Here is a 47,623-nt window from a genome sequence, read left to right as displayed (position 1 = left end):
CGCTACTGAACTACAAGATACATTAAGCGTTGCGGGACAATCGACTACTAACGGTATCGGTAACACAGGTGATATAGCTAACTCAGGCGACATCACTAACGGCGGCAATATCGCTAACACAGGTACTTTAACCAATACTGGTGCTACTGAACTACAAGATACATTAAGCGTTGCGGGACAATCGACTACTAACGGTATCGGTAACACAGGTGATATAGCTAACTCAGGCGACATCACCAACACAGGTGATCTAACTAACGGCGGTAACTTATCTAATACGGGCACTCTAACGAATATTGGTGCAGCGACTTTAGGTAGTACACTAAGTGTTGCAGACCAAACTAGCACCAACGGTTTGGATAACACTGGTCTGCTAGCTAACGATGGTAACATCACAAACACAGGCGATCTAACCAATACTGGCGCTGCCACATTAGGAAGTACGCTAAACGTTGCAGGTCAATCGACTACCAATGGTATTGCTAATACGGGTAATATCAGCACGGATAGCTTGACTACTACTGATTTTACTACTACTAATTTGACAGCAACAGGTCAAACGACTACCAATGGTATCGCTAACACGGGTGCTATCAGTACAGATAGTTTGACGACGACAACTTTGACAGCGACAGGAACCACTACTACCAATGGTATTACCAACACTGGCGCTATCAACACGGATAGTGTGAATACGACTAACCTGACAGCCACAGGAACCACTACTACAAGCGGTATTGGTAATACAGGTGATATAGCCAACTCAGGTGACATCACTAACGGTGGAGATATCACTAACACAGGTCTCTTAACCAATACTGGTGCGGCGACTTTAGGAAGCACTCTAAACGTCGCAGGTGCAACTACAATAGGTACTAGTACTCAGAATGCTGATCTAACAGTAAATGGTAATATCATTACTACTGGTACTTTTATGCCCGATGATATCAGTACGCAAAATCTAGCAGTTTCACAGTCACTTAATGTCAGTCAGGGTGCTGCAGTCAATATGGGCGGTAACGTGGTACAAGGTGTAGCAGCAGGTCAGATTTCTGCTGGCTCAACCGATGCTGTGAACGGTGGTCAATTGTTCCAAAGTCAGGCTGAAGCATTTGGCTATACAGATCGCGAGATCAATGCACTAGAAGATCGTCAGAACAAGGGATTGGCCTCGTCATTAGCTTTTGCTGGTCTTAAATATTCAACCGTTCCAGGTAAGTTCAGTGTTGGTTTAGCAGGTGGTACTTGGTCTGGTGAGACAGGCTATGCACTAGGGGTTAACTACACTACTGTAGACGGTAAATTTGGATTCAATAGTGCGTTCGGTGGTAATAGTGACGAGCAAGGTGGTAACGTAGGTTTATCTTTCCTTATTAACTAAGAGTTACTTTTATTGATTAAAGCTGATAGTTTCTAAGCCTAATAGTTAATTGTGTAGAAAATTTAACACTTGACTATTAGGTCTGAACCTAGACTAGCGAAGAATGAGTAAAATCATTTAATCAAACTCTAAAAATGGCGTTGCATATCTTTTAAGTTATGATTGCAGCGCCATTTTTACTATTGTAAATCAAGCTTATATTTTGTAGTAGTACTATTTAATCTGATATTTATGGTTGTTTGCCTCTGATATTAGTGTTACTTCTATTTGTTTTCATAACGATTGCTGACCAGTTCTTAATCGTTTGATACAACATCCTAAGACAAGCCCTAAACTTTACGCGACTTAAACCTCAACACTATCTGTCCAAGAGAACTCTTCTAAGATACGCATCCATTGATCGTCTAATCCCGCTTTTATTACTAGTGGCTCACCAGTGACGGGGTGGCTGAGCGCCAAAGTCTGTGCATGCAGCAACATACGCGTGCAATCATAGTGAGTACGAAAAAATCGTGTATGACGTATATCACCGTGACTGGTATCACCCACGATGTGATGGAATACATGTCTCATATGCCGACGCAGCTGATGTTTGCGCCCAGTTTCAGGCGTTAAGCGCACCAGACTATAGCGACTAGTGGTATGCTTTTTTGATACTGCAAATGGCAGCTCAATTTGTGCCAAATTCTGCCAGTGGGTGACCGCTTCTTGAGCAGGTTTATCTAAGTTCGCAAATTTATCGGCAATGGCGTCAGGCTTAAAGCTCAACGCATAGTCAACAGTACCTTGCTCAGACATAAAGCCACGCACCACGGCCAAATATTGCTTGGTCACTTTGCGTTCAGTAAACGCTTCGGTAAGGCTACGTGCCACGGCTGAACTCTTAGCAAACAACAATACACCTGATGTAGGTTTGTCTAACCTATGCACTGGAAACACATGGCAGCCTACCGCATCACGGGTGAGCTGCATGGCAAAGCGTGTCTCACCTTTGTCCAGCCAACTGCGATGCACCAACAGACCAGCTTCTTTATTAATCGCTACTATATACTCATCTTCATAGATAATTTCTATTTGATCAGCAGTATTGCCTTCGATATCCATGTTTTTAGTGCTCATATTTTAGATGCGTCAATTATATATCCTTTTTATTGTACCTGTAGTGGCATAATAAATTTAGATAGTACTGCAGAGAAAGTAAGCAGCAAAACTACCGCACCGTTGTTTATATCTTTGCCATTAGCAGCAGCGTTAATATAAATGGTAAAACGCTAAATGATAAGACGTCAGCTGCCGATGTATTGAGCATGGAAGTACCAATAACCATTCAACACTTTTCTACGCTCATTATTTGTAATATATAGAGTATCAAGAAAGGAGTAATTTCATGAGTATTCAAACATTAGAGCCAAAACTGGCTAACGTTGGCGGTATTCCAATCGCACGTTTATTACCCAATAAAGGCAAAAAACCGATCGGTGCGTGGTGCTTTTTAGATCATGCAGGTCCTGCTGATTTTGGTCAGGATGATGCAGGGATGCAAGTGGGTCGCCATCCGCATACTAATTTGCAGACTTTCAGCTGGATGCTAAATGGTGAAGTGCTGCATAAAGACAGTTTAGGTAATGAACAGGTTATTACCAAAAACCAAGTCAATGTCATGACCGCAGGTACAGGTCTGCACCAAGGTATCAGTCATACAGAGCAAAGTGTCTTTCCAGATACGGGCGGTTCAGAAAATGCTGCACGTGGTATCAGTATGGTGCAGCTATGGATTGCGCTTCCCACCGATCAGAAAATCGAACGCAGTTTTCATCATTATCCTGAGCTACCGACATGGAGCGAGGGCAACGTAGAGATGATACTGACGACAGGCAGTTATACCAATACATCAGGTGAGACATTTAAAGCGCCTACCATTCAGTATTCTAGACTGGTTGGTATAGATGTGTACTTCAAGCAAGATGGTGAGACGACATTGAATTTAGAGCCAAGCTTTGAGTACGGTATTTTGGTTTCAGAAGGTGAAGTAGCGTCCGAAGGCAAGGTTTGTCAGCAAGATCAGTTATTCCGTTTTCATGATAGCGATGTCGCCAATAATAAAAGTATTAAGCTGGCTGCCAAAAAAGGCACACGTATCATGTTCATCGGCGGCGAACCGCTTAATAACCGAGTGCTAATGTGGTGGAACTTCGTTGCTGATAACAAAGCTGAGATTGAACAATCTATTGTTGATTGGAATAATGGCCATGAGCGTTTCGGTAATGTTGACTCTGATATGAAGCGCTTGCCTGCACCTGAATTACCTAAGGGTTTTAAAGGCTGATTACAGTTTGTCTCGCCACCTCAATATTTGACCTTAACTCGTAGAAAACTGCTTAAGTAAAATACTGCTTAAATAAAATAAGGGGAGTTTGACGTAAGGATTAGAAAGGATAGGTCGATCAAACATCAAGTCCTGATTACCATAATTACCACGATGTTAAATCATATGCGAATCAGGACAATATTTGAGATATAGCTCAGTTGGCTTACAATCAAAACGCCAATGCTTAAGTTCTATAAAGGACTTTTACGACATGCCAGCCAAATTTGGTCTTTACTAAATGCGGGGTAAATAGTTCGCCAGTAAAGCAAACCTTATCGAATGGCCCTACCATATCACCTTTGCCAAACTCACCTAAGCTGCCACCTTTTTTCCCTGATGGGCAGGTTGAGTATCGTTTGGCCAGTACATCAAACTTAGCGCCTTTTTTAAGCTTGGCAATAATGTCCTCAGCTTGTTCTTTATGTTTTACTAAAATGTGCAATGCGCTAGCGGTACGAGCCATAATGTAACCCCTTCATAAAATATCAATTATCGGAACATTATATCACTACTTACCTTGGTTGCTAACCTCACTTGTAAGTGCTGAGTTCTCCCAAGTCATCCTTATACAATCGTGACTATAGGGGTTGAAGAAAAGAGGTTTTAGTCATGTAGTGTTTTATTTAAACTACAGCCCTTAAATGACGGACATAAAAAAAGCCTCAATCTTTAGATTGGGGCTTTTCGAATTGGGGATCTGTACTTTACTCATCTCAAATTACGGAATCAAACTATCTACCAAAAGCTGAGTACTAGTGTTTAATGCCTCATTAGCGAACTTTTTATTTCTCAAGCTATGATTACACACTGCTTCAGTTTGCGTAGAAAAATCAGAGTAGTGCTGAGTCACCGCCCAAATATGAAAAATCAAATGGATGGCAGACACGGACTTAATCTTGTTATCTGCAATCCAGCCATCAATCACTGCCACCTTTTCACGAACCAAAGACCTTAAAGGGCCTTTTAATACGGCCATCAAATGAGGTGCCCCTTGTATAATCTCTAACGCATACAGTCTCGATGCTGCAGGCGATTTTTTTGAGATTTTATATTTTTCTTCAATATAGGTCTTAAGGGCAACCCTTGGATCTTGGTTGGCGTTAATCTCACTCAAAGGCGATAGCCACTTACTCAGCACCTTTTCTAAAACAGCAACATACAGAACTTCTTTACTTTGGAAGTAATAAAATATATTCGATTTAGATATGTCAGCTTCTTCGGCAATTTGCTCCATGCGCGCGCCATTTAACCCCTCTTGGGAAAATACGATCAATGCAGCATTAATGATATGTTCTTTCTTTTTTAATATTTTTGCACTCGTCTCTGTCTCTTCTTTTAGTGCGTATTCTTTCACTATATTTTCCCTCATCGTAAAGCCATATGAACCTAATTTTAAATGATAGTTGATTCAATTTAAAAAAGGGTCGAAGCAACCAAATGCAGATGCTATTGGTTAATTAAAACAGATATGCCAACTACTCCAACAGCGAGCAATACCATATCGGTTTACAGGTTCACTGACTAAAGCAACCTGCTGTTGACCAGTCTTTTCTGCTGCTTATTCCACCTTATCTTCATTCAGACCACCATCAAAATGCACTTATAAACAATTTATACATTTGTGCACTATTTTATAACACTTTGCACCAATTTATAACAGCCCGCACTATTTCTCTGCATATTTTTAGACCATATGGTTTAATAATTTTTGTATAGAAATAACGTAAGTATTTGATAAATAAGTATTAATTAATTTGGCATAAATTATGCTACATAAAAAACATGAAATAATCTTTATTTCTTTTATCGCTCTTTTCTTCCTCAAACGTATAGGTGAAATCATGGAAATAGGTATTTTTTGTCCGATTGGTAATAACGGCTGGTTAATCTCGAAAAACGCGCCGCAGTACAAGCCAACATTTGAGCTAAATAAACAAATTGTGCAACGGGCTGAGCACTATGGTTTTGATTTTGCGCTCTCGATGATCAAGCTGCGCGGCTTTGGCGGTGAGACTGAGTTTTGGGATTATAACCTCGAGAGTTTTACTCTGATGGCAGGATTGGCTGCGGTCACGTCCAAGATAAAAATCTATGCCACATCGGCGACTTTGGTCATGCCACCGGCAATCGTAGCGAGAATGGCATCGACGCTTGATAGCATCTCAAACGGACGTTTTGGATTGAATGTCGTGACTGGCTGGCAAGAAGCAGAATATGGACAAATGGGCATGTGGCCTGGCGACGATTATTTTGGTAAGCGCTATGACTACCTATCTGAATATGTCCAAATTTTAAGAGATCTGTGGGCGACAGGCCAATCCGATTTGAAGGGTGAGTTCTTCCAGATGGATGACTGTCAAGTGAAGCCTATTCCACAAGCGGATATGAAGATTATCTGTGCGGGTCAATCAGATACAGGGTTAGCGTTTTCTGCAAAATACGCTGACTATAATTTTGTCTTTGGTAAAGGTCTGAACACGCCAACTGCCTACGCCGGCATCAATGATCGCTTAAAGGTACATACGGATCAGACGGGCCGTAATGTTCCGACCTATGTTCTCTTTATGGTCATTGCAGATGAGACCGATGAAAAGGCACAGGCAAAGTGGCAATCATACAATGATGGCGCGGATTTTGAAGCCATTGATTGGCTGCAGTCACAAGGTGGTAAGGACAAAACCTCAGGCAAAGATACCAACGTTCGCCATATGGCCTCAAGCGTTTCGCCAGTCAATATCAACATGGGTACGCTGGTCGGCTCTTTTGAAAACGTCGCCAGTATGTTGGACGAAGTGGGTGAGATACAAGGTACTGATGGCGTCTTACTTACTTTTGATGACTTCGTGCAAGGTGTTGAAGATTTTGGCAGCAGAATTCAACCGCTGATGCAGAGCCGCATCAATGTTGATACACCAGTTGCCAGTCAAGCTGTCAGCGAAGCCTAATAAAAGGAGCGAATATGAATTCGGTTAATACAATTTGTGCAGACTTTACCAAGGAGTCCTCTCCTGTTTTAGAGTCGTTGCCTGAACCTATCAAGTTAGACCCCTCCCAGACGGCATTGATCGTAGTAGATATGCAAAACGCTTATGCCAGCCAAGGTGGTTATCTAGATTTGGCTGGGTTCGATGTCACGGCAACCAAACCCGTCATCGATAAAATCAAGCAAGCGGTGGATATTGCGCACCAAGCTGGCATACAAGTCATTTACTTCAGAAATGGCTGGGACAATAAATATGTAGAAGCGGGTGGTAGTGGATCGCCTAATTATCACAAATCAAATGCCCTAAAAACCATGCGTAAGAATCCTGAAATTGAGGGAACGCTATTGGCAAAAGGGGGCTGGGATTATGAGTTGGTCGACGATCTTAGCCCTGCGCCTCAAGACATTGTTATAGATAAACCCCGATATAGCGGCTTTGCGAACACTAACTTTGATAGCGTATTGCGGTCACGGGGCATACGTAATCTATTGCTCACAGGTATCGCGACCAACGTCTGTGTTGAGTCTACGCTTCGAGATGGGTTCTTCCTTGAGTATTTTGGGGTGTTATTAGATGACGCGTGTTATCAAGCAGGGCCAGTAGAGGCTCATGAAGCCACACTTTATAACGTAAAAACCTTTTTTGGTTGGGTGTCTGATGTTGACAGCATGCAGCAGTGCTTTTCAGATAGCTAATATTTTACCTAGCCAGTTTTTAGAAATCTAAACCAAGCGTTTCATACTTAACCTAACCGCAATAGGAATGTAGATATGTCTAAACAAGTGATTATCCCTGAAGGTACCAGCAAACCGTTAGCCCCTTATGTACCAGCGACTAAGGCCGACAACATCGTTTATGTCTCTGGCACCTTGCCCTTTGATGAAAACAACGATGTCGTACATGTGGGTGATGCCGCTGCTCAAACTCGCCACGTGTTAACAACGATTCAAAACGTGATTCAAACCGCTGGCGGCGATATGGATGATGTGACGTTTAATTCGATCTTTGTAAAAGATTGGGCAGATTATGACGCGGTCAATCAAGTCTATGCAGAATTCTTTCCCAATGAAAAGCCAGCAAGATTTTGTATCCAATGTGGATTGGTTAAACCAGATGCTTTGGTCGAAATCGCGTCCATAGCGCACATTGGATAAGAAAGCCTGTTTAAAAATAACTGCAGTTAGTGAATTTAAAGTTACCTGACATCGAACCCCCTAGCATTGGACTGTATAGGGCGCTTTAGTTGACTACACATGTGGCGGAATATTGTTTAAAAGGAAATGACAGATGAATACAGTAATTAAAGAAAGCCAAGTAACGCAATCCTCATTAATGAAACGTAAGTCTAAAGAATCATTCACCTCTACGGCAGGGAACTTAACCGACATGCAGCAGTCTTTTAGAGATGCAATGAGCAAGTTGGCGGCTGCCGTGAACATTATTACCACTGAAGGTCCAGCAGGGCGCGCAGGATTTACAGCCTCAGCGGTATGCAGTGTCACTGACGAGCCGCCAACCCTATTAGTGTGTCTAAACCGAAGCGCGTCTGTATACAAATTTTTTAAAGAAAATATGGTGCTATGCGTCAACACACTTGGTCTTGAACATAAAGATTTGAGCGGTGTGTTCGGTGGTAAAAAGGCGCTGGAAGAAAGATTTGAGCAAGGCAACTGGTCCACGCTGTCAACCGGATCGCCTGTATTAGAGGATGCCAGCATCTCTTTTGATTGCAAGATCAAACTCGTCAGCTCGGTGGGAACCCACGATATTCTTATTTGTGAAGTATTGGATATCAAACACAAGCCTGATTGCGAAAGTCTCATCTATTTCAATCGAGACTACCATCAATTAAGTAAGTGCAAAAACTAAGTATCACACCTCTACTTTTTTTAAGGATATTCAAAATGGATAAATGGTTTGTGAAATGGCGTCCCTATACTGGGAACCTAGAAACGACACCGGTAGGTATCAACGAATACTTACCAATGGGTAAAAGTGTGGTGTTAGGCGCACAGCACTCATTCGCAATGTTTGGTGCGACAATCTTAGCTCCCTTACTGATGGGCTTTGATCCTAGCTTAACCATGCTGATTACGGGTATAGGCACGATACTTTTCTTTCTGATTACTGGGGGGCACGTACCAAGTTATTTGGGCTCTAGTTTTGCATTTATCGGAGCGGTCGCAGCAGTAACAGGGTATAGCGGCACTGGTATCAATCCAAATATTGGTATTGCGCTGGGAGGTACTGTTGTCTGCGGGGTTTTATACGCATTGATGGGTTTGCTAGTGATGAAAACAGGGACAGAGTGGATTGAGAACTTGATGCCACCTGTGGTCACTGGGTCCATCGTCATGATTATTGGGTTGAACTTAGCGCCGGTCACCATACAAAGCGTCATCGGCAGTAGCTTTGACTCTTGGATGGCGTTGGTCACCGTATTGTGTATTTGTTCAGTCGCCGTATTTACCAAAGGTATGATAAGACGCCTGTTACTGTTAATAGGACTGGTAGCCGCGTATTTTATTTATTTCCTATTAACCAATGTATTGGGCATGGGCACGCCTATTGATTTTAGTCCAATTGCAAATGCTGCTTGGTTTGGTATTCCAACCCTTTATTCTCCTGTCTTTGAGACCAGTGCCATATTAGTCATTGCACCCGTCTTTATCATCTTAATCGCAGAAAACCTTGGACATTTCAAAGCAGTAGAAGCGATGACTGGCAAAAGTATCTCGCCTTATATGGGTAGAGCGTTCTTCGCTGACGGCCTTTGTACCACGCTCTCGGCTTCGGTAGGCGGTACTGGTATGACGACTTATGCAGAAAATATCGGCGTGATGGCAGCGACCAAAATTTACTCTACCGTCGTCTTTGTCATAGCAGGTGTTTTTGCAATCTTATTGGGTTTATCCCCTAAGTTTGGAACCTTAGTCAGTACCATTCCTGTGCCTATTTTGACCGGAGCTTCAATCGTTGTCTTTGGTTTGATTACCATCGCTGGTGCGCGTATTTGGATGAATGCAAAAATTGATTTCAGTAAGAATGGCAACATGTTGGTAGCAGCCGTCCCAGTAATCCTAGGCACTGGCAACTATTCACTAAATATTGCCGGCTTTGATTTGGGCGGCATCGGTACTGCTACGTTTTTAGCCATTCTTATGAACCTCGCTTTCAATTTTAAAAACAAACAAAAAGAGGTGAGCGTGACCACTGAGAGAGAAATCGCTACATCAGAGCCGCTCTTAAAACTCAATCCATAAAATTAAACCCTATTTGATATTACTTTAAGGAATCGTGTCATGAATACAGAACCACGCAGCGTACAACAATTGGTTAATGGCGAATTTACCGAATCAACTACCACAGAATGGATTGATATCACCAATCCAGCCACTCAAGAAGTTATCGCTAAGGTACCACAGTCAACACCTGCGGAAATCGAGCAAGCCATCAAAACAGCATCTGAGGCCTTTCAGAGTTGGCGTGTCACACCAATCAGTAAACGAGCTCGTGTTTTCCTAAAGTATCAACAATTGATACGTGAAAATATGGATGAGCTGGCAGCGCTACTGACTGAAGAACAAGGTAAGACACTGGCAGATGCTAGAGGTGATGTATTTAGAGGTCTTGAGGTCGTAGAACATGCATCCGGTATCGGTAACTTGCAGCAAGGTGGCTACATCGAAAACGTCGCCAGTAGTGTCGATATGTATACCGTGCAGCAACCAATAGGGGTCTGTGCAGGTATTACTCCCTTTAACTTTCCTGCCATGATACCGCTATGGATGTTTCCAATGGCCATCGCCACAGGCAACACGTTTATCTTAAAACCCTCTGAACAAAACCCAATCGTTACCATGAGATTGGTCGAGCTGGCCCTTGAAGCAGGTATACCAAAAGGGGTATTAAATGTGGTTCATGGTGGTAAAGATACAGTGGATGCGCTGTGCGATCACCCTGACATAAAAGCGATATCTTTTGTTGGTTCAACAGCGGTGGGTAAGCATGTGTATGATCGAGCCGGTCAAGCTGGCAAACGTGTGCAATGTATGATGGGTGCGAAAAACCATGCCGTTATCATGCCTGATGCCAATAAAGAACAAAGTCTGAATCAGCTAGCAGGGGCAGCATTTGGTGCAGCAGGGCAGCGATGCATGGCACTGTCTGTCGTGGTATTGGTTGGAGAATCTAAACAGTGGGTTGATGAAATTGTAGAAAAATCAGCACAGCTAGTAGTGTCTGCTGGCAAGGATGACAAAGATTTAGGTCCGCTAATATCTAAGCAAGCCAAAGCCCGTGTCGAGCGCTTAATCCAAGCGGGCATAGACGAAGGGGCAACCCTCAGACTAGATGGTCGTGGTTGTCAGGTAGAAGGTTATGAGGATGGTAACTTTGTTGGTCCTACCATTTTAGACAATGTAACAGCTGACATGAGCTGCTATACCGAAGAGATTTTTGGCCCTGTCCTATGCATTATGTATGCCGACACGCTTGAGGAAGCCATTAAGATTATCAATACCAATCCAAATGGTAATGGCACTGCAATTTTCACCCAGTCTGGCGCTCATGCACACAAGTTCCAACAAGATATCGATGTTGGACAAGTCGGTATTAATTTACCAATTCCAGTACCGCTACCGATGTTTTCGTTTACAGGGTCTAGAGCCAGTAAGCTCGGTGACTTAGGTCCTTATGGCAAGCAAGCGGTGCAGTTTTATACGCAGACTAAAACCGTGATCTCACGTTGGTTTGATGAGGATGCTAGTGAAGGCGTAAATACCACAATTTCTATGAAGTAGGTATACGGCCATATCAAACGTAGGACGTTATGTAGAGCATGTGATTAATTGACAATAGGCTCTACATAACAACATACAAAAGCAAATATAAATGCAAATGGTGGATTTTATGAATATCAATACAATACCAGAAATCATTGAAGATATTAAAGCAGGCAAGATGGTCATCATCATGGATGATGAGGATCGAGAAAATGAAGGTGACCTGATTATGGCAGCCACTTTAGCCAAACCTGATGATATTAACTTTATGATTACACATGCCAGAGGTTTGGTGTGTTTGACCTTGACCTCCGAGCGCTGCAAAAAATTAAAACTACCCCTCATGTGCAAAGACAACCAAGCACCTTATAGTACAAATTTCACCGTTTCCATTGATGCAGCAAAAGGGGTTAGTACCGGAATATCAACGGCAGACAGAGCTCAGACCATCAGAACTGCCGTGTCTCAAGACGTTACCTTTGATGACGTCGTAACCCCAGGTCATATTTTTCCATTAGTGGCTAAAGAAGGCGGTGTCTTAGAACGCGCTGGGCATACTGAGGCAGGTTGTGATCTAACGAGACTGGCTGGCTTAGAGCCTGCCGCGGTTATTGTAGAAATTATCAACCAAGATGGTGAAATGGCTCGTAGAGACGATCTGATGAAATTCGCTGATATTCATAACCTAAAGGTCGGCACTATAGACGCGTTAATTAAATATATTAAATCTCAAGAGGCTGTCGAGAGTAAAGGTGAAAACGAAGTCGAAAACTTCGAAGAAACTGTAACGTATGAATATGATGAAAGCGATGAGCGTACCGTTGAGTTGATTTAGTAAACTTAATTTAACTTTACTTTATAAGCTATTAGATACTTTTACCGCAATTTGAAATTTACTAAAATTGGATGAAACCCTATGTTAGTTAAAAAATATCCTTGTAAGAACGACACGTCAGAAACGGTCGTATTTAGTTCAGGTTTAGGCGGGCATGCTGATTTTTGGTTACCTCAAATTGAGAGTTTTACCGAGTATTATAATGTGATTTGCTATGAACAAGAGGGCGTATCGCCTGATAGTGATCTCTTACCCGATGACTATTCTATGCAAGATTTAGCAGAACAATTAATTGAAATATTAAAACAAGAAGGGCTGTCTAATTGTCATTTCGTCGGTCACGCGCTTGGCGGATTTATCGGTATGGAAGTCGCTTATAAAGCGCCAGAATTGTTAAATAAACTGGTCATCTTAAATGGTTGGGAAAGCCTCGATCCTCACACTATCAAATGTTTTAGGATGCGAACCAGTTTGCTACAAGATACAGGTATAGAAGCATTTGTGCGCGCCCAAGCGATATTTTTGTACCCGCCAATATGGATCTCAGACAACATAGACGCACTCACGCAAAAAGAAAACAAAGCCATCGATCACTTTGCGCCAGTCGAGAACGTCTCAACGAGACTAAAAGCCTTGCAGGCTTATCAGCCCCTGATAAATGCCAAGCATATCAAAAATAAGACGTTAGTCTTAAGCAATCTTGATGATGTGTTGGTGCCATGGCAACGCGGTCTGGCGCTAGCCGATAGTATGCAAAACGCCCAGTTTGAGTTAATGGTGACGGGTGGCCATGCCAGCACAATCACAGAGACCTGCTCAACCAATAGCAAAATTCTTCAATTCTTATCCAAAATTTAATATCAATAAGGAAATGTTATGACTGACTCCCTATCGTTATCCTCAGAAGGTCTTGATCAGCTGTTTGGTAAGGCCAGATCCTTTAACGCTTGGCAAAAAAAAGACGTGCCAGATGTACTACTTGAAGAGATCTATCACTTGGTTAAAATGGCGCCTACTTCGGCTAACTGTTCACCGGCGCGGTTTGTATTTCTCAAATCTGATGACGCTAAAGCACGCTTAGAGCCAGCATTGTCATCAGGTAATATCGAAAAAACAATGACGGCACCTGTCACAGTGATTGTCGCTTATGATAATGAGTTTTATGATCAGCTTCCCAAATTATTCCCACATACTGATGCCAGATCGTGGTTTAATTCTAGTCCTGAACTTATAAAAGAAACGGCGTTTAGAAACAGTTCTATGCAAGCGGCTTATCTAATCTTGGCTTGTAGAGCCTTGGGTTTAGACACGGGCCCAATGTCTGGATTCAATAATGAACTGGTAGATAAAACCTTTCTTGAAGGTAGAAAATGGACCTCAAATCTACTCATTAATATAGGTTATGGTCAAGAAGATCAACTGTATAGTCGTCTGCCAAGACTAGACTTTGATGAAGCTTGCCAGATTTTATAAGAAACGAGTTATTCAACCATGTGGAAGGGTAGCTGCTTTTGACTGGGTTATTAAGTGAACTATGATGACGCTTAATAACCATTTTTGATTACAAAGCTCTAAAGTTAAAGGTTTTTCACTACAGCTCTGCTATTGCAGGCATAAAAATAGCCCCAACCTTGAGATTGGGGCTATTTAAATTTGGCAAACGTAATATGATTCGAACCAACGATCTCTATCATGTTTGAGTAGGTTGACCAAGCAATGTATTATTACACTCTCTTATAGATATTTCTTGTATTAGCCTATAGCTATATGAGCTATGCTACATATATTTCTCTGTATATGACTATATAGTAGGCTAAGCGAAACTGACATCGTATCCACATTATAGAGGATTGGTTATATTAGAATATAAGCAAACTTCCGAGATTCACGGTTTTTATATTTCTTACTCTACAGCATTAGCTGATAAGAAAAGAGATTTTGATAAAGCCGAGAAAAAATCTTGATATATTTTGGGATTTTCAATTGGTTTCAAGTTGTATTGCGCATTTGCTCTAACAATTACAGATTTTCCAGAACTAGAAGGTCTTGCAGTAACAGTCATTCTAACTTTATTACCGCTGACTAGTCTGGTAGCTGAAACTGTACCAAGATCTGTATCAGCTTTATCAATGACAAAACTCAAATCTTGTAAGGTTGATATTACATTTCTAACTACTATAGTTTTATCACTGGTATCAAAAGCTCGCGTTTGCATACTGCGTAGCTCTACTTGATTGTCAGCGCCCAAAATTCTAGCATCATGTGTTGCACAACCTGTAATAGCGAGGAAGGCAGCGAAAAAAGTTATTTTTAATGATTTCATATTTCCTGAGCCTCTAAAAATACTGATTTAGATAATTTACTGAAGAATTCAACATATAGCTCTTCTGTCTTCATGGTTTCGGCTTTAGTTACTTGTCCTTGAGTATTTGTCACAATACGCTGAAAAGTAGCTCTAGCTAAATAACCTTCATTGTTGAGCTTAGAAGGTAGTGTGACGAAACTAACTTTAATTTGCTGCTCGCTATCAACTGACATATTGCCACCACCAAGGACGGCTAATAGTACCGCGCCTGCTATCTGCGCGTTATTGGTGGCACTTACAGTCTTAGACGCTGTAATAACACCTGATTTTGTTTCGGTTTCGTCTATCGAATATCCCATATCTTGTAATACAGCTACTCCAGCTGAAAGAAGTGAGATCTCATCTTTTGTTTCAAAGAATCTAGACTGCATTTGTCGTTCTTGTAGAGAGGTCTCAGAAGCTTGAAATAAGTTTTCTGGTGCAGTTGTCGCGCAACCAGTCATTGCTAAAGTACAAGCGACAAAGATATATTTCATTTTTTTCATTAGTTTGACCCTAGAACTTTGATGAGTGATAGGCAAAGTCTCTTACCAAGTTTTGTTCATCAAATTTTATTATTATAGTAAGTGTTCTCTGTGAGGTAGATGACGCCCCTGAACTAGATTGACCACCAGCTAGAACAGCAAATACCCAACCTGTACTTGATGACTGAACTCTATCTGTAGCTACTTTATCGTAAACCCAGACCTCTCTTCTTTGATCATCTGTAGAGACCATATTCGGTGACCCAAGTGCTTGTAATACATCTGCACCACTCATGCCTACTTTGATTTGTTTTTGAACAACGCCCACAGATATATTTGAGTTGCTTTGAACTTGTTCAGCATGATGTGCTGCTGAAACACAGCCACCAAGTGATAAAGCGGCTATTAGAATAAATATAGCTTTCATCTTATTTCCTTTTTAATAGAGGGATATGCACAGTATAAGTTAGGTGTGAAAACATAGTATTTTCATACCTAACTTAGATAGACACAATGTAACGGTTTAGTTAACAAATGTAAATAAAAAACTCTACAATACAAGGCTTTTGTTCTTTATTTACATTCATACTTTTATATGATTTAAGAAAATAAACTTAAAGAAATCTTTTATTTATTTTGATATTAACGTGAATAGTAGACTTGCCTCTAATGGCAAAGGGAGTGCCAACTAAGTATTCAATATTATTGGTGATAAAAGTGTCGCTATATTATATTACAAACTCGAAAGCAGAACACTTGTTTCGCTATTCAAAATGCCATCAATCTCTCTGACTTGACGCAGCACTTCGTCAAATTCTCTCAAGCTTGTCGTATGTATCTCTCCTACCAAGTCCCATGCCCCGTTGGTCGTATGCAGCTTAATCAATTGCGGAATACCCCGCAGTTTCCTAATCACTTGTGAAGTAGATTTTCCTGTTACTTCAATCATCATCATCGCTTTGACCGTTTCTTTATCTAGTGCTTCATGCACTCGAATCGTAAATCCTAAAATAGCACCGTTGTGAATCAGTCTATCCAATCTATTCTGGACAGTGGCACGAGAGACTTTAAGTTTTTTAGCCAGGTTTGAGATGGTTGCTCGACCATCTTGTCGAAGTTCAGATATCAGTTCGCTATCTAATGAGTCATAAGTGTAATATGCCATAAAAATGCTTCCTTCATTGGATTTTGACATTATGCTAAGTAGCACCTAACAATGTGTCAAAAAAATGTCCATATTTAGTAAATTATTGACATTTTAACTGACAATTATAATTGGTAGCATATTAATTGTCGGTTAAATAAATAATATTCATGGAATGGAGCAAAATTAATGTCTAAATTTATCGTATCACAGAAGCAGGGTGTGCCATTTGTTAGCGTACAGGCGATGGCTGAAATCATTAGTAATTATGGTATAGAACAGACCATAAAAGAATTGGTAGATGCTTTAGAACAAGATTTTTCTCGTTGGGATAGTTTTGAAAAATCCAGTCGTTTTGCTTCTCATTCCAAAGACGGTGTCATAGAGCTGATGCCTGTCAGCGATGGTGAAATGTTTGCGTGCAAATATGTTAATGGTCATCCAATCAATACCAAGCGTGATTTGCAGACGGTAGCCGCTTTTGGCTTATTGTCTGATGTCGATACAGGCTATCCCATTCTGCTGACAGAAATGTGTATCTTAACCGCCTTGCGTACGGCAGCGACTTCTGCACTGGTTGCCAAATATTGTGCGCCTAAAAACGCCCAGACTTTAGCGCTTATCGGTAATGGTGCTCAAGGAGAGTTCCAAGCAATGGGTATGAAGGCAGTCGTGGGTATCTCAAAAGTGCGTTTATATGATGTCGACCCAGCCGCATCTGAAAAAGTAGCGTATAACCTTGCCGATTCAGGTCTAGAGATTACTATTTGCAAAACGGTAGAAGAAGCAGTTGAAGGTGCAGATATCATCACTACCTGTACCGCAGATAAGAAAAACGCCACCATTCTTCGTGATGATATGGTTAAAAAAGGCGTTTATATTAATGCCATCGGTGGTGACTGTCCTGGCAAAACGGAGCTGGATGCCAACATCTTGTTAAGAGCCGATCATGTGATTGTAGAGTTTGAACCACAAACCCGTATTGAAGGCGACATTCAACAGCTCTCTCAAGATTTCCCTGTGACAGAGTTTCACCGCATCGTAAACGGTGAGAAAGAAGTACGTACCAACGAAAATAACTTGGTTGTATTTGATGGTGTTGGTTTTGCCTCAGAAGACTTTACGGCTTTGGTATTTTTGCGTGATTTGATCAAAAAGCAGGATGCATATGAGCTGCTTGACTTGATTCCTCAGCAACAAGACCCTAAAAACCTCTATTCGGTAGTAAAAGCTCATAGCAAAGATCGTAGCCTAGAGACGGATGAAGCGATGGCCGTATCATAAGTCATTTGAATATAGAAAATAGAAGTTCAATGCCAGATGTGGACTCAAATGATGAAAAAATTGTTTTATTTAATAGAGACAAAATAATGAATGATTTAATGAAAAACGTGCGAATAGTAGAAGTTTATTCAGATGTCGCAGGGCATAAAAAAGGCGCGTCACTAGGAATCGATGCGTTGCGCGCGTCATCAAAAGAGATGAATGCAGACTACTATGAAAAATTGCAACTTGATAGTATAAAAAATGAATATATACATGAAGAAGAGTCGCCATTTAAGCATGCAAAATATGCTGATGTGATTGAACCTGTTATTTCTAAACTAGCGCATAAAATCAAAGATATAAGAGATGAGAATCAATTTCCGATTGTTATTGCAGGTGATCATTCTAGCTGTGCAGGCACCATGCACGGTCTAAAAATGGCACATCCTGATGCTGAAATCGGCGTGGTTTATATAGACGCACACGCTGATTTTCACTCACCATATACCAGCGGATCAGGAAATATGCATGGCATGCCTTTGGCAATGGCTTGTGCCATTGATAATTTGGAATGTCAGCGTAACGAGCTTTCTGAAAAAGAAAAAGAGTATTGGGAAAAGTTGAAATTTATGGCATCGAGGGAGCCATCAATTAAGCCAGAAAACGTGGTGTTTTGTGCGGTTAGAGACTATCAAGAAGAAGAGATGGATCTAATTAGAAGACATAAAATCCCTTTATATAGCGTGGCTGAGATAACCCAAAAAGGCATCAGTTCTACCGTAGAGGAAATCTTCAAAAAACTAGAATACTGCGATCATATCTATGTCTCGTTTGATGTTGATAGTGTCGACCCTTTATATGTGCCAGGTACCGGTACGCCTGCAATGAATGGTTTGTCATACGAACAAGCGATGCAACTCAATATAGAGTTAATTAAGAATAAGAAAGTATGCTGCTGGGAAATGGCAGAGATAAATCCTTTGTACAACAACTCAAAAGATGACTCGACCAGAATATTTAAAATTTTAGAAAAAGTGACCCACACACTTTTGAGCAATTACTAGTATTGAATATTCAAAATGAGTAAAAGAATCTAGCCTAAAGGGGTTTGTTAAAACCTTCTTTAGGTTGGTTAAAAAGGGACTGCGAGTAAAAATAATATGGACATTATTAAAGCCAGCGCTGCAAGTCGAGATGTTAGCGGTATTAATATCAAACAGTTTTTGAAGTTCTTTATCCCATCTATTATAGGTTTGATGCTTTTCGTATTTCCAATTCCCTATGTGGATGGTAAGTTTGTCACCTATGCAGAAGGATTTACTATTCCTATATCTGTATTGAAGGATTACATACAGGGTTATATCGGTGATCTTTTACCGTTATTGGTTGTCACCTCAATCATGATTACCTTGTGTTGCACCTTATATACTAAAATCATGAAACCTGCATTTATTTTGAATAATGCGTTTCTAAATAATTTATTAAACGTTACAACGCCTTGGCTTATCATTAGAATGCTTGGTGCGTTTTTCGTTGTCGTGACCTATTTTAAATTTGGGTTTGAGGCAATATATTCAGACAATATTGGCGGCTTAATATTATATGAATTAATGCCCATACTTTTTATCGTGTTTTTCTTGGCTGGATTGCTGTTACCGTTATTGCTTGATTTTGGCTTATTAGAATTTTTCGGGGTTCTATTGAGCAAAGTAATGAGACCTTTATTTGGCTTACCAGGTAGGTCATCTGTAGATTGTTTAACGTCATGGTTGGGTGATGGCACTATCGGTGTCTTACTAACCGATAAACAATTGGAAGGTGGGTTCTATACCAAGAAAGAAGCGGCAATTATCGCGACAAGTTTTTCAGCAGTGTCGATTACATTCTGTTTGGTTGTCATCTCTCAGGTTAAGCTTGAGAGCTACTTTATCAATATGATTGGGGTCGTTGCTTTATGCGGAATTGTTTGTGCGCTAATAGTCCCAAGGTTATTGCCTTTATCTAGAATTGAAGATACTTATACTATCGAAAACAGTGATAGAGATCATGAAACCATTCCCGAAGGAAAAACACTATTTACCCACAGTTTACATAAAGCTGTCCAAAAAGCAGATAAGAGCCCAAGTTTTCTTACTTTCTTAAGAGATGGGCTAAAAAATATTTTGGATATGTGGATTGGGATATTGCCTGTCGTTATGGCAATCGGAACGATGGGTTTAATCGTTGCAGAAGAAACACCTGTATTTGATTATCTAGGTATGCCTTTTATTCCATTCTTAGAGTTATTGAACATACCTTTTGCCGCAGAAATGTCAAAAACGATTATGGTAGGTTTCGCGGATATGTTCTTACCGGCTATTATCGGTTCTTCAATAGAGTCAGAGTTAACTCGATTTGTCATCGCTTGCTTGTCAGTGTCTCAATTGATCTATATGTCAGAAGTAGGGGGATTGATTTTAGGGACAAAAATTCCAGTAAGCTTTTTTCAGTTATTAGTCATTTTTCTATTGAGAACCGTTATCTCATTACCAATCATTGCGGTGTGTGCTCATATGATTTTCTAAATAGAACTTTCTAAAAGTTGGCGATACCACGTCTGAACAAAGAATTAGCAGTAAAAAAACCACCTTCATAGGTGGTTTTTTGCTATCAGTATCAAGCTATAGTTTAATTCAAATGATTTCGATATAAGGCAATCGAGTTCAAGCTATATATTATTTCTTGCAACCTTACAAAAATAGATATACGATTCATATACGTTTCGTATATTAAGGTGCTTTTATGGGAATTGTAAAAATTGATGATGAACTGCATGAAGATATTCGTAAAGCAAGTGCCGTCATGGTGCGCTCCATCAACGCGCAAGCTGAATATTGGATGAAGATAGGCATGCTCGCTGAAGCCAACCCGAATATGTCTTACAACCAAATTATCAATGAGCAAATGAGACAAGCTGATGTCAATGTAAGGAACCTTATAGATGGATAAGGTCATACTTAAAAGCGCAGCGGAATTGGAAATCATGCGCGAGTCTGGGCGACTTCTAGCCTCTGTCTTTGATTATCTTGATGAACAAATTACAGTTGGTACTTCTACGATGGACATCAACAACCTTGCTGAGCACTATATCGTCAATCAGTTAGGTGCACGTCCAGCCAGTAAGGGTCAGTATGGTTATCAGTATGCATTAAATACCTCAGTGAATAACGTGGTCTGTCATGGTATTCCTTCAGATCATCAAATACTTAAATCAGGTGATATTGTAAATGTGGATATTACCCTAGAACAAAGTGGTTTTATCGCTGATTCTAGCAAAATGTATTTGATAGGTGAGGTGTTGCCCCTTGCAAAACGCTTGGTTGATCAGACTTATGAAGCCATGTGGGAAGGAATACGAGTGGTAAAACCTGGAGCAACGCTAGGTGATGTTGGTTATGCCATCCAAAGTTACGCTGAGAAGCAAGGCTATTCAGTAGTGCGAGAGTATTGCGGTCACGGTATTGGACGCGAAATGCATGAGGGACCGCAAGTTTTACATTACGGACATCAAGGAAAAGGTCTAGTCCTACAAGAAGGTATGACATTCACCATTGAACCGATGGTCAACCAAGGTAAAGCCAAAGTTAAGGTCAAAAAAGATGGCTGGACCGTAATCACCAATGATAAAAAATTATCTGCTCAGTGGGAGCATACAATTGCGGTTACTTCTGACGGCTATGAAGTTCTTACTCTGCGAAACGATGAAATATTTTAAGCGATTTGATATTTGAACGACGATTCGGTAAGGCGTTTCTATAATTCAGAAGCGCCTTTTTTAGAGTTTTATGTGACCATTATTTGAGCCTATTATGGCTGAGAAGAAAGTGACTAACATCGAGGGCAAACGCGTCTGCTACGACACCAATCGGTAGCAAGCGACTATTTAATACAAACATACCTACAGAACTGCTTTGGTCGCGCCAGCCGCCCGTTCGATCAATAAGTCCACGGGAGCATCAAGACTTAATGTACCAAAGGCCAGTCCATGCTCATTCCCAATCCTAGAACGACAGAACGCCTGAGCGATCTCCGTATGTTCAGTCTGTAGTAGTATCGAAGCCTGTAGCATCAATGCTAGGCGCTCAATCACATAGCGACTACGGAACTCCAAGGTTTGCGTATCCTCAAATCGCTCTATCAGCAGGTGTAATTCTGCATCATAATCAGCATTTTTTCCTGCTGCTTGCTGCAATTCCTTAAATAAAGCTTGCTGAGTTTCTGGCTCCTTTTTTAAGGCACGCAGCACATCTAGACACTGCACATTGCCACTGCCTTCCCAGATTGAGTTTAGCGGCGCTTGCCTGTACAGACGCGGCATAATAGTCTCTTCGACATAGCCATTACCGCCCAAACATTCTTGTGCCTCATTGATAAAAACGGGTGCGCGTTTGCATATCCAATACTTCCCAATTGCTGTCGCGATACGAGCGAGTGCGGCTTCATGAGGGTCTGTTTTTATCCTATCAACAGCGCGCGCAATACGCATTGTTAGGGCCAAAGCCGCTTCTGACTCTAAGGCTAAGTCTGCCAGCACATTACGCATAATAGGCTGGTTGAATAATAATTTACCAAAGGTTTCGCGTTGACTGGTGTGATGAATCGCTTGAACGACCGCTTGACGCATTTGAGCTGAGGAGCCAATCATACAATCAAGTCGGGTTAGGGCGACCATCTCAATAATGGTAGGAATACCGCGACCTTCAGTGCCTACTAGCTCACCGAATGCGCCTTGAAACTCCACCTCTGAGGAGGCGTTTGCCCAATCTCCTAATTTGTCTTTTAAGCGTTGAACTTGTACGGCATTGCGTGTCCCATCAGGCCGAAAGCGTGGTACTAAAAAGCAACTAGGACCACTGTCAGATTGAGCCAAGACGAGATGAGCATCGCACATTGGCGCTGAGAAAAACCATTTATGCCCAACGATTTCATAAGAGCCATCCTTTTGTCGTGTGGCTCGAGTCGTATTGCGGCGTAAGTCTGACCCACCTTGTTTTTCTGTCATGCCCATACCCATCGTACAGCCTAGCTTTTCTTCCATGGGTAAGCTGCGTGGATCATAGTGTTCAGATAATAGCTTGGGCAGCCATTTTTTAGCCAAAGCTGGCGAATGTCGTAGGGCAGGGATAGCGGCATAGCTCATAGACATGGGACAACCAAACCCAGCCTCAGGCTGTGAGCCGAGATACATGACTGCCGCTCGAGCCACATGAGCACTATCACGCTCTTCATTGCGCCAAGCAAAATTGCTCATGCCGTACTTCATTCCTGCACGCATCAGATCATGGTAAGCCGGATGAAATTCTACTTCATCTATACGCCGACCATAGCTATCAAAGCTACGTAGTTTAGGCTTGTTTTCATTGGCTAAGAATCCGCTGGTGATTAGATCTCCACCAGTCAGTGCGCCAAACTCTTTTAAGTGACTTGCTGCCCAAGCAGCGTCCTCTCGTGCGACAGCTTCTTTGAGCGCTGTATCTGTTTCCCATGCATTATAATTGGCCAAGGCAAAAGGTTGATTCAGCACCTCATGGGTCTTAAATTGATTTACAATTGACATGATGATTGTCTTCCCTGATTTTAAATGTCATTTACTAAGTTTCAGTAGTTCAGTAGTTCAGTAGTTCAGTAGTTCAGTAGTTCAGTAGTTCAGTAGTTCAGTAGTTCAGTAGTTCAGTAGTTCAGTAGTTCAGTAGCTTAGTAGTTCAGTAGTTTAGTAGCTTAGTAACTTCCACGATCAGTATTACATATAAAAAATAATTCCGTCAATAGGTGTAATATGAACAAACCAACGCCTCGTTTATTGCTTTTACGATTACTTATGGTGGCAGAAGCAAACACACTTAGTGCTTCCGAAGCGGTGCTGGCAGGCTCTATCTTTGGTATAACAGAAAATAGTATACGTGTGACGTTGGCTCGTCTGATCCAAGCGGATCTTGCTGAGTCGATTGGTCTTGCCACCTACAAGCTCGGACCGAAAGCTCAAAAATTAGGCGCCGATGTGGCCTTATGGCAAACAGCAGACAAAAGAACGATAAAATCCGATGGCTCATGGATAGCGGTAGCTACCGGTGGATTACCTCGCAGTGACCGTAAAGCGCTACGTGCTCGTGATCGAGCTTTGTCATTATTGGGATTTCGTGAACTTGATAAGGGGCTTTATCTGCGTCCCAATAATTTATTAGGCGGTATTGATGTCGTCCGCAAGCGTCTATTGGACTTGGGATTAGAAGAGGAAGCCGCGGTTTTTAAGGCCAATGATTTCGATGAGGTCAGGCAAAAAAAAGCACGAGCGCTCTGGTCAGACATGCATCTTGAAAAGCATTATAAGGAAAAGTCGCAGCAGCTCACCGACTGGCTAAGTGGTTTGGACGAATTGCCATCCCATGTAGCGCTTCGAGAAATATTCATCCTTGGAGATGCAGGTATCCGCAGTGTTGTTTTTGACCCTCTGCTTCCTGCTCCCTTAGTAGATGAGGAAGCACGGCAAAAGTATTTTGAGACGGTGCGGCGTATTAATGAGGAGGGTAGGCGTCTATGGTTCGCCTTTTTCGAAGAGGCTAAATCGTTAGAGTCTAGTTAACCAAGTCATTAGAATGCGCTTAAATAGAATAAAGTGCGACGATAATCGAATCAATAACTAGAATTTAGTAAGGCTAGAATACAGGTCACTTTTAATCTTGTTTAAAGCAGCGTAATTCAGGTGTTCTTGAGCTTCGAAAACCCTGAAGCACTGATATCAAACCTGTGTATTAGTACCAACGATATTGATTGAGCATATTTTATGTACGTAAAAAGTTCAATAACGCTGGCACATTTTCTCTCGCATTTTGCTCAGCACCTATTAGTGTGGCAGAACCAAGGCTTGCCCAGTCGCCATAACCAAACAACCACAAGCGTACTTCATTCTTCACAGATCATCAAAAAAGAAGCTTCTTAATTTAAGAGTTGTCCGGATTCATAGTAGCAACCAAGTCAGTAAAACGCTCTCCTTGGACTGACACATGCGCTTTAATCAGACGTTCAGCCAAATCCTCATCACCATTAATCACGGCATCCACAATGTTTTGATGTTCCTCAAACGAATGCTGCATGCGATTGTTTACCCGCAATTGCAAGCGTCTATACGGGTGTAAACGGTTGTGTAGATTGCTGGCTTGCTCGATCAAAAAACTGTTATGGCTTAGCTGATATAAGAAAAAGTGAAACTTTTTATTCGCTTCATAATAGCTCTCTGAATTGTTTTCCATTAAGTATTGCTTGCACTGATCGTGCAGGTGTAGCAATTCAACCTTCTCATCTGCATTGATTCGTCTAGCGGCTAATCTTCCGCACATGCCCTCAAGATAAGCCATTACTTCGAACATTTCAAACAAAGTCACGATATTCAAAGTAGGTATTATCGCACCTCTACGCGGCCGAATTTCGACCAAACCTTCAGATGCCAAAAGCTTCAAGGCCTCACGAATAGGCGTTCTCGACACCTCATACTTTTCACAAAGTGTTGCTTCATCAAGTTTAGTGCCAGGTGGAAGACGACCATAAATGATGTCGTCTTCTATTTTTTTGCTTACCTGAACTGATAAAGGTAGATCATCAATTAAACTCATAATTTCTCCAATTGTATACAATATCTAATTTAATAAGTACAATTTTGTTGCCATTTAAAACCAATTGTATTAGATTATATCAAACAAGTCGGTAATACGTGATAAATCATGCTACGGACTTTGAAATATATTAAGTGTTATATCTTCTATAAATAGAGAGGTGGACAAGAACATTCAAGAAAAGTATTTGATTGGTGCCTAAGGATAGTTGTTATTGGCACATACTTTTATTTTATACGGCTCATATATCAAGATAGATATTATTGAAGCAGCCGTAATCATAACCAAGGAAGGTTTCTATGATCATATATGGCACTGCTTTATTAGCAGTATGTTATTTGCTCGGCGTTTATCTAGGCGGTCTATTAGGTCAGATACTAGGTGTTGACGCTAACATTGGCGGTGTTGCTATCGCCATGATTCTATTGATTGTCGGTAAAGAGATGCTGGCTAAAAGAGGCTTACTGCCAAAGTCTACTCAATTTGGTGTTTTGTATTGGGCGGGCATGTATATTCCAATCGTTGTTGCGATGGCAGCAGGACAAAACGTCGTTGCAGCACTGTCTGGTGGTTTGGTCGCCGCCGTCGTCTCCATTATTGCGCTTACCGCTACGGTTATCGTTGTCCGTTGGCTTAACAACATGGCCGATGATTACGACACCTTTACATGGGATGAGGATCAGCCCGTGATTGACCAGCTGTCCTAAGGGTCATCATCATTTCATTGACCAGACAACGAAACCCACTAATTTAAGCGCAATAAGGAATAATTAAATGGACTTAATTATACAGACGCTCACTAAAAACAGTTTTGTTACTGCCATCGCAGTGACAGGTCTTGTGATGCTGCTCTCTCAAGTACTATCTAAATATCTCACTAAAGGCAAGCTGCAGTCTTCTGCGATAGCGATCACGCTCGGCTTGATTGCTGCCTATTTTGCAGGTCTATATACCACTGGTAGTAAGGGTATTTCTGATATCGAAATTTTTTCAGGCTTCGCGCTCTTAGGTGGTGCGATGCTGCGAGATCTTGCTATCTCATCCACGGCTTTTGAGGTCGATGTTAAAGAAATAAAGAGCGCGGGCAAGATTGGCATGATTGCCTTGTTATTAGGATGTGTTATTCCTTTTGTAGTAGGCGCTGCTGTGGCATGGACACTGGGTTATAGAGATGCTGTCTCCATGACGACGATTGGTGCAGGTGCGATGACTTATATTGTAGGCCCGATTACAGGCACTGCTATTGGTGCAAGCTCAGAGGTTATAGCCTTATCTATTGCCATTGGTTTGATCAAAGCTGTGTTCTTTATGATTTCAACACCACTACTTGCTAAGTTCATGCGCCTCAAGAGCCCGCGCTCTGCCATGATTTTTGGTGGCTTGGTCGGTACGACGAGTGGGGTCGCCGCTGGATTGGCAGGGACGGATGTCAGGCTAGTGCCATATGGTGCATTAGTGGCGACTTTTTATACAGGACTGGGCGCGCTATTGGGGCCATCTGTATTCTTCTTGACCGTCAATGCATTCTTTTAATGATCAGAGAAAGGAAGTCTTATGAAAGCGAATACTGAAGAAAAAATTTGGAACTTACAAAAAATACGCCGTGATAAAAAGCTCGATGCTGCCAAAAGTAAAGGGTTAGAGAAGCTTATCCCGAACAACCGTGCTATTGAATTACTAGAAACCGTCCTGTCTCCTGAAGATAGAGTATGCATCGAGGGTAACAATCAAAAACAAGCGGATTTTTTGTCTGAATGTCTGTCTCAGTGCAATAGTGACGTTTTAAACAACTTACACATACTGCAGTCGGTCTTGGCATTGCCTAGCCACATTGATATCTTTGATAAAGGCATTGCTAGTAAAGTTGACTTCTCTTTTGCAGGGCCACAAGCATTAAGACTGGCAAAACTGGTTCAGAACCAAAAAATCCAAATTGGTTCTATTCATACGTATCTAGAATTGTATGGTCGATATTTTATCGATTTAACCCCGAATGTCTGCCTGATTACCGCACACTCTGCGGATGCAGAAGGCAACCTTTATACCGGTCCGAATACTGAAGATACTCCAGCGATTGTAGAAGCGACGGCTTTCAAAAGTGGCATTGTCATTGTGCAGGTCAATGAGTTGGTTGACAGCGTACCACGCGTGGATATCCCTGCAGACTGGGTTGATTTCTTTATCGTGGCACCGCGTCCTAACTATATTGAGCCGTTATTTACCCGCGACCCTGCTCAGATCACCGAAGTTCAGATATTGATGGCGATGATGGTGATTAAGGGTATTTATGAACCATACCAAATCAAACGCTTGAATCATGGTATTGGCTTTAATACCGCTGCTATTGAATTGCTGTTACCTACCTACGGTGCAGAATTGAACCTAAAAGGTAAAATTTGTACCAATTGGGCGCTCAATCCACATCCGACAATGATTCCAGCTATAGAAAGTGGCTTTGTTGAGAGTATTCATAGCTTTGGCTCTGAAGTTGGCATGGATGAATATATAGAAAATCGTTCTGATGTATTCTTTACGGGCAAAGATGGCAGCATGCGATCGAACCGTGCCTTCAGTCAGACCGCAGGCTTATATGCATGTGATTTATTTATTGGCTCAACCCTACAGATTGACTTACAAGGCAATAGCTCGACCGCGACGGTTGATCGCATTGCTGGTTTTGGTGGTGCACCTAACATGGGCTCAGATCCTCATGGACGTAGGCATTCTAGCTATGCCTATCTCAAAGCGGGTCAAGAGGCGACAGATGGACGCGTAGTAAAGGGACGTAAGTTGGTGGTGCAAATGGTCGAAACTTATCGTGAACAGATGGATTCGGTGTTTGTTGAAGAGCTTGATGCGTGGCAGCTACAAGAAAAAATGGGCAGTGATTTACCGCCTATCATGATATACGGCGATGATGTGACGCATATTGTGACAGAAGAAGGTATTGCAAACTTGCTGCTGTGCCGTACACCAGAGGAGCGAGAACAAGCGATTCGCGGTGTCGCAGGCTATACACCTGTTGGAATAAAACGTGACTATGAACAAGTGAAAGCGCTAAGAGCGCGCGGGATTATCCAAAGACCAGAAGACTTAGGTATTGATGCCTCAAAAGCGACGAGAGATTTGCTAGCGGCAAAATCCATTAAAGATTTGGTGAAATGGTCTAATGGCACCTACTCGCCACCAAGTCGCTTTAGAAACTGGTAAAACAATACAAAAAATAAGGACACAACGATGAATATACTTAATTTTAATTTCGATTCACAGCCCATCAAAGACGCTAAAAAAGAAGTGATTTGCGGCGTGGTCGGTTCTGGTAATTTAGAAGTGCTGGTATCACCATTGGCTGATAGCGCCAAAAGTAATTTTATTATCGATACCTCCGTGACGGGCTTCGATCATATCTGGAAAGCGGTACTACAAGATTTCTCTGATCGTTATGCTGTGGGTGGTCTGGAGTTTAAAATCAACGATATGGGGGCGACGCCTGCCGTAGTGAGCTTACGCTTGAGCCAAGCGATTAATATCTTGGAGGACGAATTACATGGATAACTCATATATTCAAAAGAGCTTTTATGAAAAAACGGCGCGTAATCGTATTGCCAGTATCGTTGATCAGAGCAGTTTTCAAGAAATACTGAAACCCGGTAGCATACCAGTAAGTCCAAACCTTGCTTCACTCGATATTGTCGGTAGTTTTGATGATGGGGTGATTATTGGACAAGCAACCATCCAAGATGAACCAATATACATTATCGCTCAAGAAGGGAAATTCATGGGCGGTGCGGTAGGAGAGATTCACGGCGCAAAAATCGTTGGTACGCTACTTAAAGCCATCGAAGACAAGCCCAAAGCCGTGGTGTTTTTTGTGGACTCAGGCGGTGTACGTCTGCACGAGGCAAATGCAGGACTCATCACTATTTCCGAAATTATGCGTGCGATGCTCAAAGTGCGTGATGCAGGCATTCCGATTATCACTGTCATCGGCGGTACGAATGGCGCCTTTGGTGGTATGGGAATCTGTGCATGCTTGAGTACGCATGTCATCATGACAGAAGAAGGGCGTTTAGCGCTTTCAGGTCCTGAAGTGATTGAAACCATTAAAGGTGTTGAAGAGTTTGATTCTAAAGACCGCGCGCTGGTCTGGCGCGTGACAGGTGGCAAAACACGTTACTTGCTAGATCACGTCGACTTTTTAGTAGAAGATGATGTAGATGATATCAAGCAAGGGATTATGGAAGCATTGGCTCAACCTGCGATAGAGTTGGACTTGACTTATTTGCAGCAGCGCCAAGCCGGATTGCAGCAGCAGTATGATAAATGGTTTGGGCAAAAAGACAGCATACCTATTTGGCAGGCGATGCATATTGATAACCCTGACTCTATTTCCCTACTAAGCGCTCAGCAGATCAGAGACATTAAAAAAGGATAACATCATGCAAACTCAAACCGTTTTAGAGACTCTGTTTCCAAATCAGCTCGATTACCAAATCAATAACTCAATGATACGCGGTAGCGCCGAAACCAAATTGGGCAAAGTTGAAATCATCGGCACGGTCGACTCTGCGGCGATGAACCAGTTCATCGCCATGACACTGGCCAATGAGATTTTGGATGTCATTGCTCAAGATCAGAAGACCCCCATCGTATTTATCGTCGATACCTTAGGACAAGACTCCTCACGAGCAGATGAGCTGTTATGCCTTAATAGAACCTTTGCGCATCTAGCGTCTTGTGTTGATTTACTCAGACGCCGCGGCCATCCAAATTTAGGCATTATCTTGGGCGAGGCGGTCAGTGGCGGCTTCTTGTCTTATGGTCTCATGACCAATCAAGTGTTTGCGTTACAGACAAGCCAAGTCAAAGTGATGGACCTACAAGCGATGTCACGAGTGACCAAGATACCGCTAGATAAGCTAAAATCCTTGTCAAAGACATCAGCTGTTTTTGCCCCAGGCGTAGAAAACTATCATGCAATGGGCGCTGTCAATGACATTTGGACGACGTTAGATGCGCATTTGGTCGAAAATGCACTAGCCTCACAGATGGGTCACACAGATAGTTTTCTCACAGATGATCGCCGGAAAATAGCAGAAGATAGAGAAGGACGTGTCTTGTGTAATGAGATCGTCGAAGCAGTTTTAATGGCTTAGTGTGATAGAAGTATGTGCTTTTAGTAGGTATATATAGTTTCAATCGAGGTGTAAAGGAGAGCGCCATGCAGCGTCATGATCTGGTTTATTTACAAGCGTATGAATCATACAGTTTTCTGAATGCCTCTCTGCCTGCCTCGGTGACGTTGGCTGTTGACGACATGATTTACTCTCAGCAGCCACTCACAGTATGTCGACAAGACATGGGCAATGTCACCAAAGTCGCGACCAGCTATATCGAAGACGGTCGCAAATACAGGCTGGCGCTGACCTTACCCAAACTACCGCAAATCGTGACTACACCGCTAACGCTTACCGCTTTAATCCCTCAATTGCCTACGGCGATTCAACAACACGCACAAAGATTTATCGATTGCTGTACCCTTTTAGAATGCGAGGTATATGTCTATGGCTCATTTGCCAACCAATATTTCACAGGACTATCCTTTGTCAGACCGACTTCAGACTTAGATCTATTGATCGTTGCCAATAACAATAATATTGCGCCAATACTATTAGAAATCGCCGCGTTCAATCGTCTTGCGAGTGCTGTGGCTGATTTAAAAATTGATGGAGAGATCAGACTACAAGGAGGTAGTGATATCTCTTTCAATGAGCTTACCTATGCCATTATGTTTGATATCCCAACAGTCTTAGTAAAGACCTTAGATGATATCAAGCTTCAAAATATAGATGTATTACTAGGATGGAATACCGATGACTATGAGCACTTTGTTAAATCAAACACAGCATCTGCAAGTATCGCAGCGACCTCAGCAGGCCATTTGGCAGCATATTGATGCCTTGGCGTGTGAAGCCCTATATGATGAGTTGAGCCTTGAAAACAAACCCGGTTTGGTCTGCCCATCAAGTAATGGTAGCCATATTGACATGAATCACCAGACGTTTATAGATAGCATCACTTCATTAAAAGGTTATTTTGCCACCTTGAGCCAGTTTGGCTATGAAGATAAGCCTTTTGATGACATCAAAAACCAAGGTGTCTATCAAGAAAAAAAGATGCGGCAGGCCACCCATAGTATCAATACCCATAAAGGCGCGATATTTAATCTAGGCTTTGTCTGCGCTGCTATTGGTCGATGCATACAAGTAGAAATACCTTTGACCGCTAAGAATATTTGCGCACAATTGGTGGAGCACTGGCAAGTTGATTTGAACACACGCCTAGCCCGTGACCCAAATAGTCATGGGCAAATAATGTTCAAACAGTATGGTATTACTGGCGCGATTGAAATGGTTGCTAACGGTTTTGAAGTCATTCAGGATCAGATATTACCTTGTTTTTACGAGACTATATATCGTACGCAAGACTTTGAAAAATCTAGCATGCAGACGTTGATGCTGCTGATATCTGTGTTGTCAGATACCAATATTGTCTGGCGCGGCGGCATAGACAGTTTAAGAAGTGCGCAGCGATTGGCCACGCAATTTTTGCAAGCAGGCGGCGTATATCAGAGCGACTGGCGGCAGCAAGTAAACGAGATCAGTCAGTATTTTATCCAGCATAACCTCAGCCCAGGTGGCAGTGCTGATCTACTCGCGGTCACGATTTTTTTGTATAAGGTGGAAAATGAATTTAATTATCCTATTTAGCGGGCAGGGGCTACAGAGCCAAGCGCATGTCGATGAAATACTGAGTAAGATGTCGAGTGATGAGCAATCTTTATTAGCCTCAGTAGTACCTGAGTTGTTTGCTGACCCAGTTGATGACAGTCAATTGCTTGAGAGTCGACTGTTTGACAATCAGGTTGCGCAGCCATTTATTTATACTCTGCAGTATTATCGCTGGCACCGTCTTCAGCAGATGATAGGCATGCCAATGGCTTTTTCTGGATACTCTCTGGGCGAGGTCAGTGCTTTTTGTTGTAGTAGTCAGCTCAGCTATGCTGCTGGTCTAGATATGGTTAATAAAAGAGCTAACCTTATGCAAGATGCGGTCACAGAGTCTAGTGGATTATTGGCCATCAAAGGTGTGCCCGATAGTAAACTTGATTACCTACTTGTAGAAAGCCAAACCCATTTGTCTATCAAGATTAATAGAGACCAATTCATCATCGCTGGCAATAGTGAAAACCTTGAGCAGGCCACTCAAGTTGCTCAGACCTTAGGTGCTCAAAATATTCAACGACTGAAGGTATCCGTGCCCTCACATACGGTCATGATGCAATCTGCTGCAGACGCGTTTGGTAGCTATACACAGTCTCTGACGCTGCCTCCAATGCAGATACCTATTATTAGTGCTACTGAAGGCACAAGATATAGTGATACTCAACAAGGCTTACACATCTTATCGCAGCAAGTTGATCACCCTTTAGATTGGTATTTGTGTCTGGAAACGCTTGAAGAGTATCAGCCGAACATGGTCATAGAGATAGGGCCAGGCAGCGCACTGTCCAAGATGATCAATAATGTGATGCCACATATTCCATGTAGAAGCTGGGACGATTTTCGTAATATCGATGGGTTACAAGCGTGGATCGATAGAAACCGATAGGATTTAATTGGGTTAGTGCTTGCTGATTGTATTCTCAGTATGCTTGCCCAGATTGTGTTACAGAGCAGTTATCATATTTATTTACGACTGATAATCACTAAAAGGTAGGCGTTACATGTTGTATGTGTGGTTTATCATTGCTGGCGCGTTTGCAGGTCTCAGCGCAGGTTTGTTCGGCATCGGTGGTGGCATGATTATCGTACCAGTGCTAGTATGGATTTTTACGGCGTACGCCTTTCCTCCTGAGGTGGTCACACATTTAGCGATTGGTACTTCCTTAGCAACAATTGCAGTCACTTCTCTCAGCTCATTGATGGCACATCATAAGCATGATAGCGTGCGCTGGGAAGTTTGGCGCAATATGGCTCTAGGACTAGTCATTGGTAGTTTGGTCGGTGCTGGTATTGCTGACATGATTGATGGTCAGATACTACAAATGATTATCGGTGTGGGTGCTTTATTAATGGCGCTAAAAATGCTGTTTTTATCGAACAAAGATCAGATGGTCAAGCCACTACCTCCTGCGAGTTTACAGTTTGGTGCCGGTACCGGTATTGGGCTGGCATCATCTATTTTTGGTATTGGTGGTGGTAGTCTGACGGTGCCATTTTTGAATTGGTCAGGATTATCGATGAGACAATCCGTCGGTACCTCTGCAGCATGTGGTTTACCCATCGCGTTAGCTGGCGCGGCTGGCTTTGCTTGGTTTGGTCAAGACGTTGTCAATATGCCTGAAGGCACGATAGGCTTTATACATGTTACTGGTTTTATATGTATTTCAGTGGCCAGCTTTGCGATGGCAAAAGTAGGGGCAAAGCTTGCGCATGTATTACCAGCGTTGACGTTAAAGAGATTATTTGGCGTATTACTACTCGTTGCTGGTGGGCAGCTGTTTTTAAGTGGACTTGGTGTTTTGTAGCAATTCTAGTTACTATCTTTTATTCGAAAAGTAAGTCAGGATTTTGCGTCGCATGTTCTTGCAAATATCTTTAAAATCAAGCAAGCCAATGATATATATAAGTATTAATAATAAATAAAATATCTATAGTCTATGCACAAAAAGCCGTAGTAGCAGCGGGTGTTGTCATTTATCCGTCTGTTGTTTCCCAATACTGCACTTAGTAGTAATATCGGTAACTTCGCTTGCACGTGACATCAAAATGTTTGCTAATTAGTTTGATTTATCCAATAACATATCTTCCTCATAGTTCTATAGTCGGAGTTACACTTGGGTCAGACCATTTGGTCACCGTCAATTTTTTAAATGATTTAAATCTGATCGCATAATCATGACTATGAGTCGATGTAGGCAAGTATTTTCCGCTACAGCCCATATTTCACGGACAAAAAAAAGCCCCAATCTTAAGATTGGGGCTTTTCGAATCTGGTAGGCGTAATCGGATTCGAACCAACGACCTCTACCATGTCAAAGTAGGTCGACCAAAACACATATTATGACGATATCTTACATGTACCTAGATTATTGGCCTATAGATATTATATGATTGAATAATCGCGATGTAAATTGTAATCTAATAAAATTTAACTCGTATTTGGTCACTGTATTTTTATAGTATTTTTACCTCTACTCTATTGTTGGATTAGACCAATAATATTGAAAGCGAATCCCTAAATGATAAGTAAGTAGAGCCTTCTCATGCTTGATATTCAGAGAAAGGTGACAGGAGGGCTATCTGCTGCTTTTGAGGTTGATATAGTAATGGAGACTATTCAGTCGGTGATAGTATTAAATATCTATAGTTTGAAGACCAAAAAATAGACTATGGTCTAGCCTGTTTTCTACAGTGATGAGAGGATTAGTTACTACAAGATAATGATTTGATAGAGAAGGGCATGATGCAAAAATCTGAGGCATCAGGGCGTAGTACGAGTTATGAGTTGGTTCTATTATAAAAATCATATTTTTCAAGTCTACTATTACAAAAAATAAATAGTCTGCTAATAGGTTTAAAAGACTTTTTAGAAGGTTCCGCTGGGATATGCCCAAAGCCAATAAATAATTATTCTACAATCACATTTTCAATCAGGGTCATCTCTTCGCCCACTTTAAACGTCAGGTCGTGAAAACTGGATCTGACATTTTTATTTTGGTCAGTCTCTGTTGGGTACTGACGTATGTTGATATTAACAGTATCTTGTCCATCCAGGTTGGAAATGCAGAAGTATGTGCAAATACTTTAGATTGCTCATCCCATCTCCAGTATTTTTGCGTTTCTTCAGTATCGCCTGTTGGGGTCGGAATTACCCATACTGACGTTAGAATATTGCTTTCCTGTTCAAATGTAACATATGTGCCATTACCACCCCATTCTTTATCTTCTGGTAAAGGGTAAACCGTTCCATTTCGGCTATCGACCATCGCACCACTGACACAGCCTGAACCACAGCCCCATATTATACTACGTAATGGTTTGCAAAATTCACGTCCTGTTTCGCATATTCCCCACTAATCACAGTTCTATAACGTTTTGCAATTGGATGACTGTCAAAATTTATATTCGATTTTTCGATAGCTATTGGTTTAGCTTTTACCAGATCCGTCTCTTCAAGTACAGTATCAATAGCGGTAGTATGCATAAGATCCGTATTTGTACAGGCAGTCGTGAATACAGTTAATGCTAAAATTAACTGTATTTTAAAGTTTTTATATAGCACCTGCTTTATCCTATTATCCAGTAAGTTGTTAAGAAGTACTTAAAACTCATTAATCGTGTCAATTACAAACTGACGAGAAGCCTCACCCTCTATCATACGATACTGAATTTGGCGTGTTTTACCTTGTGGATTGGCATTGCTATCATTTTCTAAATAGAGTGGGAAACGTCTAACTAACACATTCTCAACTAGCAAAAATTCATCATGCCCCATATAACCTTGTTTGAGTGTATCAGTCAGCTCTGGATAAGAGACTTGACTCCACGACAGCCCTTTATTGCTCGAATGAGCAATCACATCACCATATGAGCCACTACCCACACTTTGAGTGAATACCAGAATTTCATGATATCCATCGCCATTTATATCACCCACATCGGCACTAACAACAGGATCGCTAATTGGTCGCTCGATGATGTCTTCGCCCACTGGCTGAATCTGCAAGATATAACCACCGTTGCCGTCAGAGGTACTGGTCACTTGAGTAGAAAAATCACCATAGTTGAGTGATGTAGCGTATTGCGAGTTGTCCAATTGTCGAGTATCCAGCGTATCGCTTAATTTTTGATATACGCCACCAAGCGTTGCACCGCCGCTACAATAAAAAGCTGTTTTTTGTAGATGAGATTTTTCGCCTTCAATGGATAAGCTATTGTCATCAAAGCGCAAATAGATGGGGTTGTTATCTACCCAAAACTGATACCGTCCATCATTAGCTTTATGAAGTACGGTGTCTAATGTACAAGTAGGTTTCTTTTTGTCTATGCGAGAACGAATAGACACACTAATAGCGTCTTGACCAGCATCACGTACGCTGATCGCAAACCAGTCATAACCCTCGTTACGCTTTGTATAGCCATCTGTGACGTAATCGCCCGTTATATTGTTAGTATACTTATCGGTTGAGGTTGTCGTCGGTAGGTCGTTTTGTAAAACCGTTGTTGTCTCAAGGCCCTGTGTATTAGTGTTCTGGCACGCAGTCAGACTTAATAACAGCACGCTTGGCAGTAACGTTTTTCTCATCATCATTTTTATTCCTTCAGAAGATCGTTATATGAGCCATTCATAATAAATTCATGACAGCCCACATCATTTAGCAATTTAAAAAACCATTATCCATTCTTGGCGTGGAATATTGGTTTGTACCCATTTCTCTCGATAGGGTCTAAGTCAGGGCACTAGGATAGAGGAGTTCAAGGCCTGTGACCGTGTCTATTCGGTAACCTTACCACTATACGGTAAGCGTAATTTTACCCACTGCTTTACCTGATTCAAGATGGTCATGCGCGCGTGCTACTTCCCAAATAGAGTAGTTACTATCATCTATGATAGGCGTGATTTTGCCACTATCAACCAGCTCTGCAATCATTGTCAGGATACGACCGTGCGATTCATGGTTGATGCCATGAAATAATGGAATGAGCACCAAAACACCATGAAAGGATAAGGCTTTGAGAGCAACTTGCAATGGATCAGCAATCGGTAAAATAGTGGCGACATGGCCATTGAATCTAACGGCTTGAAAAGATTTTTGAATATTATCACCAGCCACCGTATCGAAAACTTTGTCAAAACCCACACCGTCAGTATACGTCGCCACATAGTCATCAACTTCCGCTGTTGTATAATTCACTAGATGATCCGCGCCTAGTGTTTGTGCTAGTGCACGATTAGCAGGAGAGTAGGTAGCGGTGACTGTCGCGCCAAGTACTTTTGCTAGCTGAACGGCAATATGACCAACGCCTCCTGTTGCACCATGAATCAAGACATTATCGCCTTCTTTGACATTCATTTTTTGTACGAGTGCCTCATAAGAAGTGAGTGCGACTAACGGCAGGGCTGCGGCTTGCTTCATACTGAGTGTTTTAGGCTTTTTAGTCATTAAGCGCACATCAACCAACATGAATTCAGCAAGTGCACCATCAATACCGTTAAGGCCACCAGCCATACCATAAACTTCGTCACCAACACTAAATTTAGTGACGTCGGCACCTATCTCGCTCACAATGCCAGCTACATCACCGTGTAGTATCTCTGGCAAATTCTCCGACCAAGGCAGCTCGACTGAGCGCAGCATGGTATCAATAGGATTCACACTAGTGGCTTTCACTTCCACAACCATGTGACCTAGTGTTGCCGTTGGTTTTGGTTTTTCTGCCAATTGAAAAACTGCAGTTGTACCGATTTCTTTAATGATCATCGCTTTCATGTTATTACCCTTTACTGGTGTGAATGTCTTATTTCCTGTTTCAGGACAATCAGTTTAGACGTTGCTAATCCAGCAAGCCATTACCCAGTAAACAAATTACTTTTGCTTTTTGAGCAAGCCATGGTTACAGTTAAATGGAATACCTATCAACTTAATAAAGGAGTGGCAATGAGCTCAATAAATCGATTGGCATATTTCAATAGTGTTGTCGAAACCGGTAGTATTTCAGAAGCCAGCCGCATCTTTGATGTACAGCCGTCTTCCATTTCACGGCAGTTAGCAGTGCTTGAAAAGGAGTTGGGCGTACGTCTGCTCAATAAAACGACCAGAAACACCAGTTTGACTGAAGCGGGGCACAAATATTACGAATACTCTCAGCGAATTGTGTCAGAGTTTGATAATGCCAAAAGAGCCGTTAATGATTTACAAATAACGCCACATGGTAAGCTGAAAATCAGCATGACAGTCGGTTTTGGTGAAAGCATGGTATTACCGTTAATACCGAAATTTATGTCGTTATATCCAGATATTGATATAAAAATTGAGTTAACAGAGCGGGTTGTAGATCTTATAGAAGAAAATATTGATGTGGCTATTCGAAGTGGACGCCTATCTGATTCGACCATGATTGCCAGACGTTTGGTATTTAATGATTTTCTACTGTGTGCAAGCCCCCAATATTTAAAAAATAATGGCACGCCTTGTGGGGTTGACGATCTAGCTGATCACCAATGTATCCGATATGGTTATAACGGTTGGAAAGAGTGGTTTTTGATAGCAGAAGATCGTAAAAAGTTGATGATTAATAGTCAGGTTTCAGTGAACTCGGTGAATGGTCAAAAGCAGCTGGTATTGAATCATACAGGTCTGACGCTAATCCCATTGTGGGCTGTTAAAAGTGAATTGGCGAACGGGTCATTGGTTCAAGTCATGCCAGATCATATTTTTAGTCCCTATGAAGAGCTTAGTGCTACTTACGCTATTTATTTAAAGCGAGATATGATCTCACCAAAAACGCGCGTTTTTTTAGATTTTCTGATAGAGCACATGATAGCGATTTGAGTTTGGGTCTACAGCTTGATCGCACGAATTGTTATAGTCAACGACTGCTAGATTTACTTTCATGAAGGTTGATGTTCTTAAAGACCGAGTATGAATAGTTTATGAAAAAATAGGAGACCGCCCAATCCGCGTATTATTTCATATACGATACATGCCTAGGCACTCATGACTTGATGAATGCTTCTAAATTTAAAATGACTTATTATGCTTAAATATCAGCCTATGGAGCTTTCATGACATCTAAATTATTTATCAGTGGCTCAATTATGCTGGCCCTCGCTACACTGTCTGGACTAATGGAAAGCTTGTTTTACGGTGGCATCGGTTCTGATGGCGTGCTTCAAGAAAGCTTGTTTTTACCCCTGACTTTTATTTTTTTAGCCTTAGCACTAATCCTTTATTGCTTATCACTAATCATGCAGGCGAAAACAAGCGTGACAGGTACTCAAATGAACTAAACACTTACTCCACAACCACATTAATTGTTCCCAAGAGATCAATTATGATAAATGGATTTGATGCAGAAAACTTACTTCGCAAGATACGTGTATATTAAAACACTAAAATACTCTTTTGACCTGGTCTAACCAGAGGTGTCTAAAGAGTTCATCAAAGCAGTCACCACTAAATTGTTTACATTTTTGAGTGAAAAGACCACCTCATCATAGTCTAAAGGGAGCTCCGCAATGGGTACCTTCACAAAACCACCTTTTCTGATTGCGCTTTCACTCCATGCAAATCCCACACCTAAGTTTTGGTAAACCGCATCGTAAACACTTTCTTGGGTGTTTACGATATACGTAGGGGTTATCTCTAAATTAATTTTTGCTAGTGCCTCATTTATAAGCTTTTGAGTGGTAGAGCCGTGCGTGCGGAATATAACAGTTTCAGTCGCTAATTCAGTTAAGCTTATAGACTCTCTTGATGCAAAAGCATGGTTCGGTGAGCACAAAGCAACAAGCCTTTGGGTAGCACATTTCTTAAACTGTAACTTGTCACTTTTTGGAACATTTGCAAGAATACCAACATCTACCTGACCGTTAACCACTCTACTAAACGTTTCATGGAAATTACCAAAATAGATTTCAGTCTGTAGCTTGGGATAGCGCTTACTAAACTGCCTAATAATTTCAGTGCCCGGCAGCGGGCTGCATAGACCCACCTTCAATATAGCTGATTCAAAAACTTTACTCCTTTGAATCAGCTGATCTAGTTCATCTTCAACTGCTTGCACTTTACTCGTTAACGTTCCAAGCTCTAAGCAGTAATCTGTTGGCACAAAGTGCCTGCCACGCTGCATAAATAACTTAAACCCAAGATTATTCTCAAGCGTAGATAATGCTTGGCTAATGGCAGATTGAGACACACCCAAACGTTTGGCCGCCTGCGTGTAATTACCTTCCTCAAGCACAGAGTTTAAGATGTTTAGTTGATTATAGGTGTAAGGTTTCTTCGTCATATGACCCCCGTCTTTCATATAGGTTTCAGTTGCAGAGATTGTCAGGCTTATCTCCGGGAAGTACGAGAAGTTATACACGATAAATAAGACTGAATGATTAAATGTATAAGCTAACCTTATATTTGACGCCAAACTGTCATATTCATCTTCTATATTAGTTACGTGTAAACGATTAAAGCATTGAACAATTTACCTAAATGTATTTGCTTGAGCTATCACTCACTGCTAATACCAAAATATAAGTTTGGGCTTGAATTATGTTAGAACTAAGAAATGTGACTAAGAAGTATGATGGCAAAGTTATTTTTGAGGATATCTCCCTAAAAGTGAATAAGGGTGAGATTGTTTCAATATTGGGCCCATCTGGCTGTGGGAAAACCACGTTGCTGCATATTATTTTAGGTCTAACCGATATTAGTTCTGGTCGACTTGCCTATGATAAGGAAGACATCACACGTGTGCCTATGAAGCACAGAGGTTTCAATATTGTATTCCAAGACTATGCATTGTTTCCTAACTTGAATGTAAAGCAGAATATTGAATATGGGCTGCGCAATAGACCTAACGTAAGTACGCAAGCGGAGGTTGATGAGCTAGTTGACCTTTTGGAGATTAAGCCGCATTTGAATAAGCGAATCAGCCAGCTCTCTGGTGGGCAGAAGCAGCGTGTTGCATTAGCACGTACTTTAGTGATGAAGCCTAAGATTTTATTATTAGATGAGCCTTTATCTGCCTTAGACGGGGTTATTAAAGAGACCATTAAGACACGTATTCGCGAGATTGCAGAGCGTTATGAGCTAACCACTTTGATTGTGACACATGATCCTGAAGAAGCAATGACACTCTCTGATCGCATTTTGTTGTTATCAGACGGCAAAGTAGCTCAATATGCTAAACCATCAGAAATCATCAAAAACCCTGCCAATGATTTTGTTAAGAGCTTTATCTTAAATCAGCTAAATATCAAACGTCGTAATATCTTAAGCCTATTTGAAGCGGACAATGCGCCAGCTGATCCATTAGAAAAATACACTCAAATGAGACCTGCACTAAACAGTAGCTCAGTCACTGAAGATATCAATTCCATAATCCAGCGCACAGCTACTAAATCAATTAAAGACACCTCCAAAGGTTAATCGCACTAGGCCAACGCTGGTCTCTCAAAACTTACTTATTTCGCGCGTAGGTCATTATGAAACTTAATAACTCACCGCTAATGAAAGCTTCGTGGCTTTTCATTGGTGCGCTATTTCTCGTCTTTATGTTTGTGCCTTTGGGTAAAATGTTGGTGCTGTCATTTAATGTGGCTGATGGATTAGGTCTCAGCCATTACGACGATATCATCAGCAGTAATGACTTCAGACAAGTGATGTTAAATAGTTTTTTTGTCGCCATTTTTAGTGCGATGAGTGCCACCTTTTTGGCATTTATCCTTGCCTATACGGTGCACTGGACTAACTTGCCAAAGGGTTTTAAACAAACCATTAAGCTTGCATCACTGTTCCCTATGCTATTGCCAACAGTGACTTATGGATTTGCCATTATTTACACCTTTGGTAAGCAAGGTCTGCTCACTAAGATGATTGGCTTTCAGTTGTTTGAAGATATATATGGTTTCTATGGTATGTGGCTTGGCTACACCATCTATACCTTGCCAATAGCCTTTTTACTGCTTAACAATACCTTTCAGTATTTGGATAAGAAGTTCGTAATCGTATCAGAACTGATGGGCGATTCACGCTTACGCCAGATAGATATGACGGTCATTCGTCCCTTAATTGGTACTTTTGCAGCCGCTATCATTCAATGCTTCTTTTTGGCCTTTACTGATTTTGGTATTCCAGCCTCTATTGGTGGTCAGTACAAGGTTATCGCCACTGAGCTTTATACCCAAATACTGGGTGCATCTCCCTCGTTTGAAAAGGGCTCTGTGGTTGCTTTGTTTATGCTAATCCCCTCTGTTTTGAGCATTCTACTGCTTTGGTATGTGGCTCGATTTAATGTCAGGTATGACTCAGTAGAGCATTTTGACTTGCCTACCTCTAAAGTCAAAGACAGGATTCTGGGTGTGTTGTCCAGCGGCATTTTAACTTCACTGCTATTTGTATTTGCTGTGATCTTCATCATTCCATGGATTAAGACATGGCCTTACGAGATGGCGTTTAGTACAGACGCATTTACTAAGGTGATCGAGTCCTCGAACCTAATGCGAGTGTATAAAAATTCACTTATTGTCGCGACCTTAACGGCTGTTTTTGGCACTATTATTACCTATGTTGCCGCGTTGATATACGAGCGTTCAGGGCTATTCAAGATAGGTAAGTTGACGATCGAAAGCTCAGCATTAGTAACCAATACAGTGCCAGGTATGGTTATTGGTATTGCTTACCTGATGGTTTTTTCAGGGTCATCGATATCGAACACCATCTTCATTATTGTGATTAGCAATATCATTCATTACTTCTCGACACCTTATCTCATGAGCAAAAACGCACTATCAAAAATGAACTTAGGCTGGGAGACCACAGCTTCTTTGCTTGGAGACTCATGGCTGCAGTCTTTACGCCGAATTGTTGTACCCAACTCAATATTTACACTGATCGAAGTGGCATCGTACTTTTTTATCAGTGCGATGGTTAGCATCAGTGCAGTGATATTTATTTCAGGTGCAAAGACGATGGTGCTAACTACAAAGATTGTTGAACTACAGCACTTCGCCCGCTTTGATGAAATCTTTATATTGTCACTGATGGTGCTACTCACAAATATCACGGCATTAATATTCTTCGTAGTGGCGCGATATCTTTATACCAGAAGCATTAATGGCACAACAAAAATAAAAGTGAAAAAAACCACAGTGACGACGGTCGCTTAGATATTTCAACACAGTTTAGGCGTTGATATTACGAAAACTAATTTAATTTTTAACTATTCAAATAATCAGGGAAAACAATGAACTTATTCAAAACGATAGTAACGGGATTGACTTGTGGAGTTTTAGTAGCAGGTTGTGGGTCGCAAAGCTCGGGAGATACGGCTGGCGAGGAGGTGATTATTTATAGTAATGCTGATGAAGAGGCAGTCGAGGTTATTCAAGAGGTGCTTGATGAGGCAGGCTTTGAAGGTCAATACATATTTCAATCATTCGGAACAGGTGAGCTTGGGGGACGACTATTAGCAGAAGGAAAAAATATTGAAGCTGATATGGTGACAATGAGCTCGTTTTATATCGAAAGTGCTCAAGCAAAGAACCCAATGTTTAAAGCGTTAGCATTTACGGCAAACCCACAGATTGCGACGCCTAATTACTATGCACCGATTCTCAGCTTTACGGGTGCCATCTTACTCAATACCAAAGAGATGGAAGCTAATAATCTTCCAGTACCTACTAGTGCCAAAGACTTAGCGAATCCTATTTATAAAAATCAAATTTCTATGGTTGATCCAAATGGTTCATCAACTGGTTGGTTGTTTGTACAAGACATTGCTGCTGAATATGGCACCGATGCTGAAGGTCAACAAATCATGAATGCTATTCGTGAAAATGCAGGACCTAATTTAGAGCTATCTGGCTCTGGTCCTCTTAAAAAGGTAATGGCAGGTGAGGTGCCTATCGGTTTCGGTCTACGTCATCAGGCAGTCGCTAATAAGGCAAAAGGTTTACCAATTGATTTTGTTGATCCTAGTGAAGGTAATTACACATTGACTGAATCGGTTGCTGTTATTGAGAAAGGAGAGAAAACCAATCCTAAAGCAATGAAAATGGCTGAGCTAATTGTCACTAAAGCTCGCCCAGGTTTATTAGAGATTTATCCAAATATTGTGTATGACGGCGAGACAGTAGCTGCTGAGAATCAGATTGATAACTCTAAGACCTATCCAGAGCCATTAACTGCCGAGCTGTTAGATAAGCACCGTGCTTTTTTCCATGGTGAGTAATTTTAGTTGAATCAAAATAATGCCCATTCATGCTTAGCTATATTAGTTCATAGGTTAAGCAAGTAGAGGGCTAATTAATAAAGATATATGGGAAGAGCAGATATGACAATGAGCAAAATACTTTCTGATAAAACATACGATGTCGTTGTCGTAGGTGGGGGTATCGTTGGGCTGGCAAGCGCCTACGCCGCCGTTAAAAAGGGGCTGAGTGTTGCGGTTGTAGAGCGCCAATCTCAGAACAAAGATGCCTCTGTTCGTAATTTTGGATTTGTGACCGTTAGTGGTCAGCGTCGAGGTAAGCATTGGCAACGCGCCATGCACTCGCGTAATGTTTGGGCCGAAATTGCCCCGAAAGCAGGTATTCAGGTAGAGCATATCGGTCTGCATATGTTAATGCAGCGACCTGAAGCGGTAGATGTTGCACAAGCTTTTTTAAAGACAGAAATGAGTGAAGGGTGCCGACTACTGACACAGTCTGAAATTAATGAAGCCGCGCCTTATCTGAACAAGGGAGAAGGGGTGTTATATAGTCCACATGAGCTCAGAGTAGAATCTAATACTGCAATCGCTAAGCTGACTCATTGGTTACAAGAGACGCAGAGTGTGGATTTTTACAACCATACTACGGTGACTTCGGTGGAATTACCAAAAGTGCATACCAGTCGTGGTGTACTTAACGCTGAGCACTGTGTGGTCTGCCCCGGAGCAGATTTTACTGGCTTATATCCAGACGTGTTCGCTAAAACCAAAGCTAAAATGTGCACGCTAAATATGATGCGAGTCATGCCCAAAAAAACATTTAAATTAAATGCTGCTGTCATGTCAGATTTAAGCTTTGCCCGTTATGATGGATTTGCTCAGTTACCTGAAGCTATGGTACTAAAAACCTTACTTGACGATATTCAAAGTGTAGAACGTCAAGCAGGTGTCCACCTAATTGTGGTTCAGTCTGAAGATGGCTCACTAATCATTGGCGATAGTCATGATTATAGTGATAGAGAACTACCGTTTAGAGACACTCGAATTGATGATCTAATCATCAATGAATTTAAGCAGGTGATGGATATTGGCGAGATAGATATTACTCAGCACTGGTTGGGTGTATATCCAAGTGGAGATGACGTGGTATTTAAGGCATCACCTGAAAAAGGCGTAGTGGTCGGTGCAGTCACCAGTGGTACAGGGGCATCAACAGGTTTCGCATTTGGCGAAGAGTTAATTGAATTGGTATTGGGATCAAAGTAATGAATATAGCAAATAATAATATAACAAGCAGCAGCTCGCATCGTGATAGTTTAAATAGTATTAAAAATAAATTTTTTGACATTAAGCTTTGTGTATTTGATATGGCTGGCACAACAGTAGATGAAGGTAACCTGGTCTATAAAACCGTACGTAATGCCATAAATGAAGTATTGATGCGTGCTGGCAAGTCAGATAAGCAAGTGAGTCTTGAGTTATGTTTAGAATATGGTGCAGGGAAGGAAAAACGCAACGCCATCCACGATATTTTAAACAGGTTAGATTTATCTGATGCTGATATTGAATCGTTAACGGATACGGCATTTGCAGCCTTTAAAGTTAATCTTGAAACTGCTTATAGCAAGGACACCTTGTCTGAGTTTGAAAGCATGTCAGAGTTGTTCGAGCAATTGAAGGCGAGCGGTCGTCATGTGGTGTTAAATACAGGATATGATGCTAAGACTGCTAATAAAATTTTGACTATCTTAGGGTGGTCTGTGGGAGAACAAGTAGATGCATTAATAACAGCCGATGATGTAGACAATGGCCGTCCAGGCCCTGATATGATTACTCTTGCGATGAAGCAGTTTAATATTGATAACTCACAGCAGGTGTTAAAAGCAGGGGATAGTGGTATCGATATTGAGGAAGGCCAAAATGCAGGGTGTGGGCTGGTTTTAGGTGTGTTATCTGGTGCGCAAAATGAGCAGCAGCTAGTGAAATATTCACCTGATACGATTTTAGACAAGCTGACTGACTTAAAAGAGCTTATTTAGCTTAAAGCTTCAATATATAAAAAATAGTAAAGCCATAAGAGCAATGACTTTTATGGCTTTTTTAATTTGAAGGGTCTATCCTAGATTCTGTGTAACTGCCATTTAGATTAAAGGCTTACTGATATAGGAATCAAACATAAAGCGCTCTAAAACAGACGTTCAGTCACGGATCGACGCTTGCTAGGCTGCTAAGTACACAACCTTAAATACAGCCTGTTCAAACGGGGGCAGCTTAGGTTGAATTGCCCTGACTACATCGGAGGGTGATTTACTTCTTTTATCCAAGTTATTTTTCATAAAATTCGTTATAAGAGCAATCGTATATTTTGAACTTTCCAATACTTTAATAACTGTTCTACATTGACTTCTAATCATATATCGAGATATCATGGTTTATGAATATAGAAAATGTAATATCCGCCCTTAATAATCCTATGCGGCGTCAAATCCTTGAATGGCTAAAAGACAGATCGAATTTTCCAGCCTCATTACCAGAGCACGCTGATTTAGACGGTGTGTGTGTGGCATATATCCAAGAAAAAGCAGGATTATCACAATCAACCATTTCAAATTACATGGGTGTATTAAAAAAAGCAGGATTGATCATTGCTGAACGTCATGGACAATGGACATTTTATCAACGTCATGAGGCCAATATAAGAATTTTTCTTAATGAGGTTGAGAAAGAGCTACTAGAAATCTAGTAAGCAGCCTTACTAAAATCAGAGGTGTTCTATCTTAAGACAGCGTAGCATTAACATAGAATATCGAGATATCTCAATATAACGATGGAGTGTATTAATGAAACAACCAACGACCAAAATTAACTCATCCAACCTAGTAGATACATTAGGTCAGTCACTTCAACTGCCTTGCGGGGTGGTGCTAAAAAACCGAATGGTAAAGGCTGCAATGTCAGATTCTCTCGGTGATGGGCAAGGTGATGCAACGGATGCTCAATCACGTCTTTATGAGCGTTGGGCGCAAGGCGGCGTAGCATTGTCATTGATTGGCGAAGTACAAGGTACTCCTCATTATCCTGAGAAGCCTGGCAATTTAGTACTAAACCCAAATTCAGATATCGAGGCATTACAGGATTTGGCACGCCGCGGATCTATCAATGGTGCTCATCTTTGGCCGCAGCTTGGACACGCAGGAGCGCTTTCATATTTGCCTATCAGTCAACCTAAAGGCCCTTCTGCCTTAGATCTTGCAGAGTTAAAATGCAAGGGGATGAGCATAGAAGATATCGAGGCGTTACCAGCTATGTATGCAAACGCAGCCATGATTGCTAAAGATGCAGGTTTTGGTGGTGTTCAAATACATGCAGGACATGGGTTTCTTCTAAGTCA

47 protein-coding genes and 2 pseudogenes are annotated in these 47,623 nt (G+C 41.5%); 36 read left to right on the top strand and 13 right to left on the bottom strand.

The genetic code is table 11. The features are described from left to right. Positions 1-1,381: YadA family autotransporter adhesin (locus tag ACQKC9_RS08975; protein ID WP_427621480.1), on the top strand; the 1,381-nt coding region annotated here is incomplete at its 5' end. 345 nt (positions 1,382-1,726) lie between these two features. Here the strand turns inward: ACQKC9_RS08975 and truC are convergent. Continuing rightward, positions 1,727-2,500 (bottom strand): tRNA pseudouridine(65) synthase TruC, encoded by a 774-nt coding sequence (truC, locus tag ACQKC9_RS08970; protein WP_427621479.1) that lies wholly within the window; start codon positions 2,498-2,500, stop codon positions 1,727-1,729. Positions 2,501-2,768: 268 nt separating this feature from the next. Here truC and ACQKC9_RS08965 point away from each other — a divergent pair, with 268 nt between their 5' ends. Continuing rightward, complete coding sequence (locus tag ACQKC9_RS08965; protein WP_427621477.1) at positions 2,769-3,707, top strand: pirin family protein; 939 nt, start codon at positions 2,769-2,771, stop codon at positions 3,705-3,707. A gap of 226 nt (positions 3,708-3,933) precedes the next feature. Here the strand turns inward: ACQKC9_RS08965 and ACQKC9_RS08960 are convergent, their stop codons facing one another. Together ACQKC9_RS08960 and ACQKC9_RS08955 are read right to left on the bottom strand one after the other, a co-directional pair. Further along, positions 3,934-4,212 carry a peptidylprolyl isomerase gene (locus tag ACQKC9_RS08960; protein ID WP_102078430.1) on the bottom strand — a complete coding sequence of 93 codons (279 nt, stop codon included), beginning with the start codon at positions 4,210-4,212 and terminating at the stop codon, positions 3,934-3,936. Positions 4,213-4,467: 255 nt separating this feature from the next. Then, positions 4,468-5,103, bottom strand: a complete 636-nt coding sequence (locus ACQKC9_RS08955; protein ID WP_347163264.1) for a TetR family transcriptional regulator C-terminal domain-containing protein — start codon at positions 5,101-5,103, stop codon at positions 4,468-4,470. Between the two features lie 487 nt (positions 5,104-5,590). Between ACQKC9_RS08955 and rutA the strand changes: the two genes are divergently transcribed. The 9 genes and pseudogenes from rutA (at position 5,591) to ACQKC9_RS08910 (ending at position 13,825) form a co-directional block, all read left to right on the top strand. Further along, positions 5,591-6,694, top strand: coding sequence for a pyrimidine utilization protein A (gene rutA, locus ACQKC9_RS08950; RefSeq protein ID WP_427621476.1), 1,104 nt, complete (start codon positions 5,591-5,593; stop codon positions 6,692-6,694). Between the two features lie 14 nt (positions 6,695-6,708). Further along, positions 6,709-7,428: a pyrimidine utilization protein B gene (rutB, locus tag ACQKC9_RS08945; protein ID WP_427621474.1), complete on the top strand. Its 720-nt coding sequence runs from the start codon at positions 6,709-6,711 to the stop codon at positions 7,426-7,428. Between the two features lie 75 nt (positions 7,429-7,503). After that, complete coding sequence (gene rutC, locus ACQKC9_RS08940) at positions 7,504-7,887, top strand: pyrimidine utilization protein C (protein ID WP_057761062.1); 384 nt, start codon at positions 7,504-7,506, stop codon at positions 7,885-7,887. 133 nt (positions 7,888-8,020) lie between these two features. After that, complete coding sequence (gene rutF / locus ACQKC9_RS08935; RefSeq protein ID WP_427621472.1) at positions 8,021-8,602, top strand: NADH-dependent FMN reductase RutF; 582 nt, start codon at positions 8,021-8,023, stop codon at positions 8,600-8,602. 35 nt (positions 8,603-8,637) lie between these two features. Continuing rightward, the gene (locus ACQKC9_RS08930) at positions 8,638-9,996 is read left to right on the top strand and encodes a solute carrier family 23 protein (protein WP_427621471.1); all 1,359 of its coding nucleotides are present in this window, start codon (positions 8,638-8,640) and stop codon (positions 9,994-9,996) included. 39 nt (positions 9,997-10,035) lie between these two features. Then, positions 10,036-11,535 carry a CoA-acylating methylmalonate-semialdehyde dehydrogenase gene (locus tag ACQKC9_RS08925; protein ID WP_427621469.1) on the top strand — a complete coding sequence of 500 codons (1,500 nt, stop codon included), beginning with the start codon at positions 10,036-10,038 and terminating at the stop codon, positions 11,533-11,535. A 109-nt stretch (positions 11,536-11,644) separates the two neighbouring features. After that, positions 11,645-12,238: pseudogene (gene ribB, locus ACQKC9_RS08920) on the top strand (3,4-dihydroxy-2-butanone-4-phosphate synthase); the annotation flags it as partial. Positions 12,239-12,433: 195 nt separating this feature from the next. Next, the gene (gene rutD, locus ACQKC9_RS08915; RefSeq protein ID WP_201578671.1) at positions 12,434-13,210 is read left to right on the top strand and encodes a pyrimidine utilization protein D; all 777 of its coding nucleotides are present in this window, start codon (positions 12,434-12,436) and stop codon (positions 13,208-13,210) included. An 18-nt stretch (positions 13,211-13,228) separates the two neighbouring features. Further along, a complete protein-coding gene (locus ACQKC9_RS08910) occupies positions 13,229-13,825 on the top strand; it encodes a malonic semialdehyde reductase (RefSeq protein WP_427621468.1) in 597 nt (198 codons plus the stop codon). Positions 13,826-14,255: 430 nt separating this feature from the next. Here the strand turns inward: ACQKC9_RS08910 and ACQKC9_RS08905 are convergent, their stop codons facing one another. The 4 genes from ACQKC9_RS08905 to ACQKC9_RS08890 form a co-directional block, all read right to left on the bottom strand. Further along, complete coding sequence (locus ACQKC9_RS08905) at positions 14,256-14,675, bottom strand: hypothetical protein (RefSeq protein WP_201567283.1); 420 nt, start codon at positions 14,673-14,675, stop codon at positions 14,256-14,258. Continuing rightward, positions 14,672-15,202 carry a hypothetical protein gene (locus ACQKC9_RS08900; RefSeq protein WP_201567284.1) on the bottom strand — a complete coding sequence of 177 codons (531 nt, stop codon included), beginning with the start codon at positions 15,200-15,202 and terminating at the stop codon, positions 14,672-14,674. The genes ACQKC9_RS08905 and ACQKC9_RS08900 overlap by 4 nt, the downstream gene beginning before the upstream one ends. Positions 15,203-15,212: 10 nt before the next feature. Then, complete coding sequence (locus ACQKC9_RS08895) at positions 15,213-15,608, bottom strand: outer membrane protein assembly factor BamE (RefSeq protein WP_201567285.1); 396 nt, start codon at positions 15,606-15,608, stop codon at positions 15,213-15,215. A 306-nt stretch (positions 15,609-15,914) separates the two neighbouring features. Then, on the bottom strand, positions 15,915-16,346 hold the full coding sequence (locus tag ACQKC9_RS08890; protein ID WP_057761040.1) for an Lrp/AsnC family transcriptional regulator: 432 nt from the start codon (positions 16,344-16,346) through the stop codon (positions 15,915-15,917). A gap of 168 nt (positions 16,347-16,514) precedes the next feature. On the opposite strand from ACQKC9_RS08890, the gene ACQKC9_RS08885 reads away from it, so the two are divergent. From ACQKC9_RS08885 to map, 5 genes are all read left to right on the top strand, one after another. Then, positions 16,515-17,609: an ornithine cyclodeaminase gene (locus ACQKC9_RS08885; RefSeq protein WP_427621466.1), complete on the top strand. Its 1,095-nt coding sequence runs from the start codon at positions 16,515-16,517 to the stop codon at positions 17,607-17,609. 29 nt (positions 17,610-17,638) lie between these two features. Beyond that, entirely contained in the window at positions 17,639-18,655 is a 1,017-nt protein-coding gene (locus ACQKC9_RS08880; protein WP_427621464.1) for an arginase, read from the top strand. A gap of 96 nt (positions 18,656-18,751) precedes the next feature. After that, positions 18,752-20,155 (top strand): YjiH family protein, encoded by a 1,404-nt coding sequence (locus tag ACQKC9_RS08875; RefSeq protein ID WP_427621462.1) that lies wholly within the window; start codon positions 18,752-18,754, stop codon positions 20,153-20,155. A gap of 217 nt (positions 20,156-20,372) precedes the next feature. Beyond that, positions 20,373-20,579 carry a ParD-like family protein gene (locus ACQKC9_RS08870; RefSeq protein WP_057761037.1) on the top strand — a complete coding sequence of 69 codons (207 nt, stop codon included), beginning with the start codon at positions 20,373-20,375 and terminating at the stop codon, positions 20,577-20,579. After that, a complete protein-coding gene (map, locus tag ACQKC9_RS08865; protein WP_427621461.1) occupies positions 20,572-21,345 on the top strand; it encodes a type I methionyl aminopeptidase in 774 nt (257 codons plus the stop codon). Before ACQKC9_RS08870 ends, map begins: the two co-directional genes overlap by 8 nt. A gap of 183 nt (positions 21,346-21,528) precedes the next feature. Here the strand turns inward: map and ACQKC9_RS08860 are convergent, their stop codons facing one another. Further along, on the bottom strand, positions 21,529-23,187 hold the full coding sequence (locus ACQKC9_RS08860) for an isovaleryl-CoA dehydrogenase (RefSeq protein ID WP_427621459.1): 1,659 nt from the start codon (positions 23,185-23,187) through the stop codon (positions 21,529-21,531). A 219-nt stretch (positions 23,188-23,406) separates the two neighbouring features. On the opposite strand from ACQKC9_RS08860, the gene ACQKC9_RS08855 reads away from it, so the two are divergent. Beyond that, entirely contained in the window at positions 23,407-24,210 is an 804-nt protein-coding gene (locus ACQKC9_RS08855; protein WP_427621457.1) for a PaaX family transcriptional regulator, read from the top strand. Between the two features lie 199 nt (positions 24,211-24,409). Here ACQKC9_RS08855 and ACQKC9_RS08850 read toward each other — a convergent pair whose 3' ends face one another. Beyond that, complete coding sequence (locus ACQKC9_RS08850; protein ID WP_427621455.1) at positions 24,410-24,541, bottom strand: hypothetical protein; 132 nt, start codon at positions 24,539-24,541, stop codon at positions 24,410-24,412. 27 nt (positions 24,542-24,568) lie between these two features. Beyond that, positions 24,569-25,237 (bottom strand): GntR family transcriptional regulator, encoded by a 669-nt coding sequence (locus tag ACQKC9_RS08845; protein ID WP_201578665.1) that lies wholly within the window; start codon positions 25,235-25,237, stop codon positions 24,569-24,571. A 299-nt stretch (positions 25,238-25,536) separates the two neighbouring features. Here ACQKC9_RS08845 and madL point away from each other — a divergent pair, with 299 nt between their 5' ends. From madL to ACQKC9_RS08795, 10 genes are all read left to right on the top strand, one after another. Then, complete coding sequence (madL, locus tag ACQKC9_RS08840) at positions 25,537-25,944, top strand: malonate transporter subunit MadL (protein ID WP_347163295.1); 408 nt, start codon at positions 25,537-25,539, stop codon at positions 25,942-25,944. 67 nt (positions 25,945-26,011) lie between these two features. Next, the gene (gene madM, locus ACQKC9_RS08835; RefSeq protein WP_201578663.1) at positions 26,012-26,770 is read left to right on the top strand and encodes a malonate transporter subunit MadM; all 759 of its coding nucleotides are present in this window, start codon (positions 26,012-26,014) and stop codon (positions 26,768-26,770) included. A gap of 21 nt (positions 26,771-26,791) precedes the next feature. Further along, complete coding sequence (mdcA, locus tag ACQKC9_RS08830; protein WP_427621452.1) at positions 26,792-28,447, top strand: malonate decarboxylase subunit alpha; 1,656 nt, start codon at positions 26,792-26,794, stop codon at positions 28,445-28,447. A 27-nt stretch (positions 28,448-28,474) separates the two neighbouring features. Beyond that, complete coding sequence (gene mdcC, locus ACQKC9_RS08825) at positions 28,475-28,792, top strand: malonate decarboxylase acyl carrier protein (RefSeq protein ID WP_427621450.1); 318 nt, start codon at positions 28,475-28,477, stop codon at positions 28,790-28,792. Further along, the gene (locus ACQKC9_RS08820) at positions 28,785-29,672 is read left to right on the top strand and encodes a biotin-independent malonate decarboxylase subunit beta (protein WP_427621449.1); all 888 of its coding nucleotides are present in this window, start codon (positions 28,785-28,787) and stop codon (positions 29,670-29,672) included. Before mdcC ends, ACQKC9_RS08820 begins: the two co-directional genes overlap by 8 nt. Positions 29,673-29,676: 4 nt before the next feature. Then, the gene (gene mdcE, locus ACQKC9_RS08815) at positions 29,677-30,393 is read left to right on the top strand and encodes a biotin-independent malonate decarboxylase subunit gamma (protein WP_427621448.1); all 717 of its coding nucleotides are present in this window, start codon (positions 29,677-29,679) and stop codon (positions 30,391-30,393) included. A 65-nt stretch (positions 30,394-30,458) separates the two neighbouring features. Continuing rightward, positions 30,459-31,193, top strand: a complete 735-nt coding sequence (gene mdcG / locus ACQKC9_RS08810; protein WP_427621447.1) for a malonate decarboxylase holo-[acyl-carrier-protein] synthase — start codon at positions 30,459-30,461, stop codon at positions 31,191-31,193. After that, positions 31,117-32,007 carry a triphosphoribosyl-dephospho-CoA synthase MdcB gene (gene mdcB / locus ACQKC9_RS08805; protein ID WP_427621446.1) on the top strand — a complete coding sequence of 297 codons (891 nt, stop codon included), beginning with the start codon at positions 31,117-31,119 and terminating at the stop codon, positions 32,005-32,007. The genes mdcG and mdcB overlap by 77 nt, the downstream gene beginning before the upstream one ends. Further along, entirely contained in the window at positions 31,985-32,908 is a 924-nt protein-coding gene (mdcH, locus tag ACQKC9_RS08800; RefSeq protein ID WP_427621445.1) for a malonate decarboxylase subunit epsilon, read from the top strand. The genes mdcB and mdcH overlap by 23 nt, the downstream gene beginning before the upstream one ends. A gap of 115 nt (positions 32,909-33,023) precedes the next feature. Next, on the top strand, positions 33,024-33,827 hold the full coding sequence (locus ACQKC9_RS08795; protein ID WP_347163307.1) for a sulfite exporter TauE/SafE family protein: 804 nt from the start codon (positions 33,024-33,026) through the stop codon (positions 33,825-33,827). Positions 33,828-35,623: 1,796 nt separating this feature from the next. On the opposite strand, the gene ACQKC9_RS08790 is transcribed toward ACQKC9_RS08795, so the two are convergent. Both ACQKC9_RS08790 and ACQKC9_RS08785 read right to left on the bottom strand, forming a co-directional pair. Further along, the gene (locus tag ACQKC9_RS08790) at positions 35,624-36,613 is read right to left on the bottom strand and encodes a hypothetical protein (protein ID WP_427621443.1); all 990 of its coding nucleotides are present in this window, start codon (positions 36,611-36,613) and stop codon (positions 35,624-35,626) included. Between the two features lie 202 nt (positions 36,614-36,815). Continuing rightward, positions 36,816-37,793, bottom strand: a complete 978-nt coding sequence (locus tag ACQKC9_RS08785; RefSeq protein WP_427621442.1) for a zinc-dependent alcohol dehydrogenase family protein — start codon at positions 37,791-37,793, stop codon at positions 36,816-36,818. A 168-nt stretch (positions 37,794-37,961) separates the two neighbouring features. Between ACQKC9_RS08785 and ACQKC9_RS08780 the strand changes: the two genes are divergently transcribed. Next, positions 37,962-38,855 (top strand): LysR substrate-binding domain-containing protein, encoded by an 894-nt coding sequence (locus ACQKC9_RS08780; protein WP_427621441.1) that lies wholly within the window; start codon positions 37,962-37,964, stop codon positions 38,853-38,855. Positions 38,856-39,088: 233 nt separating this feature from the next. Further along, positions 39,089-39,313 (top strand): hypothetical protein, encoded by a 225-nt coding sequence (locus ACQKC9_RS08775; RefSeq protein WP_427621440.1) that lies wholly within the window; start codon positions 39,089-39,091, stop codon positions 39,311-39,313. Between the two features lie 125 nt (positions 39,314-39,438). On the opposite strand, the gene ACQKC9_RS08770 is transcribed toward ACQKC9_RS08775, so the two are convergent. Then, positions 39,439-40,314, bottom strand: coding sequence for a LysR family transcriptional regulator (locus ACQKC9_RS08770; RefSeq protein WP_427621439.1), 876 nt, complete (start codon positions 40,312-40,314; stop codon positions 39,439-39,441). Positions 40,315-40,571: 257 nt separating this feature from the next. On the opposite strand from ACQKC9_RS08770, the gene ACQKC9_RS08765 reads away from it, so the two are divergent. The 7 genes and pseudogenes from ACQKC9_RS08765 to ACQKC9_RS08735 all read left to right on the top strand — a co-directional run. After that, positions 40,572-41,450, top strand: coding sequence for an ABC transporter ATP-binding protein (locus ACQKC9_RS08765; RefSeq protein ID WP_060491264.1), 879 nt, complete (start codon positions 40,572-40,574; stop codon positions 41,448-41,450). Positions 41,451-41,506: 56 nt separating this feature from the next. Beyond that, complete coding sequence (locus tag ACQKC9_RS08760) at positions 41,507-43,189, top strand: ABC transporter permease subunit (RefSeq protein WP_427621438.1); 1,683 nt, start codon at positions 41,507-41,509, stop codon at positions 43,187-43,189. 77 nt (positions 43,190-43,266) lie between these two features. Further along, a complete protein-coding gene (locus tag ACQKC9_RS08755) occupies positions 43,267-44,253 on the top strand; it encodes an ABC transporter substrate-binding protein (RefSeq protein WP_427621437.1) in 987 nt (328 codons plus the stop codon). 102 nt (positions 44,254-44,355) lie between these two features. Then, complete coding sequence (locus tag ACQKC9_RS08750; protein ID WP_427621436.1) at positions 44,356-45,498, top strand: TIGR03364 family FAD-dependent oxidoreductase; 1,143 nt, start codon at positions 44,356-44,358, stop codon at positions 45,496-45,498. Then, a complete protein-coding gene (locus tag ACQKC9_RS08745) occupies positions 45,498-46,271 on the top strand; it encodes an HAD family hydrolase (protein ID WP_102091690.1) in 774 nt (257 codons plus the stop codon). The genes ACQKC9_RS08750 and ACQKC9_RS08745 overlap by 1 nt, the downstream gene beginning before the upstream one ends. A 434-nt stretch (positions 46,272-46,705) precedes the next feature. Further along, positions 46,706-46,975, top strand: a complete 270-nt coding sequence (locus tag ACQKC9_RS08740; protein ID WP_427621434.1) for an ArsR/SmtB family transcription factor — start codon at positions 46,706-46,708, stop codon at positions 46,973-46,975. A 97-nt stretch (positions 46,976-47,072) separates the two neighbouring features. Further along, positions 47,073-47,623, top strand: a pseudogene (locus ACQKC9_RS08735) (hypothetical protein); the annotation flags it as partial.

The organism is Psychrobacter sp. NPDC078409 (assembly GCF_050268505.1).
Taxonomy (GTDB): Bacteria; Pseudomonadota; Gammaproteobacteria; order Pseudomonadales; family Moraxellaceae; genus Psychrobacter.
This window is presented reverse-complemented; position numbering and strand designations above follow the sequence as displayed.

Coding starts and splice junctions, on each gene's coding strand:
- truC (WP_427621479.1), bottom strand. CDS start 2,500: ATGAGCACTAAAAACATGGATATCGAAGGCAATACTGCTGATCAAATA.
- ACQKC9_RS08965 (WP_427621477.1), top strand. CDS start 2,769: ATGAGTATTCAAACATTAGAGCCAAAACTGGCTAACGTTGGCGGTATT.
- ACQKC9_RS08960 (WP_102078430.1), bottom strand. CDS start 4,212: ATGGCTCGTACCGCTAGCGCATTGCACATTTTAGTAAAACATAAAGAA.
- rutA (WP_427621476.1), top strand. CDS start 5,591: ATGGAAATAGGTATTTTTTGTCCGATTGGTAATAACGGCTGGTTAATC.
- rutB (WP_427621474.1), top strand. CDS start 6,709: ATGAATTCGGTTAATACAATTTGTGCAGACTTTACCAAGGAGTCCTCT.
- rutC (WP_057761062.1), top strand. CDS start 7,504: ATGTCTAAACAAGTGATTATCCCTGAAGGTACCAGCAAACCGTTAGCC.
- rutF (WP_427621472.1), top strand. CDS start 8,021: ATGAATACAGTAATTAAAGAAAGCCAAGTAACGCAATCCTCATTAATG.
- ACQKC9_RS08930 (WP_427621471.1), top strand. CDS start 8,638: ATGGATAAATGGTTTGTGAAATGGCGTCCCTATACTGGGAACCTAGAA.
- ACQKC9_RS08925 (WP_427621469.1), top strand. CDS start 10,036: ATGAATACAGAACCACGCAGCGTACAACAATTGGTTAATGGCGAATTT.
- rutD (WP_201578671.1), top strand. CDS start 12,434: ATGTTAGTTAAAAAATATCCTTGTAAGAACGACACGTCAGAAACGGTC.
- ACQKC9_RS08910 (WP_427621468.1), top strand. CDS start 13,229: ATGACTGACTCCCTATCGTTATCCTCAGAAGGTCTTGATCAGCTGTTT.
- ACQKC9_RS08905 (WP_201567283.1), bottom strand. CDS start 14,675: ATGAAATCATTAAAAATAACTTTTTTCGCTGCCTTCCTCGCTATTACA.
- ACQKC9_RS08900 (WP_201567284.1), bottom strand. CDS start 15,202: ATGAAAAAAATGAAATATATCTTTGTCGCTTGTACTTTAGCAATGACT.
- ACQKC9_RS08895 (WP_201567285.1), bottom strand. CDS start 15,608: ATGAAAGCTATATTTATTCTAATAGCCGCTTTATCACTTGGTGGCTGT.
- ACQKC9_RS08890 (WP_057761040.1), bottom strand. CDS start 16,346: ATGGCATATTACACTTATGACTCATTAGATAGCGAACTGATATCTGAA.
- ACQKC9_RS08885 (WP_427621466.1), top strand. CDS start 16,515: ATGTCTAAATTTATCGTATCACAGAAGCAGGGTGTGCCATTTGTTAGC.
- ACQKC9_RS08880 (WP_427621464.1), top strand. CDS start 17,639: ATGCCAGATGTGGACTCAAATGATGAAAAAATTGTTTTATTTAATAGA.
- ACQKC9_RS08875 (WP_427621462.1), top strand. CDS start 18,752: ATGGACATTATTAAAGCCAGCGCTGCAAGTCGAGATGTTAGCGGTATT.
- ACQKC9_RS08870 (WP_057761037.1), top strand. CDS start 20,373: ATGGGAATTGTAAAAATTGATGATGAACTGCATGAAGATATTCGTAAA.
- map (WP_427621461.1), top strand. CDS start 20,572: ATGGATAAGGTCATACTTAAAAGCGCAGCGGAATTGGAAATCATGCGC.
- ACQKC9_RS08860 (WP_427621459.1), bottom strand. CDS start 23,187: ATGTCAATTGTAAATCAATTTAAGACCCATGAGGTGCTGAATCAACCT.
- ACQKC9_RS08855 (WP_427621457.1), top strand. CDS start 23,407: ATGAACAAACCAACGCCTCGTTTATTGCTTTTACGATTACTTATGGTG.
- ACQKC9_RS08845 (WP_201578665.1), bottom strand. CDS start 25,237: ATGAGTTTAATTGATGATCTACCTTTATCAGTTCAGGTAAGCAAAAAA.
- madL (WP_347163295.1), top strand. CDS start 25,537: ATGATCATATATGGCACTGCTTTATTAGCAGTATGTTATTTGCTCGGC.
- madM (WP_201578663.1), top strand. CDS start 26,012: ATGGACTTAATTATACAGACGCTCACTAAAAACAGTTTTGTTACTGCC.
- mdcA (WP_427621452.1), top strand. CDS start 26,792: ATGAAAGCGAATACTGAAGAAAAAATTTGGAACTTACAAAAAATACGC.
- mdcC (WP_427621450.1), top strand. CDS start 28,475: ATGAATATACTTAATTTTAATTTCGATTCACAGCCCATCAAAGACGCT.
- ACQKC9_RS08820 (WP_427621449.1), top strand. CDS start 28,785: ATGGATAACTCATATATTCAAAAGAGCTTTTATGAAAAAACGGCGCGT.
- mdcE (WP_427621448.1), top strand. CDS start 29,677: ATGCAAACTCAAACCGTTTTAGAGACTCTGTTTCCAAATCAGCTCGAT.
- mdcG (WP_427621447.1), top strand. CDS start 30,459: ATGCAGCGTCATGATCTGGTTTATTTACAAGCGTATGAATCATACAGT.
- mdcB (WP_427621446.1), top strand. CDS start 31,117: ATGAGCACTTTGTTAAATCAAACACAGCATCTGCAAGTATCGCAGCGA.
- mdcH (WP_427621445.1), top strand. CDS start 31,985: ATGAATTTAATTATCCTATTTAGCGGGCAGGGGCTACAGAGCCAAGCG.
- ACQKC9_RS08795 (WP_347163307.1), top strand. CDS start 33,024: ATGTTGTATGTGTGGTTTATCATTGCTGGCGCGTTTGCAGGTCTCAGC.
- ACQKC9_RS08790 (WP_427621443.1), bottom strand. CDS start 36,613: ATGATGATGAGAAAAACGTTACTGCCAAGCGTGCTGTTATTAAGTCTG.
- ACQKC9_RS08785 (WP_427621442.1), bottom strand. CDS start 37,793: ATGAAAGCGATGATCATTAAAGAAATCGGTACAACTGCAGTTTTTCAA.
- ACQKC9_RS08780 (WP_427621441.1), top strand. CDS start 37,962: ATGAGCTCAATAAATCGATTGGCATATTTCAATAGTGTTGTCGAAACC.
- ACQKC9_RS08775 (WP_427621440.1), top strand. CDS start 39,089: ATGACATCTAAATTATTTATCAGTGGCTCAATTATGCTGGCCCTCGCT.
- ACQKC9_RS08770 (WP_427621439.1), bottom strand. CDS start 40,314: ATGACGAAGAAACCTTACACCTATAATCAACTAAACATCTTAAACTCT.
- ACQKC9_RS08765 (WP_060491264.1), top strand. CDS start 40,572: ATGTTAGAACTAAGAAATGTGACTAAGAAGTATGATGGCAAAGTTATT.
- ACQKC9_RS08760 (WP_427621438.1), top strand. CDS start 41,507: ATGAAACTTAATAACTCACCGCTAATGAAAGCTTCGTGGCTTTTCATT.
- ACQKC9_RS08755 (WP_427621437.1), top strand. CDS start 43,267: ATGAACTTATTCAAAACGATAGTAACGGGATTGACTTGTGGAGTTTTA.
- ACQKC9_RS08750 (WP_427621436.1), top strand. CDS start 44,356: ATGACAATGAGCAAAATACTTTCTGATAAAACATACGATGTCGTTGTC.
- ACQKC9_RS08745 (WP_102091690.1), top strand. CDS start 45,498: ATGAATATAGCAAATAATAATATAACAAGCAGCAGCTCGCATCGTGAT.
- ACQKC9_RS08740 (WP_427621434.1), top strand. CDS start 46,706: ATGCGGCGTCAAATCCTTGAATGGCTAAAAGACAGATCGAATTTTCCA.